Source organism: Massilia sp. (assembly GCF_046293535.1).
GTDB lineage: Bacteria > Pseudomonadota > Gammaproteobacteria > Burkholderiales > Burkholderiaceae_D > Telluria.
The window spans coordinates 224,403-280,350 of the sequence record NZ_JBKBOV010000001.1 but is presented as its reverse complement, the minus strand read 5'-3'; the positions used below and the strand labels follow the sequence as shown (position 1 = coordinate 280,350).

Sequence of the window (55,948 nt, the reverse complement as noted above, 5' to 3'; positions counted from 1 at the left end):
CCGTCCCAATGCTCCCGACCAGCATGTCGTGGTCAAGGGCGATACCCTTTGGGATATTTCCGGCACCTTCCTGCAGAACCCCTGGTGCTGGCCGCAGGTGTGGGGCATGAACCGCGACGAGATCCGCAACCCGCACTGGATCTATCCAGGCCAGGTCATCTATTTCGACCGCAGCCGCGGCCGCCTGTCCCTGACCCGTCCCGGCAGCGCCGATGGCCGCGGAGAGCCGCCGCTCACCAAATTGTCGCCGCAGTTGCGCAGCGAATCGCTCGAACGCGACGCCGTGCAGTCGATCCCGGCCGGCATGATCGAACCCTACCTGACCCAGCCGCTGGTGGTCGAGGCCGACGCGCTGGCCGGCGCGCCGCGCATCGTCGCCTCGCAGGAAGGGCGCGTCTACCTGGGCACGGGCGACCGCGTGTACGTCAAGGGCGAGCTGCAAGGCGGCCGGACCTTCCAGGTGTTCCGTCCGGGCGGCCCGCTGCGTGACCCGCAGACCGGCAAGGTGCTGGCGCACGAGGCCGCCTACCTGGGCACCGTCACGCTCGACCGCGCAGCGGCGCCGGGCGTGGATGCGCATACCTTCCGCGTCGCCGAGACGCGCCAGGAAATGGGCGTGGGCGACCTCCTGGTCCCGATGCCGCCGACGCCGGTGCGCAATTACATGCCGCATGCGCCGGCCCAGCCGGTCGACGCGCGCGTGATGTCGATCCATGCGGGCGTCAGCTACGCCGGCCAGAGCCAGGTGGTGACCGTCAATCGGGGAAGTGTTGACGGACTCGATGTCGGTTCCGTGCTGCAGCTCTATCATCTCGGGAAGACGGTGCCGGACCCGGCCAGCAAAGGCGTGCTCGGCTTCGGCAAACGGACGATCAAGCTGCCCGACGAGCAATATGGCAGCCTGTTCATCTTCCGCGTGTTCAACAAGGTCTCGTACGGCCTGATCATGCAGGTGAGGGCGCCGGTGGAAGTCGGCGACGTGGCCAAAAGCCCGGAATAAAAGGAGTAACCCCTACCGTGCAGGACACGGCCCCCCACACTGTCATTGCCAGCCCACCCGATTCCCGCGTCATCGCCGACTGGATCCGGCTGGAGGGGACGGCGGGCGTGGGGTGCCGTACCGGCCGGCTGCTGCTGGACGCCTTCGGCTCGCCGGCGGCCATCTTCCGCGCCGGCCAGGCGGCCCTGGCCGCCCACGTGCCGGCCGTGCAGGCCGCCGCCTTGTGCGCGCCGCTCTCGTCCGAACTCGCACGGCAGATCGAGCTTACGCTGGCCTGGCTGTCGGAAGCGCATCACCACGTCCTGACGCTGCACGACGCCGATTACCCGCCGGCCCTGCGCCAGATTCCCGATCCGCCGCTTCTCCTGTATGTGAATGGACAGCGGGCATTGCTGTCCTCGCCCATGATCGCCGTGGTCGGCAGCCGCAATGCGAGCACGCAGGGCAAGGCCAATGCGCAAGCCTTCGCGGAAGGCCTGTCGCATGCGGGCCTGTGCGTGGTGTCGGGCATGGCGCTCGGCATCGATACCGCCGCACACGAAGGCGCCCTGCGCGGTTCGGGTTCGACCATCGCGGTGATCGGCACCGGTCCCGATCGCGTCTACCCGGCACGCAACCGCCCGCTGGCGCACCGCATCGCCGCCGAAGGCTGCATCCTCAGCGAATATGCGCTGGGCACGCCGCCAGTCGCCGCCAACTTCCCGCGCCGCAATCGCATCATCAGCGGCCTGGCGGCCGGCGTGCTGGTGGTCGAGGCAGCGGCGCAGTCGGGTTCGCTGATCACGGCGCAGATGGCGGCCGAGCAGGGGCGCGAAGTATTCGCGCTGCCGGGATCGATCCATTCGACGCTGGCCAAGGGTTGCCACCAATTGATCCGCGAAGGCGCGCAACTGGTCGAGACCGTGGACGAAGTGCTGGCCGCGATGCGGGTCTCGCCGCTCGTGCGCCAGGCCGCGCCCCCACCCGTGGCGGCCGGCAACGCCACCTTGCTGGCGGCCCTGGGCCACGATCCGGTGGAGCCCGACGCGCTGCTGGCGCGCCTTGGCCTCGAGGCCGGCGCGCTGGCCGGCGAACTGCTGGCGCTCGAGCTGGCCGGACTGCTCGAACGCCTGCCCGACGGCCGGGTCCAGCGCGTGGTGCGTGCGGCATGAATACGGGAAAGTATGCTCATTCTCGTGTATGCACGATGCATGAGGCAGTACGAAAAAGAGTATTCTTCTTGAGTTATTTTTGTGAAATGCCTGGCCTGAATTTTGTTAAATCTCGACAAAACTGAATGAACGAATAAGGCCGCTAAACAACGTTTTTTGAGCATGGGGCGCCAGGTCGCGTGCCAGACTTGTGCCTCGGCGAGCTTAGCTGCTACAGTAGCGTCACTATGTTCGACATCCTGGTCTACCTCTACGAGACGTACTATCGTCCTGACGCCTGCCCCGAGCCGGCGGCCCTGGCACGCAAGCTGTCCGCCGTCGGTTTCGATGACATCGAGATTTCCGAGGCGCTGGACTGGCTCTCCGGGCTGACCGAAGCGGCAGTTTCCGACGCCATCGATGCATGCACCGGCATCCGCTACTATGTGGACGAGGAGTACATCGAACTGGGTAGCGCCGCGATCGGCTTCATCCAGTTCCTCGAGAGCGCCAAGGTGCTCAGCCCCGTGCAGCGCGAGATCGTCATCGAACGCGCGCTGGCCTGCGACGAGTCGCCGGTAGCACTGGGCAAGCTCAAGATCATCGTGCTGATGGTCCTGTGGAGCCAGGGCAAGGAGCCCGATGCGCTCATGTTCGACGACCTGTTCGGCGACGACGACGAGCAGGAACCGCGATTGCTGCACTGAGCGATCCAGTACAAGACACGACGGGGCCGAGGCCCCGTTTTTCGTTTCTGTAGCACTATTTTCAAGCGCGGCCGCGAGCCCGGACTGTGCCCCGTCAGCCGTACGCACACTTGCGGTGCGGCTGTCATCGCGCTTATCATTGGCCGCTCGATCCAAATTGTTACTCTTCAGACACTACGGTTTTGACAACCGTCCAGCCCGGGAGCATGTATGATGCGCGGGCAAAAGCCACTTATATATAGAGCACCCGAGAAACACTATGACCAAATCCCTCATCATCGCAGAGAAGCCGTCGGTCGCGAACGACATCGCGAAGACGCTGGGCGGCTTCACCAAGCACGATGAGTATTTCGAATCCGACGAATACATCCTGTCGTCCGCCGTCGGCCACCTGCTCGAGATCACGGTGCCCGAGGAGTACGACGTCAAGCGCGGCAAATGGAGCTTCGCGCACCTGCCCGTGATCCCGCCGTACTTCGCGCTGAATCCGATCGCCAAGACCGAGTCGCGCCTCAAGGTGCTGAACAAGCTGATCAAGCGCAAGGACGTCACCACCCTGATCAACGCATGTGACGCGGGCCGTGAAGGTGAGCTGATCTTCCGCCTGATCGCACAGGCCGCCAAGGCCAAGCAGCCGGTCAAGCGCCTGTGGCTGCAGTCCATGACGCCCGCGGCGATCCGCGAAGGCTTCGCCCACCTGCGCAGCGACGAAGAGATGCTGCCGCTGGCCGACGCCGCGCGCTGCCGTTCGGAAGCCGACTGGCTGATCGGCATCAACGGCACCCGCGCCATGACCGCCTTCAACTCGAAGGAGGGCGGGTTCTACCTGACCACCGTGGGCCGGGTGCAGACCCCGACCCTGTCGATCGTGGTCGAGCGCGAAGAGAAGATCAAGAAGTTCGTCCCGCGCGACTATTGGGAAGTGCGCGCCGAGTTCGTGTGCGCCGCCGGCGTCTACGAAGGGCGCTGGCTCGACCAGAATTTCAAGAAGGACGAGAACGATCCGGAGAAGCGCGCCGAGCGCCTGTGGAGCCGCGCCGCCGCCGATTCGATCGTCGCCGCCTGCCGCGGCAAGCAGGGCATCGTCACCGAGGAATCGAAGCCGACCACCTCGATGGCGCCGGCCCTGTTCGACCTGACCAGCCTGCAGCGCGAGGCCAACGGCCGCTTCGGCTTCTCGGCCAAGAACACGCTCGGCCTGGCCCAGGCGCTGTACGAGAAGCACAAGGTGCTGACCTATCCGCGTACCGATTCGCGCCACCTGCCGGAAGACTACATCGCTACCGTCAAGAGCACGCTGGAGTCGCTGAACGAAACCAACAACTACCAGCAGTTCTCGAAGCAGGTGCTGAAGAACGGCTGGGTCAAGCCGAACAAGCGCATCTTCGACAACACCAAGATCTCGGACCACTTCGCGATCATCCCGACCGGCGTCATCCCCAAGAACCTGACCGAGCCGGAACAGAAGCTGTACGACCTGGTTACGCGCCGCTTCCTGGCGGTGTTCTTCCCGCCGGCCGAGTTCCTGGTGACGACCCGCTTCACCGAAGTGTCGGGTCACCAGTTCAAGACCGAGGGCAAGGTGATGACCAACCCCGGCTGGCTGGCGATCTACGGCAAGGAGTCGCAGACCGACGACAAGGACGGCGCCAACCTGGTGCCGGTGCAGAAGGGCGAGAAGGTCCTGGCCGACAAGGTCACGCCGAACGGCCTGGTCACGAAACCGCCCGCACGCTACAGCGAAGCGACGCTGCTGTCGGCGATGGAAGGCGCGGGCAAGCTGGTCGACTCCGACGAGCTGCGCGATGCCATGGCCGGCAAGGGCCTGGGCACGCCGGCGACGCGCGCGGCCATCATCGAAGGCCTCTTGACCGAAAAATACCTGGTGCGAGAGGGGCGCGAGCTGATCCCGACCGCCAAGGCGTCGCAATTGATGACGCTGCTGCGTGGCCTGGGCGTGAACGAGCTGACCGCGCCCGAGCTGACCGGCGAATGGGAATTCAAGCTCTCGCAGATGGAGAAGGGCAAGATCTCGCGCGACGAATTCATGCGCGAGATCGCGCAGATGACGCAGGTGATCGTCAAGCGCGCCAAGGAATACGACAACGAGACCATCCCGGGCGACTACGCGACCCTGAAGACCCCGTGCCCGAACTGCGCCGGCGTGGTCAAGGAAAACTACCGCCGCTTCGCCTGCACCAAGTGCGACTTCTCGATGTCGAAGACGCCGGGCAGCCGCCAGTTCGAGATCAATGAGGTCGAGGAGTTGCTGGAGAAGCGCACCATCGGCCCGCTGCAGGGCTTCCGTTCGAAGATGGGCCGTCCGTTCGCGGCGATCCTGCGCATCGTGCGCGACGAGGACATCCAGAACTTCAAGCTCGAATTCGACTTCGGCCAGGACCAGGACGAAGGCGAGGACGGCGAGGGCGTCGACTTCACCGGCCAGACCGCGCTCGGCCCCTGCCCAAAGTGCAATAGCGGCGTCTACGAGATGGGCCTGGCCTACGTGTGCGAGAAGACGGTCGCCAAGCCCAAGGCCTGCGACTTCCGCAGCGGCCGCATCATCCTGCAGCAGGAGATCCTGCCGGAGCAGATGGCCAAGCTGCTGGTCGACGGCAAGACCGACCTGCTGCCGGGCTTCGTCTCGCAGCGCACGCGTCGCGCCTTCAAGGCCTTCCTGGTGCGCGGCAAGGACGGCAAGATCAGCTTCGAGTTCGAGGAGCGCAAGGCCAAGCCGGCGGCGAAGGGCAAGGCCGCCGCGGCAGACGGCGCCGCGGATGGCGCCGACGGCGCGGCAGCACCGGCGGTGAAGACGGCAGCGAAGAAGGCGCCGGCCAAGAGCGCGGCCAAGCCAGCCGCCAAGACCGCGGCGCGCAAGCCGGCGGCGAAGAAGATCGCGACGGCGGCGGCGAAGAAGTAAGCGCTGCGCTGCGCCTGGTGAAAAACGCGAACCTGTGGGTTCGCGTTTTTTTTGCGCCGGTGATTTGCATGGAACCTGGGTCCCGGCCTGCGCCGGGACGACGTTGGTTTAGGTGTGCGCTTCGATGGCATACGACGTCGGAAAATTCAGCCAGATTGGAAACCGTCATTCCGGCGTAGGCCGGAACCTCATTTCTCACGCATACCCCTGTCGCATCCATTCCCCACATCATAAAAATTTGCTTCTCATTAAGCTCTTGTTCCGGTAATAATCGAACAAGCAATACACGCGCACCACCCAAGTTTCATCATTCGGTCGCCTGCCCGCAGGCACAACACCTATAACGATATCGAGACCCGTCTGAACCCATGAAGCTCTCCGACCTGAAAATCGCGACCCGCCTGTACCTCGGCTACGGCATCCTGATCGGCATCACCGGCGTCGTGGTCGCCATCGCCTACGGCAACGTCACCGCGCTCGACTCCGCCAACGACGCCAACGTGCACACCTACAAGGTGCTGGCGGAAGTCGACGGCGCGATGGAAGCGCTGGTCAACATCGAAACGGGCGAACGGGGCTATGCCCTGACCGGCGAGGAGACCTCGCTGCAGCCCTACACGGCCGGCCGGCAGGAATTCCAGCAGCACGTCGAGCGCGCGCTGGCGCTCACCGCCGGCGACGAAGCACAGCAGGGGCGCCTCAAGCAGCTTGCGCAGCACCAGCGCGACTGGATGGCGCAGGCCATCGAGCCGGTGATCGCGCAGCGCCGCGCGGCCGTCGGCGACGACCTGTCGCAGGTCATCGCGACCGTCCGGGAAGGCAAGGGCATGGCGGGCATGGAGGCCATGCGCGCGACCGTGGCGCAGATCCGCGCCGCCGAAGATGCGCTGCTGGCGCAGCGCGCGGCCCAGATCGAACAAGCCCGCTCGGCCATGCGCCGCACCCTGGTCGGCGGCGGCCTGATCGCCGCGATCCTGGCGGTCTTCATGGCCTACCAGCTGGGCCGCAACATCAGCATCCCGCTGGACCGCGCCGTCCGCGTGGCGCGCAGGGTGGCGCAGGGCGACCTGACGGTCGAGGTCAAGGTGCGCACCAGGGACGAGGCGGGCGAACTGATGGGCGCGCTGAAGGACATGAACGCTTCCCTGGTCGCCATCGTCTCGAAGGTGCGCGCCGGGACCGGCACCATCGCGACCGCCGCCAGCGAGATCTCGGCCGGCAACCACGACCTCTCCAGCCGCACCGAGCAGCAGGCCGCTTCGCTCGAGGAAACCGCCTCCTCGATGGAAGAGCTGACCTCGACCGTCAAGCAGAACGCCGACAACGCGCGCCAGGCCAAGCAGCTGGCCGCGAGTGCCGCCGACACCGCCGCGCGCGGCGGCGACGTGGTGGCCGAGGTGGTCAGCACGATGGGCTCGATCAACGAAGCCTCGCGCAGGATCGCCGACATCATCACCGTCATCGACGGCATCGCCTTCCAGACCAACATCCTGGCGCTCAACGCGGCGGTGGAGGCGGCGCGCGCCGGCGAACAGGGCCGCGGCTTCGCGGTGGTGGCGGGCGAGGTGCGCAACCTGGCGCAGCGTTCGGCCGCGGCGGCCAAGGAAATCAAGGGCCTGATCGGCGACTCGGTGTCGCGCGTGGAAGCCGGTTCGCGCCTGGTGGACCAGGCCGGCCGCACGATGGACGAAGTGGTGGCCAGCGTGCAGCGCGTTTCCGACATCATCGGCGAGATCGCGGCCGCCAGCGAAGAGCAGCACGAAGGCATCGAGCAGGTGAACGGGTCGATCATGCAGATGGACGAGGTGACGCAGCAGAACGCGGCGCTGGTCGAGCAGGCCGCCGCCGCCGCGGCCGCGATGCGCGAACAGGCCGCCGGGCTGGCGCAGCTGGTGGATACCTTCCAGCTCGCCGCTCCGGCTGGTGCGCCGGCGCAAGCCCTGCCGCGCCCGCCCGCACGTGCGGCACTGCCGCGCAGCCGCCAGGCGGCGCGTCCCGGCAAGCGGCCCGCGCCGGCCCCGGCCACGGCGTTTGACACCGCCGAGGTGGAGTAAGCGTCCCGGATTTGTCTCGTGGCGGACGCGGATGCCGCGGCGTCGAGGTGTAAGATCGGTGGCCTTCACCCGACAAGGAGACCGCCATGTTCAGCCTCGACGATTTCGCGCAGCTGCAGTTCCTGGAGGGCCGCTGGAAGGGCATCGCCCCGGACGGCAAGGAGTTCTTCGAAGAATATACCCATCCGGAACCCGCCGTGTTCCAGTCGCACCGCTTCCCGGACAGCGCCTTCACTGGCCACACCGACGGCGCCACCATCAGCCTGAAGGACGGCGAGGTGATCTCGCAGTGGGGCGAGTACACCTGGAAGGCGGCCAGCATCGGCGCCGACTCGGCCGCCTTCGAACCCGTGAATGCGCCGAGCCAGTTCATCTGGCGCCGGGTCGACGACGCGACCCTGGAAGCCCGGCAGCGCTGGACGGCGGACGGCAAGGAGCAGGAATTCACGCTCCAGCTCACCAGGCTGAACTAGGCATGCAAGGGCCGGCGCCCGCATGAAGCAGGCCTTCGTCGTCCTCCTGCTGCTGGCCGTGGGCGCCTATGTTGCTGCCTGCCTGGCGCTGTTCTTGCTGCAGCGCTCGCTGATCTATTATCCGCCGCCGGTCGCCGCCTACGCAGCGCCGGCGACCTCGATCCTCGCGCTGGACGGGGCCAGGGTCGTGGTGTCCGAGCGGCCGCTGGCGGGCGAGCGGGCCCTGATCTACCTCGGCGGCAATGCCGAAGACGTGACCGCCAGCCTGCCCATCCTCGAGCGCGCCTTTCCCGGGCGCGCCCTTTACCTGCTGCATTACCGCGGCTACGCCGGCAGCAGCGGCAGCCCGTCCGAACAGGCCCTGGTCGGCGACGCGCTGGCCCTGTTCGACCGCGTGGCGCGCACGCACCGGGATGTCGCCGTGGTCGGGCGCAGCCTCGGCACCGGGGTGGCGGTGCAGCTGGCCAGCCAGCGGCCGGTCAGCCGGCTGGTGCTGGTCACGCCCTTCGACAGCCTGGCGGGGCTGGCCGCACGCCAGTTTCCGTATTTTCCGGTACGCTGGCTATTGCGCGACCGGTATGCCTCGTCCGGGTACGCGCCGCGCGTGCAGGCGCCGACCTTGCTCATCGTTGCCCGGCACGACGAGATCATCCCGCCGGACAGCGCTGAACGGCTGCTGGCGCGGTTTCCCGCAGGAGTCGCACAGCTGCGCGTGATCGAAGGGGCGGGGCACAATTCGATTTCCGACCACCCCGCGTACATCGCTGCGCTCGAATGGGCGCAGTGAACGCAATCAACGAAAAGGAGTGATATGCCAGCCACACCATCCCTGCGTCACGTCGTGCTGTTCGCGTTCAAGGAGCAGGCCGCCCAGGAAGCGGTCGACGCCGTCGTTGCCGACTTCGGCCGCCTGCCCGCCGAAATCCCGGTCATTGCCGCCTACGAGTGGGGCACGAACGTGAGTCCGGAAGGCCTGAACCAGGGCTTCACCCACTGCTTCACCTTGACGTTCGCGAGCGATGCCGACCGCGACGCCTATCTGGTGCACCCGGCGCACCAGCGCTTCGTGGATACCCTGGGCAGTTGCCTGGAGCGCTCGCTAGTGCTCGACTACTGGACCCAGGCCTAGCGCGCCTAACAATTCCCCCGATGGCTGCGTTGCATCGTCTTGCCGTACTAACGTACTGTCTTCGTGGTCCGCCACTGCGGCGATGCGCCTTGCCCTCGGGGTTTTGTTAGGCGCGCTTAGCGAGAATCGTCGGGTGGGCGGCTCCACCCGACGCTACGTTCAGCCCATGCTGCGTGCGCCGCCCACCCTACGCCAGCCCTCAGGGCCGCACGTCGGCCAGCGCCTTCCACACCTCCCTGAGCTGCCCGACGATCTTCGGATCGTCCTGTTCGCCCCTGCCGCCGGCTTCGATGTTGGTCATCAGGATGCGGCCGGTGCCGCTGGCCGGGTCGATGAACATGAAGGCCGTGACGCCCGGGTCGCTGCCCGTATGCCCGACCAGCCCGTTCCTGCGGATGCGCCAGAACACGCCGCTGTTCGGCTCGCCCGCCGGGCTGGCGCTGGGCAGTGCGTCGGGCGCGAAAGCCGGGTCGAACAGCAGGGTGAAGCCGGCCTTGCTCAACACGCCTTCGCCGCCCTTGTAGCCCTTCACCATGGCCATCAGGAAGCGCGCCAGGTCGGCCGCCGAGGTCGTCAGGCCGCCGTCCGGGTAGGTGACCAGGGCGTAGCGCGGATAGGCCTGGTGGCGGCGGTTGTAGGCGATTGCCTGGCGCTTCGCCTGGCTCGGGTCGGCGCGCCAGCTTGTGCTGCGCATCTGTAGCGGCTCGAAAATGTGTTTCCTGGTGAAGGCCTCGAAACTCTGGCCGCTTTTCACCTCGATCAGGTAGGCGGCCAGCGCCGCGCCGATGTTCGAGTAATGGTAGGCGAGGCCCGGCGCTTCCCTCGCGAAGTTGGTTTTCCGGTAGCTGCGCCCGCCCACGGCCAGGTAGTTCCTCAGGAAGCCGCCCAGGCTCAGGTCCTTGCGCCCAGGGAGGGTGAAGTCGCGCCTGAATTGCTGGTAGAGCGCAGCGCCGGTATCGGCGTCGGGCAGCAGGTAGTAGGAGTGCCCGTAGATCTCCTCGTCGTCGACGATGCTCGAGGTGTGGGTGACCAGGTGGCGCACCGTGATCGGTCCGCCGCCATGCGGATGCCGTACCTGGAAGGGCAGGATGGCGTTGATCTCGGTGTCGAGTCCGAAGTAGCCGAGCTCGATCGCCTTCACGATCGCCACGCCGATCACGGTCTTGCTCACCGAGCCGACGTTCTGCAGCGTCTCTTCGGTATAAGGGCGCCTGGCCTGCAGGTCCGCGCGGCCGAAGCCGCGCTGGTACAGCACGGCATTGCTGGACACCACCGCCACCGCGAAGCCCGGCAGGGGGGATGCCGCCTGCAGCCCGGCGAGCTTGTGGGTGAGTGCGGGCCGCTCATCGGCTGCCTGCGCCACCGCGGCGCCGGCGGCCGGCAGGAGCAACAGGGCCACCAGGAAAGGAGCGAGCAACTGCTTCATCGGGGCTGTACGTACGTGTCGGGCTGCTGAAATGCAAAACCGCGGCCAGGCCGCGGTTTCTCGGGTCGCATCGTGAAGCGCTGGCTTTACTCCTGCCATTCCTGCAGCGCGCGGATGGCCGTCTCGCCATTGCGGATCGCCTTGACCCGGCGGATGACTTCGTTGTGCCAGGCTTCGTCGGCATCCTCGTCGGGACCGTCGATATCCTGCAGGAGCAGGCGCACCAGGGCGTGCTTCTCCTCAGCGCTCAACATCTGGATTTTTTCCGCGATCTCGGCAACCAGGTTCGACATGATGCTCCTTCCGGTAATATTTTTGAAATAATAACTTGGGTTTTAGGGGTTGTCGACAGGAACCATATTGTCCGTTGGTTTCCTGTCAATTAATTTATTGTCCGGGTCGATGCCGGCCCGTGCCGGACGCCCGCCGACCACCAGCGTCACGGTCTGGCCGGCGCCTTCGACCAGGCGGCGCTCGCGCGCCAGCGGGTTGCCGTTGCGGTCGTCGACGCCGAATTCGATGTAGTCCTGGAGCGGCGCCGGCTTCTCGCCACCCAGTTCGTCCGCGCGCACCTTGCCGGCGTGCGCCCGGATCGTCACCTCGAACTTGCCGTCCGGACGCTGGCGCGCGCTGGCGCTGTCGGCACGGTTCTCGTACAGCACGATGTGCTCGAACAGGTCGTCGACCAGGTAGGCCTTGTCGGGCGGGGTCACGGCGCGCAGGCGGTCGACCAGCGCCAGCACGGTCGGGTAGGGCGCGCCCTTGAAGCCATGCTCCTGCAGCAGGCTGCTCAAGACGTGGTTGACGACGTCCTCGCCCAGCAGGTCGGCAAGCAGGTAGAGCGCCAGGCTGCCCTTGCGGTAGTGGACGTAGTCCTGGTTCTCGTTCTGCGCCAGCGGCAATTCCTTGCGGCGCTCGGTGGCGCGGCCCATCAGGTAGGCGTCCAGGTTGTAGCGCAGGAAGCGGCGCATCTTCTGGCCGCCGACCGCGCGCTTCATGACCATCAGCGCGGTGTATTCGGACAGGCTCTCCGACAGCACGCTGGAACCGCGCGCGTGGGCGCCGGCCAGCTGGTGGCCCCACCACTGGTGGGCGGTCTCGTGGGCGCTGACGTAGAAGGGATAGTCGATGTCCTTGGGCGAATCGTCGTCGATGCGGGCAATGAAGCCGGCGCTTTCCGAGAACGGGATGGTGCCCGGGAAGGCCTGCGCATGGCTGGCATAGCGAGGGAACTCGACGATGCGCAGTTCGCCGAACTGGTAGGGGCCATAGTTGCGCGACGCGTATTCCAGGCTGGCCTGGGCGCCGCGGATCATGCGTTCGACATTGGCGTCGTGGCCCGGATGGTAGAACACGTCGATGGTCACGTCCTGCCAGCGGTCGTGCCGCACCTCGTAGCGCGCCGACTGGACCGCGTAGAAATTCAGGATCGGCTTGCTCATCCGGTAGTGGAAGTAGCGCCGTCCCTTGTCCATCCATTCCTTTTCCAGCGTGCCCGGGGCGATCGCGATCTGGTCCGGGGAAGTGGCGAGCACCGCGTCGAAACCGATCCAGTCGGCATCCACGCCCAGGACGTTGTTGGCGCGTGCCGCCGGGTCCTCGCGCGCGGGCAGCGGATCCTTCGGCGGCAGGCCGCGGCGCTTGCGGTCGCGGTCGTCGCTCAGTTCCACCGACGGCTGGTAGCCGACGCGCGGCATGACTTCGTTGGTGAAGAACGTGCCGTTCGCGACGAACGGGGTGTCGCGGCCGATTCCCAGCAGGCCGCCCGGCCGGTAACGCAGGCTGAACTCGAGCGCCATGCGCGCGCCGGGCGCCAATGGCTGGGCCAGGCGGTAGTGGTAGAAGCCGCGTTCCGGGTCGAGCTGCACGGGACGCGCCGGCTGCGCAAAGCGCAGGGACAGTTCGGCGCCGCGCTGCTGGTACAGCACCAGGTCCTGGATCGGGACCCCGCTGCGGTTCTCCAGCTGGTAGACGCCCGTTACGCCGAGAGTGCGCTGCTCGGGCCGGATGTCGGCCCGCAGGCGCACGTCGGCGATGCGCGGCTGCGGCAGCCGGGCGTAGCGGCGGTAGCGCAGTTCGTATTCGGCGCGCAGGCTTTCCTGCTGCGCGCCGGTCAGGTAGCCGCCGGCGTGCAGCTCGTAGGCCAGCAGGCTGCCTGTGCCCGCGAAGATCGCGAAGCCGGCGCCGAAGCAGGCCAGCACCGGCCGGGAAAGGTTGCGGCGCGCCAGGCGCAGGCGCTCGCGCCAGCCGCTGTCGACGCCGCGCGCCCACAGCACCCGCGCCGCCACCATCAGCATCAGGGCCATTCCGCCCCAGTAGAGCTGGAACAGGTGCTCGCGCACCAGGAAATGACCGAAGCCGTTCATGGCCGAATAGGTGAAGGACGGGGAGTCGCCGTACACCAGCATCGGGTGGTCGTAGCCCATGCTCGCCGCGGTGGTGAAGACCAGGTACAGGGCGATCAGGATGAAATAGGCCAGGTAGCGGTTGTTGACGATCACCTGCACCGCCACCGCCAGCACCGCCAGCAGCGCATACTGCGGCAGCAGCACGGTGAACAGGAAGCGCAGGTAGAGGCCGGGCTCGAGGCTGAACCAGCCCTTGAACAGCTGGATCAGCATGCCGACCGCCATTGCCATCGCCAGGAGCAGCGCCTGCAGGCCGACCAGGGCGAGCGTCTTGCCCGCCAGCGGCAGCCAGGTCGGCGCCGGCATCGCGTCCAGCATCTGCGACATGCGCGCCTCGCGTTCGCGCCACACCATCTCGCCGGCGAACAGGGTGGTCACCACCAGCATGTACAGCGCGAACACGTCGCGGATCAGTTCCAGCACCATGTAGGTGACCGGATGGGTATTGGTGCCGTAGATCGAACCGAGGTCGAGCGCGCTGGCGACCAGGATCAGGGCGCCGGCGACGCTCAGGGCCAGGAAATAAATGTTCCTGCTCGACTCGCGCAGGTTGTACAGCACCGACTTCCCCAGCAGGGCGGCCAGGCTGCGGCGCGCGAAGTCGGGCGGCTCGCGGGTGTCGACCGCAGTGTGCGACAGCTGCTGCGAGGCGGCGTCGGCCAGCGTGTCGGCCAGCCCCTGGCCCTGCACCTTCTTGTGGCGCGCCTCGGGATTGCCGGTGGTGTGGAAGCGCCAGTAGCCGAGCAGCAGGACCACCAGCCCGAAGCCCACCCAGATCAGGCGGTTCACCAGGTACACGCCCTCCAGCGTGATGGGGCGCGTGTTGCGCTCGGCGATCGGCCAGTATTCGGTGAGGCGGATCAGGGCCGTGGTGCCGAAGGGATCCATCAGCGCGGCCAGGGTCTTGTAGTCCAGGTCGCGCGCCAGCGAGGGGGCGACGATGTAGCCGATCGTCATGACGATGGCGGCCACGTAGACCGGCAGCATGCGGCGCGACAGCGCGGCCAGCACGAAGAACAGCGCGCCGAAGATAAAGGTGTTGGGCAGCAGCGTGAGCAGGTAGGGCAGCAGGTAGTCCGCCAGCGCGCCCGGCCCCAGGCGGTCGGGCTCGATGCCGGGGATGAAGGTTCCGAGCCAAGCGCCCAGCACGATGCTCGACAGGATCACCGCGAGCGTGGCGAAGGCGCCGAGGAAGCGTCCCAGCACGTAGTCCGCCTTGCGGATCGGCGCGCTGAAGAAGAAGTGCTGCATCTCGTATTCGAAGTCCTGCTGCACCGAGCGGCCCATCACGGCCGCCACCACGACCACGCCGAAGCAGCCGAGGAAGGAGGCCGACAGCGCGATCTGGCGCGGCGCATTGATCAGGACCCGGCCGCCGAAGGTGACGATGGCGTCGCGGAAGGCGCCGCCCGCCGCCGCCATCCACAGCATCGCGAGCGCCAGGAAGATGCCGAAATAAATCCAGGTCGACAGCAGCCGCAGCCGCTGCCGCGCCTCGAATCCGGCGATGGCCAACAGCGGGCGCATGGCCTAGCAGGTCCCCGTGGCGGCGGCGGTGAACTTGCCGGCGATGGTGGCGAAGTAGACGTCTTCCAGGCTGGCGCGGGTCGGCTCGAAGCCGTCGCCCGGGTCGGTCTCGGCATACACGTGGATCAGGGTGCGGCCGGTGAGCAGGCGGGTCGAGATGACCTGGTGGCGCTTCTGGAACACCGGCAGCTCCTGCTTGGTGACGAAGCGCGCCCAGATGTAGTCTTCGATCTCGTAGGTCAGTTCCTGCGGATCGCCGCACAGCAGCACGTGGCCCTTGTGGATGATCGCCATGTTGGCGCACAGGTCGGCCACGTCGGACACGATGTGGGTCGACAGGATGACGGTCTTGTCCTCGCCGATCTCGGACAGCAGGTTGTGGAAGCGCACCCGCTCCTGCGGGTCCAGGCCGGCGGTGGGCTCGTCGACGATGATCAGGCGCGGGTCGCCCAGCAGGGCCTGGGCGATGCCGAAGCGCTGGCGCATCCCGCCCGAGAACGTGCCGAGGCGCTGGTTGCGCACTTCCCAGAGGTTGGTCTGCTGGAGCAGGCCGTCGACCACCTCGCGCCGGCGGTGCTTGTGCGACAGGCCCTTGAGCTGGGCGAAATGGTCGAGCAGTTCGTAAGCGGTCACTTTCGGGTAGACGCCGAAATCCTGCGGCAGGTAGCCGAGCATGCGGCGCACCTCGTCCTTTTCGTCGAGGACGTCGATGTCGTCCAGGAAGACCGAGCCGGAATCGCATTCCTGCAGGGTGGCGAGGATCCGCATCAGCGTCGATTTGCCGGCGCCGTTCGGGCCGAGCAGCCCGAACATCCCGGCCGGGATGTTCAGGGTGACACGGTCGAGCGCGACCACGCCATTGGCGTAAGTCTTCGACAAATTGCGGATTTTCAATTCCATGCCATATCCTCAAGCGTGCATATAAACCTTTTTCAACACTTGCATTGTATTAAATTGTCTTGCGGTTTGTGGCGACTTCGCGACGCACGGGCGCTTTGATGGTCCAGATTGCATAATCCGGGGACAGAACGGATGACAAAGCGCAGCAATACTTTCCTCAAGTAAACATTACTCGCGTAAAGCCTGGAAACATGGATAATGACAGGATGAACAAGGCCATCCAGGACAAGCTGCTGGCGCTGATGCGCGAAGGACGCGACCGGACCGAGTCGCTCGACTGGTTCCGGGTGTCGCTGGGCCTGTTCTACCTGGCCGCGCTGATGACCGAGGAAACCATCGACTTCAAGAAGGTCGACCGCGCGTTCAACCGCTTCATCTATCACACCCTCGGCAAGGGCCATACCATCACCAGCGTGCTGCAGACCATGAGCGGCGCGAAGGTGATGCCGACCGTCGAATCCGAGCGCTTCATGGAGGCATTCCGGCGCCATTGCCCGGAAATCCCGATCGCATCGATTCCTTTCCTGCTCGAGCTGAACCTGGGCGTGGCGAAGAACATCTCCGGGCTGGAAGCGGCGGGACCGCTGGCCGACTGGATCGCGCGCAGGAAGGCCGAGGCGCCGGGCGCCTGACGGGCGCCGCTGGGCCTATAATGATGTTTTCGAATATCGCATTTGACAACATCATGAGCGCATACCGTTCCAACTCTTCCCTCGACGACCTGATCGCCGGCTTCGACAAGGCCTTGCGCGTGGTCGGCGGCGTCGCCGCGTCCTCGCGCCCGAACCCGGGCGCGCATGCCACCGACTGCGAACTGAGCGACGACGAGCGCCGCCACAGCGCCGGCCTGATGCGCGTGAACCATGTTGGCGAAGTGTGCGCGCAGGCGCTGTACGACTCGCAGGCGCGCTTCGGCAAGAGCCCGGCGATCCGCAAGCAGTTCGAAAAGTCGGCGCGCGAGGAAGAAGACCACCTGGCCTGGACGGCCGAGCGCCTGTCCGAGCTGGGTTCGCAGCCGAGCCTGCTCAATCCGCTGTGGTATGCGGGCTCCTACGTGCTGGGCAGCATCGCGGCCAAGCTGGGCGATCCGCACAGCCTGGGCTTCGTGGTCGAGACCGAGCGCCAGGTCGAGGCGCACCTGAACCGCCATCTCGAGGACCTGCCGCCGCAGGATGCGAAATCGCGTGCGATCGTGGAGCAGATGCGGGTCGACGAGATCGCGCACGGTGCCTCGGCGCAGGCGCTGGGCGCGGCCGAGACGCCGCTGCCGGTGCGAATGTTGATGACGGCGATGTCGAAGGTGATGACGACCACCGCGTATCGTATCTGAAGAGAGGCGCCGCGGCCGGGCGCCGGCCGCTCAGACCTCGACGATCTCCACCGTGTGCGTGATCTCGGCCGTCTTGGCCAGCATGATCGACGCCGAGCAGTACTTGTCGTGCGACAGGCTGACCGCGCGCTCGACCGCCGCCGGCTTCAGCTTGCGCCCCGTGACCGTGAAATGGAAGTTGATCTTGGTGAAGACCTTCGGCTCGGTCTCCGCGCGCTCGGCCTGCAGGGTGACGTCGCAGCCGCGCACGTCCTCACGGCCGCGCTTGAGGATCAGCACCACGTCATAGGCGGTGCAGCCGCCGGTGCCGACCAGCACCATCTCCATCGGGCGCGGCGCCAGGTTGTGGCCGCCGCCTTCCGGCGCGCCATCCATCGCCACCATGTGGCCGCTGCCGGTCTCGGCGCGAAAACTCATGCCCGACGGGCCGTTCCAGCTGACTTTCACTTCCATTCGATTTTCTCCGCTGAAGGTATTGACTACGGAGCATTGTAAGGCAGGCGGGGCGCCTCTGCCGGCGCCCCGGTCGTGACAGGACTTAGACGGCCAGCACGTAGCGCTCGCTCTTCATGCGCCAGCTGGCGAAGGCCACGATCAAGAGGGCCGGGATCGCCGAGCACAGGAAGGTCAGCAGGTAGGGCAGGGCGCCGATGTCGCCGGCCTTGGAGGCTTCCTTGATCAGGGTCTGGTTCGACAGCATCGGCACCAGGTACATCCAGTCCGCGGTCTTGAGCTCCATGAACGACACCACCATCATGGGGATGAGGGGCACGAAGGCGACGATGCTGAGGATGGTCTGCGCTTCCTTGAAGGTCTTGGCATTCATCGCCAGCGCGATGTACAGCGCGCCGGCCAGCAGCGACAGCGCCACCGTGACCAGGCATACCAGCAGCAGCTGGGGCCAGCCCAGGCTCCAGGTCATGCCGATCTCCTCCAGCGGCAGCCATTTGAAGACCGCGTGCGCCAGGATCAGTTCGAGTGTCACGCCGACGATGCCCAGCGTGCTGGCGGCGAGCCACTTGCCGCCGATCAGCTCCCAGGTATGGGCCGGCTGCGCCATCAGCACTTCGAGCGAGCGGCGTTCGCGTTCTCCAGCCGTGCTGTCCACGCTGGCCGACAGGGGCAGCATGAAGGCCGGGAAGAACAGGAAGCCCATGAGGGTGCCGACCAGCATCGCCGAGCGCGAGGCATTGGTGCCGGTGTCGTAGCGCTGCACCTGGATCGGGGTCACGGCCGCCGGCGACACGCCATGCGCCAACAGGCGCGCGCCGGCCACGTTGGAACCGTAGGCTTCCAGCACATCCTCGACGTCGCGGCGCTGGCGGCCGGTGTCGATTGCCGAGTCGTACCAGACCTCGACCCGCGCAGGGCGCATGGCGTAGTACTGCTCGGCGAAGTCGTCCGGCAGGCGCAGCACCGCCACGACCTTCTTGCTGCGCAGCAGTTCGCCGATGGCTTCCTCATCCATCGGTGGGGTTTCCTGGACCGTGATGTTCTTCTGGCCCAGCTGCGACATCAGCGTCGGCGCGCGGGCGCCGCCGATCACCGCCAGTTCGATGCCTTCGCGCTCGGACTTGGTGCTTTTCTCGATCATCTGGTGCAGCATGAAGCCGTACATGATCGGATAGAGCAGGGTAAACATGGCAAGCAGGCCGAGGGTGCGCTTGTCGCGCAGCGTCTCGAGCAGCTCTTTCAGGTAGACGACCAACAGCCTGGATTTCATGCGATTCCTTCCTCGGTGCCGACCAGGTGCACGAATGCGTCCTCCAGGTTGGCGATGCCGGTACGCCGGCACAGTTCATCGGGCGAGCCCTGGGCCACGGTGTGGCCGCCGGCGATGACGATCACGTCCTCGCACAGGGCCGTCACTTCCTGCATCACGTGGGTGGCCATGATCACGCAGCAGCCATCGGCGCGCAGTGCGCCCAGCGCGGTGCGCAATGCGCGCGTGCTCATCACGTCCAGGCCGCGGCTCGGTTCGTCGAGCAGCAGGTGGCGCGGCCGGTGCAGCAGCGTGCGCGCCAGCGCCACCTTGATGCGCTGGCCCTGCGAAAAGCCCTTGCTGCGGCGCGCCAGGATGTCGTCCATGCCGAGCAGCGCGGAGATTTCCTCGATGCGGCTGGCGATGGCGGGGCGGCCCATGCCGTTGAGTTCGCCAAAATAGGTGAGGTATTCGCGCGTGCTCAGGCGCTCGTACAGGCCGAACTGGTCGGTCAGGAAGCCGATGCTGCGGCGTACCGCCATCGGGTCCTTTTCCGGATCGACGCCGTCGATCGCGATGCTGCCGTGGTCGCGCTTGAGCAGCCCGACCAGGGTGCGCAACAGGGTGGTCTTGCCGGCGCCGTTGGGGCCGAGCAGCGCGGTGATCTGGCCGTCGCGCGCGGTGAAACTGACGCCGCCCAGCGCCTTCACGGCGCCGAAGCTCTTGCGTACATCGTGGACTTCAATCATGTTCTGACGCCTTCAGGGTTGCGGGCCGGCGCTGCCGAGCTGGAAAGTCGGGGCTGGGATCTCGTTCATGCATGCCGCATCGAGCTTGGCCTGCGGCTTGTCGAGGAATTCGCGCAGCAGGCGCGGCGCGCAGCCGAGCTGCGATACGCCATGGCCGGCATTGGCCACCACCACGTGCTGGGCGCGCGGCATGTATTTCGCGGCGGCGGTGGCGCGGTGCGGCGGCGTGATCGGGTCGAGCGCGCCGGACAGCAGCAGGGCGGGCGCGTCGATCCTGGTCGGGGCCCGCGCCGCGACCGGCGGCACGTTCATCGTTTTGCACATGGCCGGGAAGCGGTCGGTCAGCAGCCTGGTTACCTGGCTGTCGTCCGACTTGCGCAGTTCGGGCGTGAGGCGCGGCACGTCCTCGGCGCACACCACGGCCAGTTGCAGCAGGATCGCCACGTTGCCGTCGACGCCGAAGTCGCTGAGCAGGTTCTGGCGCGCCACGAAGGGCTGCCAGCGGCCCTGCGCCGCGTTGTGGATCAGGAAGGGCAGGCGGCGGGCGTCGGCCGGCGAGTACAGGATGCTGTGGATGGTGCCGTAGAAGCGCTCGGCGGTCATGTTGACCTCGACCGGCTGCGCGGTGCGCGGGTTCGCCAGCGACAGCTTGATGCTGCCGGCTTCGAGCTTCGCGGCGAGCGCGTCGAATTCGGCGCGCAGCTTGGGGAAGGCCTTGTTGCAGCCGGCATCCTTGGCGCACTGTTCGAACATCTTGTCGAGTGCGGCCTGGGCGTCGCGGCCGGCCGCCGGGATGACCTGGTCGGGGGCGGCGACGCCGTCGAAGACGAGGCTGCGCACGCTGGCCGGGTACAGGCGCGCATAGGCCTGGCCGAGGCGGGTGCCGTAGGAGCCGCCCCAGACGTTGATGGCGCCGTAGCCGAGCGCGCGGCGCACCAGTTCGGTGTCGCGGGCGGCGGCATCGGTGGTGTAGGCGCCGAACGAGGCGCGGGTAGAAGCGATGCAGGCGCGCAGTTCCGCGTCGAGCTGCGCTTCGGTCATGAGTTCCTGTTCGGGCTTGTTCTTGCAATCGAGCTTGCCCGAGCGGCCGGTGCCGCGCTGGTCGATGAACACGATGTCGCGGGTGGCGCGTACCCGGTGGAAGGCGAGGGTCAGCATCTGCACGACCTCGCTGCCCGCCTGGCCGGGGCCGCCGGCGAGCACGAACAAGGGGTCGCTGCGCGTGCCCTGGCGGTGCGCCGGCGCCACGGCGACGTGCAGCTTGAGCTTGGCGCCGGCCGGCTTCGCATGGTCAAGGGGCACGTCGAGGGTCATGCAGCGCAGCGCATCGGTGACCCCGGGCAGGTGGCAGCTGCGGTCGGCTACAACGGGTTGGGTGGCGGCGGCGGCTGCCGTGCTTGTCGTCGATACCGCGAGCCAGAGCGCAGCGACGGGGAGTAACGATCTTGTCTTCACACAATCTCCTCAAAGGACGCCTGCATAGTAGATTGGCATCGTTTTGATGGTCAACGTATTGTTGCACCATCGCATGAAATTATGCGACGAGGGAAGCCTTTGATTTGAAGGAAAGAAGTAGATCAGAGAAGCTGGCGGAAAATGCGACAGGAGGCACTGCTTGCATTGACGGGCTGGCCGCTGTTCGGCTATCATCGTGGGCTTTCCCTTTGCTCGGGGAAATAATAAGGCAGAGTCCGCTGCAACAAGGGCGGAACCACCACAGTGAGCATTTAACCTATTAGGAAGTCAACATGAAAACTTTTTCCGCTAAGGGCCATGAAGTCCAGCGCGACTGGTTTGTGATTGACGCGACGGACTTGGTCCTCGGACGTGTTGCCAGCGAAGTGGCACTCCGACTGCGCGGCAAGCACAAGCCGGAGTTCACTCCGCACGTCGATACCGGCGACTACATCATCGTCGTCAATGCAGGCAAACTCCGCGTGACCGGCACCAAGGCCACCGAGAAGACCTACTACCGTCACTCGGGCTACCCGGGCGGTATCTACGAAACCAACTTCCTGAAAATGCAACAGCGCTTCCCGGGCCGTGCCCTGGAAAAGGCTGTCAAAGGCATGCTGCCGAAGGGCCCGCTGGGCTACGCCATGATCAAGAAGCTGAAAGTGTACGCGGAAGGCACCCACCCGCACGCAGCACAGCAACCTCAAGCACTGACCCTCTAAGGAACTGACATGATCGGTAACTACAACTACGGCACCGGCCGTCGCAAGAGTGCAGTCGCTCGCGTGTTCATCAAGGCCGGCACCGGCCAGATCATCGTGAACGGCAAGCCGGCTTCGGAATACTTCTCGCGCGAAACCGGCCTGATGGTCATCCGTCAGCCGCTGGAACTGACCGGCAACGTCGAGCGTTTCGACATCAAGGTCAACGTGCACGGCGGTGGCGAGTCGGGCCAGGCAGGCGCCGTCCGTCACGGCATCACCCGCGCCCTGATCGACTACGACGCAGGCCTCAAGGGCGACCTGGCACGCGCCGGTTTCGTCACCCGTGACGCCCGTGAAGTCGAGCGTAAGAAAGTCGGCCTGCGTAAAGCACGCCGCGCCAAGCAGTTCTCGAAGCGTTAATCGTTTCTCTGCTTGCTGGCAGCGCCTCCGGGCGCTGCTGCGAAAGCCGTCCTCCGCAAGGTGGGCGGCTTTTTGTTTTTGGGCCGCGTTTTGCGTTCGTTCATGCAGCCGGAATTGCCAGATTCATCATTATTCGCCAATATTCATCTTCCAAGTCATGCATGAATTGCCAAGAATGTGCCATTCCATTGACGTTCAGGAAAGGCTCACATGAATTTTGGCGAAAGATTGAAGCAGATCCGCACTGACGGCGGACTGACCCAGCCGCAGTTCGCACAGCTGGCCGGTATCGAGCAGTCCTATCTGTCCAAGCTGGAAAACGACAAGTCGGTCCCCTCGGCCGACATGTTCACCACCATCGTCTCGGCCCTGGAGATGGATGCGCCGAGCTTCCTGCAGGAGGTCGACAAGGAAGCGCTGGCAACAAGCCTGCGCCATATCCCCGCAGTGAGCCAGTTCGCTGCCGGCGAGGTGAAGGCGCGGGTCAATCATACGAGGCACTGGCTGTTCGGCTCGGCCGCCGCCTGGATTCTCGGCTTTGCGATGATGCTGGCCGCGAACGACGGCATCTTTTTTTCGAACAAGCTCTACAAGTACAGCTCGCCCGGCGTGATCCTTCCCGGCGAAGCCGAGAACGTCTTCAGCTCCTGGCGGGAAGTCCTGGCGCAGCAACTGCTTGCCAAGATCATCACGATCGAAGAGATGGGGAAGCGCTCGGCCGAATTCGTGGCGACACGTGCGCGGCCGGTGACGGTGGAGTGGCCGGACAGCCGCGGCACGGTGTATGTCGAGCCGGCGGAAAACGGCCGCCGCCGCTTCGAGCTGGTCGATACCAGGCATGTCGAGGCGCCGGGCAACCGCATCCTTCACTACCTGGGCGCGATCGTGGTGCTGTGCGGCTTCGTCGGCCTGTTCATCGAATGGCGCCTGCGCCGCATGAAAAATAAATAACGTCAACAAAAGGAGACCTCATGTCGCAGATCCGTACCTTCTTTGCCGGCGCCACCACCATGGCCGCGCTTCTCGCCGCCATCGTGACCCTGAGCGGCGCCAGCGATCCGGGCCGCCGCGCCAGCTTCGACGAGATCACCGTCGGCCGCATCAACATCGTCGAGCCGGACGGCACCAAACGCCTGATCATCTCGAACAAGGCCCAGTTCCCGGGCGACTTCCAGCAAGGTAAAGAAGGCGCGCGCCCGAACCGGAGCGACGTCGCCGGCATGCTGTTCATCAACGAGGAGGGGACGGAGAACGGTGGCCTGATCCAGAAGGGCAGTATTCGCGCCGACGGCCGCATATCGTCCGGCCTGTCGCTCACCTTCGACCGCTTCCGCCAGGACCAGGCCCTGCAACTGATGAACAACGACAGCGCCAGCTATCAGCAGACCGGCATCAGCATCAATGACGTGCCCTACTACGAGCTCGCCGCGGTGACCGACATACGGCGCTTCCGTGAGGAGAGCAGCAAACTGCCGCAGGCGGAGCAACGCGCTTACTGGGACAAGCTGGCCAATGAAGGACGCCTGAACCAGAATCGCATCTGGCTCGGCAATACCGGCGACAAGGGCTCGACCCTGCAGCTGAAAGACGCGAAAGGCCGGACCCGCATGATGCTGCTGGTATCCGCCGACGGCAAGGCGGAAATCCGGATGCTGGACGAGCAGGGCAAGGTCAGCAGGTCGATCACGCCGGACTCGAAAGGCTGAGGCCGCTCGCAGCCGCCTTGCAAAGAATATTTGCCTTTGGAGTCATAAGTGCAAATATTCTTTGCATGCCCATACTTCCTTCCATGATGCCCCTGGCGCACGCATTTTTCACCGCTGTTAAAATGCAGCCTCGTCCTGAAAAGGTCATTCTTACATCACGAAGGAACAGAACATGATCAAAGTTGGCATCGTTGGCGGAACCGGATACACGGGCGTGGAATTGCTGCGGCTGTTGGCCGTGCATCCCGACGTGCAGCTGACGGCGATCACCTCGCGCAAGGAAGACGGCCTGCCGGTGGCCGACATGTTCCCCTCGCTGCGCGGCGTCGTCGACCTGGCCTTCTCGAGCCCGGACAAGGCCGACCTGACCGGGTGCGACGTGGTGTTCTTCGCCACCCCGCACGGCGTGGCCATGGCCCAGGCCCCGGCGCTGCTGGCGGCCGGCGTCAAGGTCATCGACCTGGCGGCCGACTTCCGCCTGAAGGACCAGGCCACGTTCGAGAAGTGGTACAAGATCCCGCACACCGCGCCGGAACTGATCGAGGAAGCCGTGTACGGACTGCCCGAACTGAACCGCGACGATATCAAGGGCGCCCGCCTGATCGCCAACCCGGGCTGCTACCCGACCACCATGCAGCTCGGCTTCGTGCCGCTGCTCAAGGCCGGCCTGATCGATGCGGGCAGCCTGATCGCCGACTGCAAGTCGGGCGTCTCGGGCGCCGGCCGCAAGGCCGAGATCGGCACGCTGTTCTCGGAAGCGAGCGACAACTTCAAGGCCTACGGCGTGCACGGCCACCGCCACACCCCGGAAACCTCGGCCCAGTTGGCGCGCTACACCGAGCAGAAGGTCGGCCTGATCTTCACCCCGCACCTGGTGCCGATGATCCGCGGCATGCACGCGACCCTGTACGCGCGCCTCACCAAGGACATCGACGACGCCGCGCTGCAGGCCCTGTTCGAAGATACCTACAAGGACAGCGAATTCGTGGACGTGATGCCCTTCGGCTCGCATCCGGAAACCCGCTCGACCCGCGGTTCGAACATGCTGCGCCTGGCGCTGCACCGTCCGGAAGGCGCTAACACCGTCGTCATCCTGGTGGTGCAGGACAACCTGGTCAAGGGCGCCTCGGGCCAGGCCGTGCAGTGCATGAACCTGATGTTCGGCCTGGATGAGGCGACCGGCCTGAAGCAGGTCGCGCTGCTGCCCTGATGTTTCCCTTGCCGCGCGGCTTCTGCCCGCGCGGCATCCCCCTCCTTTCCCTACATTCCGGCAACACGCCACCCCAAACGATCTAGATCAAGGCCACTCTTGTTGAGAACGGTAAATTGACCGATGCACAGGTTGATTTCAGCGCCACGGGATGGACCGTCGGCGTCCTACTGGAAGGGGTGGAACATGTTTGGTCGACAAGTAAAGAGTGAGATTGACAGCCTGGTCGGCATCTCGGCCCGGATCGAGGGCGACCTGTGCTTTACCGGAGGGCTGCGCATCGACGGCGAGGTGCACGGCAACGTGGTCGCCGCGGACGGCGCCGACAGCATGCTGATCGTGTCGGAACACGCCCGGATCGAGGGCGAGGTACGCTGCGCCAGCCTGGTGGTCAACGGCTACATATCCGGATCGGTATATTCGTCAGAACTGCTTGAATTACAGCCGAAAGGCCGCATACATGGTGATGTACATTACCGTTTGCTCGAAATGCACGGCGGGGCGCTCGTGACCGGGAAACTGACCCACGAACCCGCGGGCGAGCCGGTGTTTCATCTGGCCGACGCCGAGCCGTCCCTGACGGCCGGCTAGGCAGCATGAGTTGCGCCAACGGTCTATAATGGGCGCAATTCGTATTTCACCAGGAGTGTTTCATGACCGCAGTCGCCGAAGTGCAAGAGCACGACACGATCCCCGTTCCGATCAACTTCACCGACAGCGCCGCACAGAAAGTTGCCCAGCTGATCGAGGAAGAAGGCAATCCCGACCTCAAGCTGCGCGTGTTCGTGCAGGGTGGCGGTTGCTCCGGCTTCCAGTATGGCTTTACCTTTGACGAAATCGTCAACGAAGACGACACCACCATGGAAAAGAATGGTGTCCAGCTGCTGATCGACTCGATGAGCTACCAGTACCTGGTCGGTGCCGAGATCGACTACAAGGACGACCTCGAAGGCGCCCAGTTCGTGATCAAGAACCCGAACGCCACCTCGACCTGCGGCTGCGGTTCTTCGTTCTCCGCCTGATCTTCCCCCAGGCAGCCCGGTGGTCCGGGCAGTCGACGGCCCGGTTCATCCGGGCCGTTCCTTTTTCAGGCCCGCACATCGGGGTCAGGTCTGACATTTAGACACGGACTGAACAGTACAGCAGAGTAACGCTTGAGCTCGTGTCCGAATGTCAGACCTGACCCCCAGGGATGGACCCCCAGGGATGATTAGGCTGGATACAGCGCGCCGAGGATGCGCGGGCCGCGTGCGCCGGTAACGGCCGGCAGATTGCCTGGCTCGCGCTGGAGGAAACGCCAGCCCAGCCAGGCGAAGGCGAGCGCCTCGACCCGGTTCGGCGCGATGCCGAGCGCCGCCGTCGATTCCACGGTTGCGCCGCCCAGCGCCGCGCCGATCTCGCGCAGCAGGGTGGCGTTGTAGGCGCCGCCGCCGCACACATACACCGCATCCACAGCCGCGTGCTCGCCGCGGATGGCGTCGGCGATCGTCACCGCCGTCAGGCGGGTGAGCGTGGCCATCACGTCCTGTGCCGCGAGTCCGCTAAAGTCTTTCAGTTTGGCATCAAGCCAGCCGTCATGGAACAGGTCGCGCCCGGTGCTCTTGGGCGCCGGCTGGCGGAAGAAGGGCTCGTCCAGCAGCGCATCGAGCAGCGGCTGCTGCACGCTGCCAGTGGCGGCCCAGGCGCCGCCCTCGTCGTAGGCCTTGCCGAGGTGGCGGCCGACCCACAAATCCATCAAAACATTGCCCGGCCCGGTATCGAAACCGGTGACGCGGCCGTCGCCGTGCAGCACGCTGATGTTGCCGATCCCGCCGATGTTGACCACCACCCGGGCCGTGCCCGGCTTCCCGAAGGCGGCCTCGTGGAAGGCCGGCACCAGCGGCGCGCCCTGGCCGCCGGCCGCGATGTCGCGGCTGCGGAAGTCGGCGATCACGTCGATCCCCGTCAGTTCGGCCAGCAGGGCAGGGTTGTTGGTCTGGCGCGTGAAACCCAGTTCCGGGCGGTGGCGGATGGTCTGGCCGTGCACGGCCACGGCCGCAACCGGCCCGCCCGCCTGGGGCAGCAACTGGCGCACGCAGTCGGCATAGCACAGGGCCAGGGCGTTGGCAGCCAGCGCTTCGCGCTCGAGTTCGTTCTCGCTGGCGGCCTGCAGGGCCATCAGCTCGCTGCGCAGCGCGGGCGGAAAGGGTGTGAAGGCTGCGGCGAGGCTGCGGATGCCGCCGCCGGCGAAGTCGGCCAGCACGCCGTCCACACCGTCGAGGCTGGTGCCGGACATCAGGCCGATGGTCAGGGACGAAATCTCGCTCATGTGCATTCTCCTTATTGGGCAAGCGGACAGCGGTGTGCTGGGCGCCGAGCAACTCATGCGCCGCCCAGCATACTAAACGCTGGAGCCGCTTGACGGAAGCGCAAAAGGGCTTGCAAGTTCGTTCACTTAGATAACGAACAGATATTAAACCGTTGTTTATTAACGTCTTTTTCTTATTGAAGCGTTCACTTTTGCGGTATTTTGTTTGTGTACTTACGGCAAAGTTTGTTGATTAGAGTAAATTCTCTAGAGCCGGAGGCCAAAGCTTGACAGGGCCGACGTATCCGGAAGCCCTTCATTTTTCGTATTTGCAAAATCGACATGAAATTCAATAACTTGAACATCGGTACCCGGCTCGGCATCGCTTTCGCCGCCATTCTCCTTCTCGCGGCCATCATGCTGGCAACTGCTCTGTGGCAGCTCGGACGTATTGCCGACGCCAAAGCGGTTATGACGGACACCACGACCAAAGTCGGTCTTGCCGACCAGTGGCTGCAAGGCATCGCCACCAACAGCGTGCGGACCATGGCGAAGCTGCAAAGCACGGACCCGGCCGACGAGGCAGTTTACGAACAGGAAATGAAGGCTGTCAGCGCGAACGTCAGCAAGGTGCAGAAAGAGCTCGAAGCCATGGTGAAAAGCGAGCACGGCAAGGAATTGCTGAAAGCCGTGGCGGAGCAGCGCAAGCGCTATTCCGCGATCCGCGACGAAGCTTTCCGTCGCAAAGCGGAGCTTGGCACAGTCGACCCGGCGCTCAAGGCGTTCGCGAGCGAGAAGGTAGCGCCCGAAATGCGGCAGTACGTGCGCACCGTGGAAGACGTGGTGGCATATCAGGGGAAATTGTTTAGCGAGGCCAACGCCACGATCGACGCATTGCAGGCAAGTGCACAACGGTTGCTGGTCGGTACCGGGATCGCGGCGCTGGTGTGCGGCGGGCTGTTCGCACTGTTCCTGACCCGTAGCATTACGCGCCCCCTGGCCGACGCCGTCGCGCTTGCCGAGCAGGTTGCTTCCAAAGACTTGAGCGCCGACATACAGGTGTCGGGCCGCGACGAGGTCGGTCAACTGCTCGCGGCGCTCAAGCGCATGAACGACAGCCTGCTGACCACCGTGAACGAAGTACGCGCCGGCACCGAGACCATCGTCAGTGCCTCGCAACAGATCGCCTCCGGCAACCTCGACCTCTCGTCCCGTACCGAGCAGCAGGCCGGTTCGCTGGAAGAGACGGCATCGTCGATGGAGGAGCTGACCAGTTCGGTTCGCCAGAATGCCGACAACGCGCGCCAGGCGAATGCGCTGGCCCAGGCGGCTTCCGAGATCGCGGTGCGTGGCGGCAAGGTGGTATCGGACGTGGTGACGACCATGGAGTCGATCAACGCTTCCTCGAAGAAGATCGGCGACATCATCGCGGTGATCGACGGGATCGCCTTCCAGACCAATATCCTGGCCTTGAATGCGGCGGTCGAAGCCGCGCGTGCCGGGGAGCAGGGCAGGGGTTTTGCGGTGGTCGCGTCGGAAGTGCGCAATCTTGCGCAACGCTCGGCAGGGGCGGCCAAGGAGATCCGTAGCCTGATCGCGGATTCGGTGGAAAAAGTGGATGCCGGTGGGCGCCTGGTCGACCAGGCTGGCGCCACCATGCAAGAGATCGTCCAGGGGATCACGCGCGTGACCGATGTCATGGCTGAAATCACGTCGGCCAGTGCCGAGCAGGCGCTCGGTATCGAGCAGATCAATGCCGCGATCACGCAGATGGACGACGTCACGCAGCAGAATGCGGCCCTGGTCGAAGAAGCGGCCGCCGCGGCGGCATCGATGCAGGACCAGGCGAGTTCGCTCGCTGCGCTGGTCCATACCTTCAAGGTGGACGCTGTTTCCGCGCATGCGCGCCCGGCCCCCGGCCAGCGTGCCGGCGCGCCCTCGCTGCGCCTGGGCCTGGCAAGCGCTTGAGGGTCGGGCAGCGCCATCGAAGCGCTGCCCGGTGCAAGGATTGGTGGAGCAGCGGGGCGTAAGGCCTACTTCTGGGGCCGCGGCACGGGATTCTCTTCCGCCGACCAGATAACCGCGGCGATCTTCCACCCGTTCTCGGTGCGGACCATTTGCCAGCTTTCCTTGCCCCAGTTGTTGCGGTAATCGCCGACCATGAAGCTGTAGTCGAACAGCACCTGGGCCATCTCGCCGTCGGTATCGATGCGCACGTTCTCGAAGGTTTCAGTCCTTGCTTCCGGGGCACGGGCAATCGACTCGATGAACTTGCGCGGGGTCGCGGCCTGTATCTTGGGTGAGGGCTGCGCCGGATCCTTCAGGCTGGCGCGGTAGCGCGCCACGCTGCCGTCGGTGTAGACGCCGACCCAGGTAATGTCTTCGCGCAGGAACAGGCGCATGAAGCCTTCCTTGTCCTTGTCGGCCATGGCCTTGCCGAAAGCCTTGATCACCGCTTCGATCTTCTGCCGGCTTTCCGCCGGGTTTTCCGCAAGCGCAGGCGGCGCGGCGGCTGCGAACAGGGCCAGGCCCAGGGCGGCGGTGGCGAGAATGGGTTTCATCGGGTCTCCTGTATATAGAGTAGGTGCTCACGGGCGCGCCGCGAAGAACTGGCTGTTGACGCTGTGGCGCGGCATGCCGAGCTGTTCGGGCTTCTTCATCAGGTAGTCGAAGCCGCCGCGCTCGCCCTTCAGGGCGCCATTCAGGAAGTTGAGGACATAGCGTGCGCTCTGGGCATAAGACTGGGCCACTTCGTCGCGCGTGTAGTCGCCGAAGTCGAGCGGGTCGAGGCGCAGGTAGCTGGTGCCGAAATACACGTGTTCCATTGCATACATCGTCAGCAGGTAGACGTCGGCGCCCGTCATCTTCTGCAGGATGCTGCCCGAGTGGTCCGGCTTGTGCTTCAGTCCGCGTTCGAAGGGCTGCGGCCGCTGCGCCAGGTAGAGCACGGGCGTGCGCAGCTGCTCCGGCTTCAGGTAGGGCACTTTCTCGATCATGGCATGCGCATACCGCACCGAACCGTCCAGGCAGACCAGGGCCTTGATGCGCTCGTCCTGGGCGGCGGCCAGCACGTTGGCCATGCCGCCCCAGGAAAAGCCGACGACCGCCAGGCGGCTGGTGTCGAGCTGCGGCAGCGATTGCGCGTAAGCGACCAGGAAGCGGATGTCGGCCGCCTGGGCTTCGGCGTGCGCCAGGTCGGCTTTCTGCCAGCGCCCGTCGATGCCCAGCGCCGGGCTGGCGATCACGACATAGCCGTGGCTGGCCAGGAATTCCATCATCTCGGCATTTTCAAACACGTTGCTGCTCAGGCTGGGCGAGTAGATCACCACCGGGTACTTGCCCGGCAGAGCAGGCGCATCGCGCACCGCCCAGCGGCCGTCGCGCCGTTCGGCCGCGACCTGGGCGGCGGGTTTTCCTTCAGTAACGATCTTCAGCCACCCCGCCAGCACCTTGTCCCGCTCAGCCGGGGAGCGGGTGAAATCGTCGTCCCAGCCCAGCAATTGAAGGTAGTCGTCGTAGCGCATCGCCTGGCCGCCTTTCACCGCCGGATACCAGATGGCGGTCTGGATCGGACGCGGTTTGCGCACGCCCTCCGGCGCGCTGGCCGGATAGGTGCGGCTCGGGTCGGCCTGCTGGACCGTGCGGAAGCCGACGCCGAATGCACCTGGCTGGTTAAGGAAGGGAAAAGCCTGCTGGGCGCCGGAAGGCGCACTGATAAAAACGAGCAAGATACATGCGATGAGCCTGAACACGGGACCTCCATTCATGTTGATGTTCATGAACTCTAACACCGATCAGCAATAAAACTTCCACTTGATGGCAATTAAAATGCCATTTCATGGAATCCATGACTGCTGCATAAATGTGGAGGCCAAAGCAAACGCCCCGCGGCATGCACGATGCGGCGGGGCGTTCAGGGAAGCGGGATGGCTTAGCGTGCGGCCATCGCGTTGCCGCTCGGGGTGAGCAGCGAGAAGCGGTGGTTCATCTCGGCGGCGGCCATGCGGAAGCGGGCCAGTTCGGCCTGGCTCAGCGGCTGCTGGGCCAGCGACTTGAACTTCTCCGGATTCTGGGCCTTGCCGGCGACGCGGAACTCGTAGTGCAGGTGCGGGCCGGTCGACCAGCCGGTCGAGCCGACATAGCCGATCACCTGGCCCTGGGTCACCTTGGCGCCCTTGCGCACGCCCGGAGCGAAACGGCTCATGTGGGCGTAGGCGGTGCTGTAGTTCGACCAGTGCTTCAGGACGACCTGGTTGCCGTAGCCGCCGCTGTTGCCGGCAAAATCGATGACGCCGTCGGCGACCGCGCGGATCGGCGTGCCGGTCGAGGCGGCGTAGTCGACGCCCTTGTGCGCCTTCCACTTGCCCGAGATCGGGTGCACGCGCATCGAGAAGCCCGAGGAAATGCGCGAGAACTGCAGCGGCGACTTCAGGAAGGCTTTCTTCAGGGACTTGCCGTCCAGGCTGTAGTAGCCGCCCTGCTTGGTGACCGGGTCTTCGTACCAGACCGACTGGTAGGCCACGCCGCGGTTGACGAATTCGCCTGCCAGGATACGGCCGGTCTTGACCATTTCGCCGTCGAGCCAGAAGGTTTCGTAGACGACGCTGAAACGGTCGCCGCGCTTGAGGTCGGAGCGGAAGTCGATGTTGGTCGAGAACATCTCGATCATCTGGCCGACCACCGAGTCCGGCATGCTGCCGCCGTCGACGTTGGAGTCGGTCGCCGAATACAGCGAGGTGACGATTTCACGCGAACGCATCTCGACGCGGCGCTCCAGCTTGGCCGGGGCCTCCGTGGCGACGAATTTCTCGCCCTGGCGCTCGACCGTGATCTGGCGCGCATCGCCGGCCTTGCCGTCGACGATCGTGGCGCGCATCGACAGCAGCAGGCCATGTTCATCGGTTTCGGCCTGGATGCGCTTGCCGGTCTTGAGCGACAGCAGGCGGCGGGCGGTCTTGTCGGTGCGGAGGAATTTCTGGGCGTCGGCGTCGTTGACGCCAAGGCGGGTGAAGAGGGAGCCGAGCGAGTCGCCCGGTCGGATGCGCTCTTCGTGGATGAATTGCTGCTCGGTTTGCTGGAGGGCGGCGATCTGGTCTGCGAGGTTCGGCAGTTCCAGGTCTTGTTGGATCGAGGTGACCGGCATGTCTGCCGCGTCGGGAGCGATCGGGGCGACTGCGACCGCGCCGAATGCAAACACGCTCAGGAGTGCGGCGCCGGCGCTCACGATGCGCGCCTTGCGCGTTCGCGGAAGCAGCTGGAGCAGGCTCTTGCCAGTGATTTTATGTATAGGGTTCATGCAATCAGTTAAAATTTGCGGCTGAACTTCTAGGGATCCAGTTTCTTATCGTTCTGCAAAGTTTTCTGCAGGAAACTGAAAAACGATCGTGAATTATACCAAAAGAAGTGGTCCTACAACCGTCTTAGCAAATTTCCTACACGAATATTCCACTCGCATATATGACTTCCAATGTTTCGTCCGGTAGCGGCGCTCCGGTAAATTCTTCCGCCCCACTGCCGTTGACGGACAAGGTGCTCGAGGCGCTGGCCATTGCCAAACGCGGTGTCGATGAACTGCTGATCGAAAGCGAATTCGCCCAGAAACTGGCGCGTTCCGAACAGTCGGGCAAGCCGCTGCGCATCAAGCTGGGCCTGGACCCGACCGCGCCCGACCTGCACCTTGGCCACACCGTGGTGCTGAACAAGATGCGCCAACTGCAAGACCTGGGGCACCAGGTGATCTTCCTGATCGGCGACTTCACCTCGATGATTGGCGATCCGTCGGGCCGCAATGCCACGCGTCCGCCGCTGACCCGCGAGCAGGTCGAGGAAAACGCCATGACCTATTTCCGTCAGGCCTCGCTGGTGCTGGACGCCGCGCGCACGGAAATCCGCTACAACTCCCAATGGTGCGACCCGCTGGGCGCGCGCGGCATGATCCAGCTCGCCTCGCGCTATACCGTGGCCCGCATGATGGAGCGCGACGATTTCACCAAGCGCTACAAGAGTGGGACCCCGATCGCGGTGCATGAGTTCCTCTACCCTTTGATGCAGGGCTACGATTCGGTCGCTTTGCAGTCGGACCTGGAACTTGGGGGCACCGACCAGAAGTTCAACCTCCTGGTTGGCCGTGAGTTACAGAAAGATTATGGCCAGGAACAGCAGTGCATCCTGACCATGCCGCTGCTGGAAGGCCTGGACGGCGTCGAGAAGATGTCCAAGTCCAAGAACAACTACATCGGCATCACCGAAGCGCCGAACACCATGTTCGGCAAGCTGATGAGCATTTCGGACGACATGATGTGGAAGTACTACGACCTGCTGTCCTTCCGCTCGATCGCCGAGATCGCCCAGGTCAAGGCAGGGGTAGCCGGTGGCGCCAACCCGCGCGATGCGAAAGTGGCGCTCGGCAAGGAAATCGTCGCACGCTTCCACTCGGCCCAGGCTGCCGAGGACGCGCTGGCCGATTTCGTCAACCGCTCGAAGGGCGGCATCCCGGACGACGTGCCGGAAGTGTCGCTGTCGGGCGCGCCGCTGGGCGTGGCCCAGTTGCTGAAAGCGGCCGGCCTGTGCGCCTCGACCTCGGAAGCCATGCGCATGGTCGACCAGGGCGGCGTACGCATCGACGGCGCCGTGGTCGGCGACAAGGGCTTGCAGGTCGGGGCGGGCACTTTCGTGATGCAGGTGGGCAAGCGCAAGTTCGCGCGCGTCACCCTGTCGGCATGATCGGCCTGCTGCAGCGGGTCAGCGAAGCCAGCGTACGCGTCGACGGCGAGCTCGTCGGCGCGATCCAGGCCGGCCTGATGGTGCTGGTGTGCGCCGAGAAAGGCGATACCGAGCGCGAAGCCGAGGCCTTGCTGGCCAAGCTGCTGGGCTACCGCGTGTTTTCCGACGATGCCGGCAAGATGAACCGCAGCATCAGCGACACGGGCGGCGGCCTGCTGCTGGTGCCGCAGTTCACCCTGGCGGCCGACACCAAATCGGGCACGCGTCCCTCGTTCTCGCCGGCGGCTGCGCCGGAAGACGGGCGGCGCCTGTTCGAGCATGTCGTGCGCCGGGCCCGCGAACGCCATGGCATTGTCGAGACCGGCAGATTCGGCGCGGACATGAAAGTTTCACTCATCAACGATGGTCCCGTCACTTTCTGGCTGCGGGTTGATCCTGTCGCGGTAAGTGGTGCACAGCGCTGAAACCCCTGCCGTCAGCGAGGGTCAATAGCAAGGAGGCTGGGAGGGCATATGCGAATCTGGAGCGATTCATTCACCGAGGGCGGGCCGATCCCGCCGCGATGCGCATTCGCGGTGGGCGACCCGGACAGCCACGTCAGGCTGTCCGACAACCGCAGCCCGCATCTCGCCTGGGACGATGTGCCTGCCGGCACCAAGTCCCTGGTACTGATCTGCCACGACCCCGACGTGCCGTCCGTCGGCGACGACGTCAACCAGGAAGGCAAGACCGTTCCCGCAGCCCTGCCGCGGGTAGACTTCTTCCACTGGTCGCTGGTCGACATTCCGGTCTGCCTGAAATCGCTGGCCGAAGGCATGTTCTCCGACATGGTCACGCCGCACGGCAAGCCGGGTCCGCTGGTGCCGTTCACGATCAAGAACGGCACCGAGCACCAGCTGCGACAGGGCATCAACGACTACACCGGCTGGTTTGCGAGCGACCCGACCATGGCGGGCGAATATTACGGTTATGATGGCCCGTGCCCGCCCTGGAACGACGAGCGCGTGCATACCTATGTGTTTACAATCTATGCCCTCGACATCCCGCGCCTGCCGCTGGTCGGCCGCTTCAGCGGCGCCGAACTGCGCCTGGCGATCCGCGGGCATATCCTGGACGAAGCGCGCACCTTCGGCGTGTATTCCCTGAATCCTGACGTAGCTGCCACATTGACGACCTGAACCCGCGAGGTTCGGGCAAACGAACCTCATGCTTTCGAATAAGAACCCAACTGCACCGACGACCGTCCTCCTGATCCGCCATGGCGAAACCGCCTGGAATGCCGAGAAGCGCCTCCAGGGCCACCTCGACATCGCCCTCAATGCCGAGGGCGAGCGCCAGGCTGCCCTGCTGGGCGCCGCGCTCGCGGCCGAGCCGATCGATCACATCATCTCCAGCGACCTGCAGCGCGCGCGCCAGACCGCCGAGGCCATTGCCCGCGTGCGCGGGGCGCAGGTCGGGATCGACCCGGCGCTGCGCGAGCGTTGCTATGGCGGCTTCGAAGGCTTGCTCTACAGCGAGATCGCAGTGCGTTTCCCGCGCGAGTTCGCGGCCTGGCAGGCGCGCGACGTGGATGCCGAACTGCCGCCGGGGACCAACCAGGGGGAAAGCTTCCGCGCATTCTTCGAGCGCGTGAGCGCGGCGATCGCGCGCCATGTGGCGGCGCATCCGGGCAAGACCCTTGCGCTGGTGGCGCATGGCGGGGTGCTGGAGTGCGCCTACCGCGCGGCGCTCGGTTTGCCACTGGAGACGCCGCGCGATTTCAAGGTATTGAATGCCAGCGTGAACCGTTTCGTGGTGGAGGAGGGCAGGCTGCGGCTACTGAGCTGGGGCGAGGTTTCTCACTTGCAGCCGGCCGTGCTGGACGATCTGGGCTAGGCGCCTACCCGCACTCTTCACCCCTGCCAATATCACACGCGCAACAATCCTGAAAAATTCTGCCGCTATTTTGAGCAGCGAATGAGGTAAAATACTAGGTTCCCCGAGAAACTTTCGAGACTTTTCCGCTGTGCAAATCGGTCCTTACATCCTGCGTAACAATGTTTTCGTCGCTCCCATGGCCGGGGTGACGGACCGCCCGTTCCGCCAGCTGTGCAAGCAGCTGGGCGCCGGCTACGCGGTGTCCGAAATGGCGGCCTCGAACCCGCGCCTGTGGGCCAGCGAGAAGACCTCGCGCCGCACCGACCATGCCGGGGAAATGGAACCGAAGGCGGTGCAGATCGCCGGCGCCGATCCGAAAGACCTGGCCGACTGCGCGAAATTCAACGTCGAGCGCGGCGCCCAGATCATCGACATCAACATGGGCTGCCCGGTGAAGAAAGTGTGCAACAGCTGGTGCGGCTCGGCCCTGCTGCAGCACGAGGACCTGGTCGAGCGCATCCTGCATGCCGTGGTGGAGGCGGTCGACGTGCCGGTCACCCTGAAATTCCGCACCGGCTGGGACCGCCAGAACAAGAATGCCTTGACCATCGCCCGCATGGCCGAACAGGCCGGCATCGCGATGCTGACCCTGCACGGGCGCACCCGCGCCGACGGCTACAAGGGCGAGGCCGAGTACGACACCATCCGCGCCGTGAAGGCGGCGGTGGGCATTCCGGTGGTCGCCAACGGCGACATCACGACGCCGGAAAAGGCGAAGTACGTGCTCGACTACACCGGCGCCGATGCCGTCATGATCGGGCGCGCCGCCCAGGGCCGCCCCTGGATCTGCCGCGAGATCGACCACTACCTGCGCACGGGCGAGCATCTGCCTGCGCCGCTGGTCGAGGAAGTACGCGCCCTGATGAACGAACACCTGCCGGCGCACTATGCCTTCTATGGCGAGTACGTCGGCGTGCGCACCGCCCGTAAACACATCGGGTGGTATGTGCAGGACTTGCCGGGCGGGGAGGAGTTCCGTCAGCGCATGAATCTGCTGGAATCGACTGCCGAGCAACTGGCTGCGGTCGACGCATTTTTCAAATCGCAGTTACGGCTGGGCGAGCGGTTACAATACCGGCCCGCGCATCCTGCCGCGCATGTTACGGATGCTGCGATCGCAGCATAAGCAGCAGTAATAGCAGCACCAAAAGCAGTCATAAGAATCAGAATAAAACGGGGACACGCGGCGCCAACCAGCGCAGCGGGCAATCATTAACCAGGATGAAGCAGCAGAGAACATGAGCAAAGAAAGTATCCAGGAAGTCGTCCAGAAGAGCCTCGAGGACTATTTCAACGATCTGGGCGAGCAGAAGCCGACGAACATCTACGACATGATGGTGCTGACGGTCGAAAAGCCGGTCCTTGAAGTGGTCATGACGCGCGCCGACGGCAACCAGTCGCACGCCGCGCAGATGCTGGGCATCAACCGGAATACTTTGCGCAAGAAACTCCAGGAGCACGGGCTCCTCTAAAGCTCTTTGCATGGCGTGGCCGTGCGTCTGGGCGCGGCCGGTTCGCCGTCCGCCGCCTTCGTCGATTGACGGGCGCAAGAATTTTCAACCACAGGCCTCACCATGATCAAACAAGCACTGATTTCCGTTTCCGACAAAACCGGCGTCCTCGACTTCGCGAAGGCACTGGCTGCCCTCGGCGTCAACATCCTGTCCACTGGCGGCACCGCCAAGCTGCTGCAGGAAAATGGCGTGCAAGTCACTGAAGTCGCCGACTACACCGGTTTCCCGGAAATGCTCGATGGCCGGGTCAAGACCCTGCACCCGAAGGTGCACGGCGGCATCCTGGCGCGCCGGGACTTGCCGGAGCACGTCGCCAAGCTCGACGAGCACGGCATCCCGCAGATCGACATGGTCGTGGTCAACCTGTACCCGTTCCAGCAGACCGTCGCCAAGCAGGAATGCTCGCTGGAAGACGCGATCGAGAACATCGACATCGGCGGCCCGACCATGCTGCGCTCGGCGGCCAAGAACCACCGCGACGTGGTCGTGATCGTCGACCCGGCCGACTACGGCGTGGTGCTGGCGGAGATGAAGGGCACCGGCACTGAAGCAGGCCCGGTGAGCTACGAGACCAAGTTCCGCCTGGCGAAAAAAGTGTTCGCCCACACCGCCCAGTACGACGGCGCGATCACCAACTACCTGACCAGCCTGGGCGAGGACCGCGCGCACGCGACCCGCTCGAGCTATCCGCAGACCCTGAACATGAGCTTCGAGAAGGTCCAGGACATGCGCTACGGCGAGAACCCGCACCAGGGCGCCGCCTTCTACCGCGACCTGGTCGCCACCCCGGGCGCGCTGGCCAACTACCGCCAGCTGCAGGGCAAGGAATTGTCGTACAACAACATCGCCGACGCCGACGCGGCCTGGGAATGCGTCAAGACGCTGGGTGGCCTCGGCCAGCCGGCGGGCTGCGTGATCGTCAAGCACGCCAACCCCTGCGGCGTGGCGATCGGCGTCGATGCGCTGGACGCCTACACCCGCGCGCTGCAGACCGATCCGACCTCGGCCTTCGGCGGCATCATCGCCTTCAACGTCGAGGTCGACGCTAGAGCCGCGGAAGCGCTGGCCAAGCTGTTCGTCGAAGTGCTGATCGCACCGTCCTTCACCGCCGAGGCGCGGAGAATCATGGCGGCCAAGCAGAACGTGCGCCTGCTGGAAATCCCGCTGGGCGACGGCCAGAACGCCTACGACCTCAAGCGCGTCGGCGGCGGCGTGCTGGTGCAGGCGCCGGACGCGAAAAACGTGGGCCTGGGCGACCTGCGCGTGGTCAGCAAGAAGCAGCCGACCCAGCAGCAGCTGCAGGACCTGATGTTCGCCTGGCGCGTGGCCAAGTTCGTCAAGTCGAACGCGATCGTGTTCTGCGCGGGCGGCATGACCCTGGGTGTCGGCGCCGGCCAGATGAGCCGCATCGACTCGGCGCGCATCGCCTCGATCAAGGCGCAGAACGCCGGCCTGTCCCTGGCGGGTTCGGCAGTGGCCTCGGATGCCTTCTTCCCGTTCCGCGACGGCCTCGACGTGGTGGTGGATGCGGGCGCGACCTGCGTCATCCACCCGGGCGGCTCGATGCGTGACCAGGAAGTCATCGATGCGGCGGACGAGCGGGGCGTGGTGATGCTGTATACCGGTACCCGTCACTTCCGCCACTGATCTGATTGAACTTGGGCCCCGGCCTGCGCCGGGGCGACGGTCTTTGGGCTAACGGCAAACTCAAACAACGTCATCCCGGCGAAGGCCGGGATCCAAGTTCGTCGCACAGCTGTCCAACTTCTTACTGCCACAAAGCCAACGCTCCACTGTGTTTTTGCACAGTATTTTTCCCACGAACACCCCGCAGCCGTATATCATTCCACAATGATTATTCTCGGCATCGACCCGGGCCTGCGCACGACGGGCTTCGGCGTCATCGAAAAACACGGCACAAAGCTGCGCTACATCGCGTCCGGCACCATCAAGACCGGCACCGAGGGGGCGCTGCCGCCGCGCCTCAAAGTGATCCTGAACGGCGTGGGCGAAATCGTCTCCGCTTACCAGCCCACCTGCGCGGCCATCGAAAAAGTCTTCGTGAACGTGAACCCGCAATCGACGCTGCTGCTGGGCCAGGCGCGCGGCGCCGCCATCACGGCCCTGGTCGGGGCCGACCTCGACGTCGCCGAATACACGGCGGTGCAGGTCAAGCAGGCCGTGGTGGGCACCGGCAAGGCCGCCAAGGCCCAGGTGCAGGACATGGTGTCGCGCCTGCTCAAGCTCCCCGGACTGCCGGGCACCGACGCCGCCGACGCCCTTGGGGTGGCGATCTGCCACGCCCACAGCATCGACACGCTGTCGCTGGTCGGCGCGCTGTCGCCGACGACTCCCGCGCTGCGCATGAAACGCAGCCGCCTCGTCTAAGAACAATAGGACAACAACATGATCGGTCGCCTCTCCGGAATCCTGCTCGAAAAAGCGCCGCCGCACGTGCTGGTGGATTGCAACGGCGTCGGCTATGAAGTCGACGTGCCGATGAGCACCTTCTACAACCTGCCGCACACCGGCGAAAAGGTGGTGCTGTTCACCCACCTGGTCGTGCGCGAAGATGCGCACCTGCTGTTCGGCTTCGGCAGCGCGTCCGAACGCGCCTTGTTCCGCCAGTTGATCAAGATCACCGGCATCGGCGCGCGCATGGCGCTGGCGATCCTGTCGGGCATGTCGGTGGCCGACCTGTCGCAGGCCGTCACCCTGCAGGAAACCGGGCGCCTGGTGAAGATTCCCGGCATCGGCAAGAAGACCGCCGAGCGCCTGCTGCTGGAACTGAAGGGCAAGCTGGGCGCCGACATCGGCGTGGTGGGCGGCGCGGTGCGCGACGATGCCCAGGCCGACGTGCTCAATGCGCTGATCGCTTTGGGGTATTCTGACAAGGAAGCGCTCCTGGCCATCAAGAACATGCCAGCCGGTTCGAGCGTCTCCGACGGCATCAAGTTCGCCCTGAAGGCACTCTCTAAGGCGTAAGAAGGCATGAGCATCCAGACCGACAATTTCACCGAGCAGCGCGTGATCGACGCGGCGCCGGCTTCGCCCAACGAGGAGGCGATCGAACGCGCCTTGCGTCCCAAGCAGCTCGACGAGTACGTCGGCCAGGCCAAGATCCGCGACCAGCTCGAAATCTTCATTTCCGCCGCGCGCAAGCGCCGCGAAGCGCTCGACCACACGCTGCTGTTCGGCCCGCCGGGCCTGGGTAAAACCACGCTGGCCCACATCATCGCGCGCGAGATGGGCGTGAACCTGCGCCAGACTTCCGGCCCGGTGCTGGAGCGCCCGGGCGACCTGGCGGCGCTGCTCACCAACCTCGAGCCGAACGACGTGCTCTTCATCGACGAGATCCACCGCCTGTCGCCGGTGGTCGAGGAGATCCTGTACCCGGCGCTGGAGGACTACCAGATCGACATCATGATCGGCGAGGGCCCGGCCGCGCGTTCCGTGAAGCTCGACCTGCAGCCCTTCACCCTGGTCGGCGCCACCACCCGCGCCGGCATGCTGACCAATCCGCTGCGCGACCGTTTCGGCATCGTGGCGCGCCTGGAGTTCTACAACGTCGACGAACTGACCAAGATCGTCGCCCGCAGCGCCGCGCTGCTCGAGGCCCCGATCAACGAAGCGGGCGCGCGCGAGGTGGCCAAGCGCGCGCGCGGCACGCCGCGTATCGCCAACCGCCTGCTGCGCCGCGTGCGCGACTACGCGGAAGTGAAGGGCACCGGCGAGATCACCGTCGAGATGGCCGACCGCGCCCTCAAGATGCTCGACGTCGACACCGTCGGCTTCGACGTCATGGACCGCAAACTCCTGGAAGCGGTGCTGTTCAAGTTCGCCGGCGGCCCGGTGGGCATCGGCAACCTGGCGGCGGCGATCGGCGAGGCGGCCGACACCATCGAGGACGTGCTCGAACCGTACCTGATCCAGCAGGGCTACCTGCAGCGCACCCCGCGCGGGCGTATCGCCACGCCGCTGGCCTACCAGCACTTCGGCGTCACGGCGCCGCGTATCAGTCCCACGGGCGACCTGTGGGACAACCTGCCGCCCGCCTGAGGCGTGTCAGTGGCATTGTCACCACTCGACAGAAAGATATTTAACAATAAGTCGTTGTGCTCTTGCGACCGCCAGGCGTAGCATCGTCTGGCGGGCACGACGCTATAGGAACGGCCCGGGCGCATGCGCGCTGCTCGTGGCCGACACGATCGGCGCCTTGCCTGTCGAATCCTGATGCAAGGAGCCGTGATGAGCAAGAGAAGAACCTTCCTTCGGATTGCTTCCAGCATGGGTGTCTTCGCATGCGTGGGGAGCACGCTCCCGAAGCGTGCACAGGCCCAATCCGGACTCAACGCGAATGTGCATTACATCGATCCGAGCGTCGCCGGTCCGGGCGATGGAACGCTCGCCAATCCTTACCGCTCGTGGGCCAGTGTGACCTGGACACCCGGCCATACCTACCTGCAAAAGCGCGGTACGACGTATTCGGGCCTCTTTCAGCTGTCCGCAAGCGGCACGGCACAGCAGCGCATCACCATCGGCGCCTATTACCGGTCCGATGGCAGCGACGACAACGCGCGGCCGAAGCCGGTGATCGTCCTGCCGGGGGCGCCGGCCACGCCTGCCGGCGGCGCATCGATCGCCGCCTACCGGCAGGAGCGTGATTTCGTGACCTACCGTCATCTGGACATCCGGAATACCGCCATGCCGGACGGAAGCGACGTGGCGATCATTTGGCTTGGCAATGACTGCGTCTTCGAGAACAACAACCTGACCTCGAACAGTGCCGGCGTGGTGATCTACGAAAAAAATCGCGTGACCGTGTCCAATTGCGTGCTGGACGTCATCAGCAACGGTCCAGACTACGGCAACCAGGGCATCCTGGCAGCCGGAACTACCAACATGGATGATATCCGCCTGCTCAGCAATACTGTCCGGCACCGTGGCGGCGGCTCGGCGGCTTCCTACGGCATTCGCTGCGAGACCTACAACGGTGCCAGTTTCCTGAACCGCCTGGTGCTTCGCGGGAACCGCGTTTCTCCGCCACCAGGTGTCGCCTATAACGCGAACCGTCGCGCGATCGGTATCTATCTTGTCCAGGCCCAGGCTGCCACAGTCGACAGGAATACCGTGACCGGTATGCTCACCGGCATCTTCATCAACGGTGGCGATCGCAGTTACGTGGGCAATAACAACTGCAGCAACAATATGAATTTCGGCATTCATATCAGCGGCCTCGCCAAGGCTTACCTCATCGAGCGCAACATCTGCAACGCCAATGGCGGGACCTTGACCAGCACCTATTACGGGCGAGGTATCGAATTGTCGTCGAAGGTCGGCCAGGATGCGGTATCCGGGCATACGATCCGCTACAACACCTGCAGGTTCAACTATAACTATGGCGGTCCACTGGACAACGGTTCGGAGGGCGTCGGCATCGGGGTGGACGACGGGGCCAGCAAGTGTTCGATCTACGGAAACATCGTCTCGAACAACGAAGGCAACGGCATTCAGATGTACGGCGGCGGCGACCGGGCCAGGTGGCCGGACACGGGCGGCCACACGATCCAGGCCAACTGGCTGGATTCGAACTGCAGCTTTTCCGTCCTGAACCGGCGCAATGGAGGAAAAACTCCCAGCCCATTCCAGGCACATATCGCCCTGGCCTACATTTACGGCAGCCCTACTGTCGTTGCCAGGAACACCTTCCTGGGAAAAACCAGCATGCGGGTGTACACCGACGGTACGGATGCGAACGTCACGGTGGTCGGCAGGGGCTGACCGGGCCTGGTCCCGGTGGCGCATGACAAATGTCATGATAAAGCGATGGCGCCTGCTTCTACCGGCGCCATCGCCGTTTTCGCATACTGGCTTCACACCCACCCATGCGAGGAAGCCATGAAGTCCACCGCCCTGAAAGTCCTGTCCGCCGCTGCCGCCCTGATGCTGGCAATGTCCGCCAACGCCGCCCCCACCCTGGTCCAGGACGTGCGCGTCTTCGACGGCGAGCGCGTGCACGAGCGCCGTTCGGTCCTGTTCGACCAGGGTGTCATCGTCGACGCCGATTTCCGCGGCCCGGCCCCAAGCGGGGCGCGCGTGGTCGACGGAGCGGGGCGCACGCTGATGCCGGGCCTGATCGACGCCCACACCCACGCCTTCCGTTTCCACGAACTGCCGCTGCTGTTCGGCGTGACGACCCAGGTCGACATGTTCACCGAGGTCGGCATGATGAAAAAGGCGAAGCAGGAGATGGCGCAAGGAGGCAACCAGCGCCACGCCGACCTGTTCTCGGCCGGCACCCTGGTCACCGGTCCGAACGGACATGGCACCCAGTTCGGCGTCGCCATCCCGACCATCACCGGGCCGGAACAAGCCCAGGCTTTTGTCGACGCGCGCATCGCCGAAGGCTCGGACTTCATCAAGATCGTCGTCGAGGGCGGCCATGGCTTCAAGCCGCTCGACATGGCGACCGCCAAGGCCGTGATCGACGCGGCGCACCGGCGCGGCAAGCTGGCGGTCGTCCACATCGGGAACGAGGCGGACGCACGCGCCGTCCTGGAAGCCGGCGCCGACGGTCTGGTGCACCTGTTCCCGGGCGAGTCGGGCGATGCCGACGGGCTGGCGCGGCTGGCGGCCAGCCGGGGCGCCTTCGTGATCCCGACCTTCGCGGTGCTGGAGAGCATGGCGGCCCATCGCGGCGACGACCTGCTCGCCAATCCCGATTTCGCCGCCTTGCTCGACAAGGATGCGCAGGCCCCGCTCAAGGCGCGCTACGGCAGCAAGGCGCGGCCGGCCCTGCTGGCCGCCCCGAAGGCGGTGACCGCGGCGCTGGCCAGGGCCGGGGTGCCGGTGCTGGCCGGCACCGATGCAGGCAATCCGGGCACCCAGTACGGCATCAGCATGCACCGCGAGCTGGCGGCGCTGGTCGAAGCCGGACTGACTCCCGTGCAGGCACTGGCCGCCGCCACCAGCGCGCCGGCCAAGGCCTTCCGGCTGGGCCAGCGCGGCCGCATCGCCAAGGCCTACAAGGCCGACCTGCTGCTGGTCGAGGGCAACCCGGCGGCCGATATCCGGGCGACCCGGCGGATCGTCGAAGTCTGGAAGGACGGCGAGAGCGCCAAGGGGCTGGTCGAGGAGCAGCGCCGCAAGGTGGCGCAGGCGCGCCAGGCCGAAGGCAAGCGCCTGGCGCTGCCGGCGGACGGCCGCATCAGCCTGTTCAGCGAGAAGCGCCTGGCCAGTCCCTTCGGCATGGGCTGGGGGCCCTCGACCGACAGCTTCGCCGGCGGCAAATCGAGCGTGAAGCTGGCCGTGCAGCCGGCCCTGCCGGACGGCCAGGTGCCGCTCGCGATCGAGGCGAAGGTCGAGCCGGGCCTGCCCTTCGCCTGGGCCGGCGTGGCCTTCATGCCGGGCAGCCAGCCGATGCAATCGGTGGACTTGAGCGGCGTCAAATCCTTGCGCTTCAAGGCGAGAGGCGACGGCGGGACCTACCAGGTGATCGCCATGTCGCAGGGCGTCCAGATCCCAGGCGCGAAAAGCTTCACGGCAGGACCGGAATGGAAGGAAGTCACGCTGCCTTTCAGCGAGCTCAAGGGCATCGATCCGGCGGCCGTCACCATGTTAGAATTCAACGCCGGCCCGCAGCCGGGCGACTACCGCTTCGAGATCGCCGACGTGCGCCTGCTGGAACATTAATCGTCACCACTTTCACGACATGAACAAGATCAGGCAAGTGCTGGCCGGTCCCTGGACCCCGCCGGAGCTGGGCAAGATGCCGTACTTCTGGCTGCTGAGCCTCGGCTACCTGGGCTGGAAGTATTTCTACGTCACACCCACCCCGCTCGAGCTGGCCTTGCTGGCCTTGACCGTGATGCTGTTCCTGCCGCTGTACTTCGCCAGCTACTGGGCGCGCGGCTGGCAGGTGGCGGCCTGCATGCTGGCAGGCTGCCTGATCGGCGCCGCCTGGGTGCGCTGGAACGTCGGCGCCGCCACCTTCTTCATCTTCGCTTGCTCTATGGCTGCCCGGATCACGCAGTTCAGGCATGCCATGCTGGCCATCGGCGCCGTGATCGGCTGCGGCCTGCTCGCCTCGCTGCTGGTCACGCCGGGCCAGTTGCGCTTCATCTTCCTGATGCCGCTCCTGACCGCCGGGGTGCCAGTGGGCATGGGCGCCTTCATGGATGCGCGCCTGCGCCGCTCGCGCCAGGAGCTGCTGCGCAAGCAGGAAGAGGTCGAACACCTGGCCACCATCGCCGAGCGCGAACGCATCTCGCGCGACCTGCACGACCTGCTCGGGCATTCGCTCTCGCTGATCGCGCTGAAGGCCGAACTGGCGCGCAAGCTGGCGCACCGCGATATCGACGCCTGCGCGCGCGAAGTGGGCGACATCGAAACCAGCGCGCGCCAGGCCCTGGCCGAGGTGCGCGCCGCGGTGACCGGCTACCGCGAGAAGGGCCTGGCGCACGCGCTGGCGAGCGCACGCGCCAGCCTGGCCGCGGCCGACGTCCAGCTGGAAGAACAGGTGGAGCGCTTCGCGCTGGCCCCGGCCGCCGAGAACGTGCTGTCGCTGGCGCTGCGCGAGGCCGTCACCAACGTGGTGCGCCATGCCGGCGCGCGCCGCTGCAGCGTGTCGCTGGGCCTGGAACAGGGCGTGGCGGTGCTGCGCATCCTGGACGACGGCAAGGCGCGCAGCGAGGCCGACATCCGGCACGGCAACGGCTTGTGCGGCATGCGCGAGCGCGTCCAGTCGCTGGGCGGCAGGCTGGCGCTGCGCGCCGGGGCCGGCCCGGGCCTGCATCTCGAACTGCGTGTCCCTGCCGGAGTGTCCTCATGATCCGCATCCTGCTGGCCGAGGACCAGGCCCTGGTCCTCGGCGCGATGGCCGCGCTGCTGCGGCTGGAACCCGACTTCGAGGTCGTCGGCGCCGCCGGCAATGGCCGGGAAGCCCTCGCCATGTGCGAGCGGCTCCAGCCCGACATCGTCCTGACCGACATCGAGATGCCCCTGATGACCGGGCTGGAACTGGCGGCCGAACTGAAGGAGCGCCGCATGACGCCGAAACTGATCGTGGTGACCACCTTCGGGCGCAGCGGCTACCTGCGCCGCGCCCTGGAGGCCGGGGTGCGCGGCTACCTGTTGAAGGATGCGTCGGTGGATTCCCTGGCGGCGGCGATCCGCGCGGTGCATGGCGGCGGGCGCGCGATCGCGCCCGAACTGGCGCTGGAAAGCTGGAGCGGCGGCGCGGATCCACTCACCGAGCGCGAACGCCAGGTGCTGCGCCTTGCCGGGGAAGGGCGCGCCAGCGCCGACATCGCACGCCAGGTGCACCTGTCGGAAGGGACGGTGCGCAACTACCTGTCCGAGGCGATCAGCAAGCTGGGCGCCGCCAACCGGGTCGAGGCCTACCGCATGGCGCGCGACGCCGGCTGGCTGTAGTCTTCGTCAGAAGTGGTGCGCCACCGGCGGGCGCGATTGGCGGCCTTCGCGGGCGCGCACGCGGCTTGCGCTCGGTTCCTGCAGCATCGGGAGGGCCAGCGCGAGCGCCACGATCAGCGTGAAGCCGAGCAGCGCCCCGCTCAGCCACAGGGCGGTGGGTTCGGCGCTGCCCCACAGGATCGCGCCGCCTGCCACGAAGGTGAGCAGCAGCGCCGCGGCGGACAGCCGGCCGAGCGCGGGCGAGCGCTTGATGCGGTGGCCGGCCATGCCGATGAAGAAAAAGCCCGACGCCGCCAGCAGCATGGCTGCCAACAGGGCGGCGGAAGCGGTCAGTCCAGGCGCGGAGGCGGCTTTCGGGAACAGCACGACCGGGGGCGCCACCAGCACCAGGATGCCGGCCATCAGGCAGGCAAGACGCAAGAAGATCATTCGACTATCCTCGTATTCGATTCGTTGTGCTGACAACTCAGCAATACGAGAAGATATCCAAATTACAATTGTTGCGGCGCGCGAATGAAAGCCTAATGATTCACGCTTTTCGAGAACAGGTTGATCACCGCGACGCCCGCGATGATCAGCCCGAGTCCGGCAATGGCGGGCAGGTCGAGGCGCTGGCCGTAGACGAACCAGCTGATCAGGGAGATCAGCACGATGCCGACCGCCGACCAGATCGCATAGGCGATTCCCGTAGGCAGCACGCGCAGGCTGAAGGTCAACAGGTAGAAGGAGAGGGCATAGCAGACCACCGTGATGAGGCTGGGGAGCGGCCGGGTGAAGCTGTCGGAAGCCTTGAGCGCGGTGGTGCCGATCACCTCCGTGACGATGGCGAAGGCAAGGTAGAGATAGGCTTGGGACTGGGTCATGCGCCCATCATACAGGGCGGGCGGGCCGGCCCGGCGCCGCCCGCCGTTCCGCATTACTGCTCGCGGACCCAGGTCTGCGAACGGCCGAACATCGGCGCGCCGATGTAGCCGCGCACTTCCAGCTTGCTGCCGTTGTCCTTCAGGGCCGCCTTGCTCTTGTAGGTCTTGCCCTTGGACGGATCGAGGATCTCGCCGCCGGTGTACTCGTTGCCGTCTTTCTTGAGGCCGGACAGGATGGTCATGCCGATGATCGGCTGGTCCTTGCGCGCGCCTTCGCAGGCGGTGCATTTCGGGTTCTGGTCCTGGTCGGCCGGGCGGAACAGCTTCTCGATCTTGCCGGTCAGGACGCCGTTCTCTTCGGTGATGCGTACCAGGGACTTCGGTTTGCCGGTTTCGTCGTCGATCGTTTTCCACGTACCCGCGGGCGAGGCGTTTTGCGCCCATGCCGCCGGCATTGCGAACATCATGGCAATCAGGCCTGCCTTCATCAGTTGTCGCATTTGCTGTCTCCAGAATTGTTATTGGTACGGCAGAGTGTAGCAAACACTTTCTGCCAAGGGGATAGCGGAATCCGAGGATGTCCTCCAATTGCCACGCTGGCCGCCCCCCGGGTTTCCGATATTTTTCGTGACTTTTTGCTCTTGTTGCGCCCTATACAATGCCCGTTTCCCGATCAAGGAGCGCATACCGTGAAGATCCGTTTCCTCCTGCCGGCCATTTTCCCGCTCATGTTATCCGGCGCCGCCCTCGCCGCGGAGCAAACCAGGACGCCGCCGCCAGTCATGAAGATCCACAACCTGGCCGGCGCCTTCGCCGAGGTGTGGGACCGCAACATGGGCAAGCCGGACGAGGATTTCGTTCGCGATTTCAAGGCCAGCGTCGGGGCCAGGTTTCCGGCCTTCTACGGCGTGGAGCGCTACCGGGGCAAGAAGACCGAGGCGCAGCGTGACGCCGACATCGTGGCGGCCCGGGCGGCGTTCCCGGCGCTGCGCCCGACCTACTTGAAGACGGTGGCGAATTTCGAGCGCGACATGACCGGCTACATTGCCAGCTTCCGCAAGGTGTTCCCGGATTACGCGGCACAGAACGACGTCTGGTTCGTCCATTCGCTGGGCGAGATGGACGGAGGCAAACGGACCCTGAACGGCAAAACGACATTCATCTTCGGCGCCGACAGGATGTCGGAGGACGGGGGCAAGGATGCCAATGTTTTATTCTTCCACCATGAGCTCGTCCACGACTACCAGCCGCTCGAGTGCAAGCAGTGGCCGATCTGGACCTCGCTCTGGCAGGAGGGGCTGGCAACGTATATTGCGCTGCAGCTGAACCCGGGGTGGACCGTCGAGGGCATGCTGCCGCCGGAGATGGTGGAGGGCACGCGCAGGCAGATGGAGCGCGCGGTGGAAGACCTGTATGCCAAGCTGGACAGCACCAACAGGGACGACTACAGCGGCCTGTTCCTGGGCGCAGGCGACAAGACCGGCATGCCGGCACGGCGCGGCTACTACCTTGGCGTCCTGGTGGCCGAGGAAGCAGCGAAGAAGATGGACCTGCAACAGCTGACCAAGCTGCCGTGCGAGGAGGTGCGCCCGGTGGTGGTGGCGGCGGTCGAACACCTGCGCAGCAAGCAGGCCGCAGCCCGCAAGTGAGGAAACGCCCGGGCTGGATGCCGGCGCCTCGCGTCGCCCATCCTGCCGATGCAGGATAAAAAAACGCGGCCGAGGCCGCGTTTCCGTCGAGCGCCGGAGGCTTACGCCGCCGGCAGCTTCGCCAGCTGTTCCTGCATCTTGGCCAGCGTGGCCGAGAAGTTCGCCACGCGTTCCTTTTCCTGCTCCACTACCGCGGCCGGGGCGCGGGCGACGAAGCTCTCGTTGGACAGCTTGCCGCTGGCCTTGGCGATCTCGCCCTGCAGGCGCGCGATCTCCTTGGAGAGGCGCTCGCGCTCGGCGGCGACGTCGATCTCGACCTTCAGCATCAGCTTGGTGGTACCGACGATCGACACGGCGGCCGGCGATTCCGGCAGCGCGTCGACGATCTGCACTTCCGCCAGCTTGCCCAGCGCCTGGATGTACGGGGCGAAGACGGCCATGCGCGCGCGGTCTTCCTCGTTGCCCGGCTCGACGAACAGCGGCACGCGCACCGACGGCGACAGCGACATCTCGCCGCGCAGGTTGCGGGTGGCGTCGATCAGCGCCTTGAGCTGTTCCATCCAGGACTCCGCCTCTTCGCTGACGAAGGAGGTGTCGGCCAGCGGATACGGCTGGGTCATGATGCTGTCCCCTAGCTTGCCGGCCAGCGGCGCGATCGCCTGCCACAGCGCTTCGGTGACGAAGGGGATGATCGGGTGCGCCAGGCGCAGCACCACTTCCAGCACGCGCAGCAGGGTGTGGCGGGTGGCGCGCTGCTGCGCTTCGGTGCCCTGCTGGACCGAGACCTTGGCCAGTTCCAGGTACCAGTCGCAGTATTCGTACCAGACGAAGTTGTAGATGCTGCTGGCGATGTTGTCGAAGCGGTAGTCGGCGAAGCCCTTGGCGATGTCGAGCTCGACGCGGTTCAGCAGCGAGATGATCCAGCGGTCGGCCTGCGACAGGTCTTCCGGATTCGGCTGGCCGCAGTCCTTGCCTTCCGTGTTCATCATCACGAAGCGGGTGGCGTTCCACAGCTTGTTGCAGAAGTTGCGGTAGCCCTCGCAGCGGCCGAGGTCGAAGTTGATGTTGCGGCCCAGCGAAGCGTAGCTCGCCATGGTGAAGCGCACGGCGTCGGTGCCGAAGGCCGGGATCCCTTCAGGGAATTCCTTGCGGGTGGCTTTCGCGATTTTCTCGGCGGCGCGCGGGTCCATCAGGCCGGTGGTGCGCTTGGCCACGAGCGACTCGACGTCGATGCCGTCGATCAGGTCGATCGGGTCGAGCGTGTTGCCCTTCGACTTGGACATCTTCTGGCCCTGGCTGTCGCGCACCAGGCCGTGCACGTACACGGTCTCGAACGGCACCTTGCCGGTGAAGTGGGTCGTCATCATCACCATGCGGGCGACCCAGAAGAAGATGATGTCGAAGCCGGTGACCAGCACGGACGAGGGCAGGAAGTGCTTCATGTCCGCGGTTTCTTCCGGCCAGCCCATGGTCGAGAAGGGCACCAGGGCCGAGGAGAACCAGGTGTCGAGCACGTCGTCGTCGCGGCGCAATTCACCGGTGACGCCCTGTGCCGCGGCCTTGGCTTTCGCTTCTTCCTCGCTGCGGGCGACCACGATCTCGCCGTTCTCGCCGTACCAGGCCGGGATGCGGTGGCCCCACCACAGCTGGCGCGAGATGCACCAGTCCTGGATGTTGCCCAGCCACTGGTTGTAGGTGGTGGTCCAGTTCTCGGGCACGAACTTGATCTCGCCGTTGGCGACCTTTTCCAGCGCCACGTCGGTGATCGACTTGCCCGGGTTGAAGGTGCCTTCCGGCGCTGGTTTACTCATGGCGACGAACCACTGGTCGGTCAGCATCGGCTCGATGACGACGCCGGTGCGGTCGCCGCGCGGCACCATCAATTTGTGCGGCTTGACCTGCTCCAGCAGGCCTTGCGCTTCCAGGTCGGCGACGATCTGCTTGCGCGCGGCGAAGCGGTCCAGGCCCTGGTACTGGCTCGGGCCGTTCTCGTTGATCTTCGCGTCGAGCGTGAAGATGTTGATCGGCGCGAGGTTGGCGCGCTGGCCGACCGCGTAGTCGTTGAAGTCGTGGGCCGGGGTGATCTTGACGCAGCCGGTGCCGAATTCCTTGTCCACGTAGCTGTCCGCGATCACCGGGATCTGGCGGCCGGTGAGGGGCAGATTCAGCAGCTTGCCGTGCAGGTGGGTATAACGCTCGTCGGTCGGGTCCACCGCCACGGCGACGTCGCCCAGCAGGGTTTCCGGACGGGTGGTGGCGACCGTCAGGTGGCCCGAGCCGTCGGCGAGCGGGTACTTGATGTACCACATCGAGCCGTCTTCTTCCTGCGAATCGACTTCCAGGTCCGAGACCGCCGTGCCCAGCACCGGGTCCCAGTTGACCAGGCGCTTGCCGCGGTAGATCAGGCCCTGTTCGTACAGGCGCACGAAGACTTCCGCCACCGTCTTCGAGCGGGTCTCGTCCATGGTGAAATATTCGCGCTGCCAGTCGGGCGAGGTGCCCATGCGGCGCATCTGGCCAGTGATGGTGTTGCCCGACTTTTCCTTCCACTCCCAGACCTTTTCGACGAAGGCTTCGCGGCCGAGGTCGTGGCGCGAGATCTTCTGGGCGTCGAGCTGGCGTTCCACCACGATCTGGGTGGCGATGCCGGCGTGGTCGGTGCCCGGGATCCAGGCGGTGTTATAGCCGCGCATGCGGTAGTAGCGGGTCAGGCCGTCCATGACGGTCTGGTTGAAGGCATGGCCCATGTGCAGGGTGCCCGTGACGTTCGGCGGCGGCAGCTGGATGCTGAACGACGGCTTGCCGTCTTCCATGGTGGCGGCGAAGTAACCGCGCTGTTCCCACTCGGTGCGCCAGTATTGTTCAATGTCTGCGGGCTCGAAAGACTTGGCAAGTTCCATGATGTGGTGAGATATGAGTGTTGAATGCGTTAAAAAACGCATAAAGCGTTAGCGAAAAGAACCATTATAGAGTAGATGGCGCTATAATCCGGCCCGCTGCCTCCGGGAACCTGGTAGGCGGCACACGCTAGGGGTCCTGCTGTCGCAAATGCGACACGCGGGTGAGAAATACCCTCCGAACCTGATCTGGATAATGCCAGCGAAGGGAAGCAGTCAGCACATCGGCCAGGGCGCGCACGCGCCTGCCAGGCCGGTCCTGGCATACTCCTTTGCTGGCTCCGCAAAGGAGCCACATGAACGCACCACTCAAATTCGACGCCGCGACCGCCACGGTCGACCAGGCGGCCATCGCACCCTTCCCCAACTCGCGCAAGGTCTACATCGAAGGCAGCCGGCCCGACATCCGCGTGCCGATGCGCGCCATCTCGCAATCCCCGACACCCGACAGTTTCGGCGGCGAGACCAATCCGCCGCTGTTCGTCTACGATACCTCGGGACCGTACACCGACCCCGCCGCCCGCATCGACGTGCGCCGCGGCCTGGACACGCCGCGCCTGCCATGGATCCTCGAACGCGGCGATACCGAGGAGCTGGCCGGCCCCAGCTCCGAATACGGCAAGGCGCGCCTGCTGGACCCGGCATTGACGGCCCTGCGCTTCGAGCTGCAGCGCACCCCGCGCCGCGCGAAAGCGGGGCGCAACGTCACCCAGATGCACTACGCGCGCCAGGGGATCGTGACGCCAGAGATGGAGTTCGTCGCCCTGCGCGAAAACCTGCGCCGCAAGGAATACATCGCTTCGCTGGTCGATTCCGGCCCCATGGGCGCACGGGTGGCCAGCCTGCTGTCGCGCCAGCATCCGGGCCAGTCCTTCGGCGCCAGCATTCCGCAAGAGATCACGCCCGAGTTCGTGCGCGACGAGGTGGCCCGCGGCCGCGCCATCATCCCGGCCAACATCAACCACCCCGAGATCGAACCGATGATCATCGGCCGTAACTTCCTGGTGAAGATCAACGCCAACATCGGCAACTCGGCCGTGACCTCCTCGATCGGCGAGGAAGTGGAAAAGATGACCTGGGCGATCCGCTGGGGCGCCGACAACGTGATGGACCTCTCGACCGGCAAGCACATCCACGAAACACGCGAGTGGATCATCCGCAACTCGCCCGTGCCGATCGGGACGGTGCCGATCTACCAGGCGCTGGAAAAGGTCGGCGGCAAGGCCGAGGAACTCACCTGGGAGATCTATCGCGACACGCTCATCGAGCAGGCCGAGCAGGGCGTCGACTACTTCACCATCCACGCCGGCGTGCGCCTGGCCTATGTACCGATGACGGCCAAGCGCCTGACCGGGATCGTCTCGCGCGGCGGCTCGATCATGGCCAAATGGTGCCTGGCGCATCACAAGGAATCCTTCCTCTACACGCATTTCGAAGAGATCTGCGCCATCATGAAGGCCTACGACGTGTCCTTCAGCCTGGGCGACGGCCTGCGTCCCGGCTCGATCTACGATGCCAACGACGAGGCCCAGCTGGCCGAACTGAAGACCCTGGGGGAACTCACCCAGATCGCGTGGAAGCACGACGTGCAGACCATGATCGAGGGCCCCGGCCATGTGCCGCTGCACCTGATCAAGGAGAACATGGACCTGCAGCTGGAACAGTGCAGCGAGGCGCCGTTCTACACCCTGGGGCCGCTGACCACCGACATCGCGCCCGGCTACGACCACATCACCTCCGGCATCGGCGCCGCCACCATCGGCTGGTACGGCACCGCCATGCTGTGCTACGTCACGCCCAAGGAGCACCTCGGCCTGCCGGATAAACAGGACGTCAAGGACGGCATCATCACCTACAAGATCGCGGCCCACGCGGCCGACCTGGCCAAGGGCCACCCCGGCGCCCAGCTGCGCGACAACGCCTTGTCGAAAGCGCGCTTCGAATTCCGCTGGGAAGACCAGTTCAACCTCGGCCTCGACCCCGACAAGGCGCGCGCCTTCCACGACGAGACCCTGCCCAAGGAATCCAGCAAGGTGGCGCACTTCTGCTCGATGTGCGGGCCGCACTTCTGCTCGATGAAGATCACGCAGGAAGTGCGTGCGTATGCGGCGGCCAGCGGGGTGGAAGAAGACGCCGCGCTCGCCAAGGGCATGGAGGAAAAGGCGATCGAGTTCGTGCGCGGGGGCGCGAAACTGTACCGGGAGGTGTGATGCTTGAAGTCGAACTGAACGGCGCCCCCTACCAGGTGCCGGCCGGCGTGTCGCTGCTGGACCTGGCCGGCCAGCTGGGCCTGGCGGAGCAGGCGGTGGCGGTCGCGGTCAACCGCGAAGTGGTGCCGCGCCAGCAGTGGCCGCAGCGACGGCTGCAGGCCCGCGACAAAGTGGACATCGTGCGCGCCATCGGCGGCGGTTGATTCACATCCCGCATGAATTGACACGACGTTTTGATTTGGGCCGGTTGACCGCGTGGGCGGGAGACCCGCCCACCCTACTGGAGACGAAATGAACACATTCGTAGAAAACGACTTCCTGACCATCGCCGGCCGCCAGTACAACTCGCGCCTGCTGGTCGGCAGCGGCAAGTACCGCGACCTGGCGCAGACGCGCGAGGCCACGCTGGCATCCGGCGCCGAGATCGTCACGGTGGCGATCCGCCGCGTGAACATCGGTCAGGACCCGAACGCGCCCAGCCTGCTCGACGTGCTGCCCCTCGACGAATTCACGATCCTGCCCAACACCGCCGGCTGCTACACGGCCAAGGACGCGGTCTACACGCTGCAGATGGCGCGCGAACTGCTGGGCGGGCGCAAGCTCGTCAAGCTGGAGGTGCTGGGCGACGAGAAGACCCTGTTCCCGCAGATGCCAGAAACGCTCAAGGCCGCGGAAGTCCTGGTGCGCGACGGCTTCGACGTGATGGTCTACTGCAGCGACGACCCGGTGCAGGCCAGACTCCTGCAGGAGATCGGCTGCGTGGCCGTGATGCCGCTGGCCTCGCTCATCGGCTCGGGCATGGGCATCCTGAACCCGTGGAACCTGGCGCTCATCATCGAGCAGGCCACCGTGCCGGTGCTGGTCGATGCCGGTGTCGGCACGGCCTCGGATGCGGCCATCGCGATGGAGCTCGGCTGCGACGGCGTGCTCATGAACACCGCGATCGCGGCAGCCGGCGACCCGGTGCGCATGGCGCGCGCCATGCGCCACGCCGTGATCGCCGGGCGCGAAGCGCATCTGGCCGGGCGCATGCCGAAGCGCTTCGCGGCTTCGCCTTCGTCGCCGCTGCAGGGCATGGCCACCTGATGGTGCCCACGGTGCTGGTCTTTGCCGGGCTCGATCCCGGAGGCGGGGCAGGGCTGGCGGCGGACATCGCCGCCATCGGCGCACTCGGCGGCCACGCGCTGCCGGTGGCGACGGCCCTGACCGTCCAGGACAACAACCGCGTGCACGAGGTGCAGCCGGTCGACGCCGGCCTGATCCTGCGCCAGGCCGGGGTGCTGATCGATTGCTGCGGCATCGACGCGGTCAAGATCGGCATACCCGGCAGCCGCGAGAACGCGGCCGCCATCGCGCGGCTGCTGCGCCGGCTGCGCGCGGCCGACCCCGGCCTGCCGGTCGTGCTCGACCCGGTGCTGGCCAGCGGCCACGGCGACGCGCTCGGCAAGGGCGATGCCGTCGCCCTCTTAGCCGAGCTGCTGCCGCTGGCCACCGTGCTGGTGCCGA

53 protein-coding genes and 1 riboswitch (2 of these 54 only partly in view) are annotated in these 55,948 nt (G+C 65.5%); of the genes, 37 read left to right on the top strand and 16 right to left on the bottom strand.

Annotation, left to right across the window (positions count from 1 at the left end):
* From ACK4S9_RS01290 to ACK4S9_RS01255, 8 genes are all read left to right on the top strand, one after another.
* Nucleotides 1-1,000, top strand: partial view of a LysM peptidoglycan-binding domain-containing protein gene (locus ACK4S9_RS01290; protein WP_409720492.1) — the 3' portion only. The gene continues 98 nt to the left of window position 1, outside the view; 1,000 of the gene's 1,098 nt are visible here — the last part of the coding sequence; its start codon lies beyond the left edge, outside the window; the stop codon is at nucleotides 998-1,000.
* A 17-nt stretch (nucleotides 1,001-1,017) separates the two neighbouring features.
* Entirely contained in the window at nucleotides 1,018-2,151 is a 1,134-nt protein-coding gene (gene dprA / locus ACK4S9_RS01285) for a DNA-processing protein DprA (protein ID WP_409720490.1), read from the top strand.
* A gap of 227 nt (nucleotides 2,152-2,378) precedes the next feature.
* Nucleotides 2,379-2,837 carry a DUF494 family protein gene (locus ACK4S9_RS01280; RefSeq protein ID WP_369092245.1) on the top strand — a complete coding sequence of 153 codons (459 nt, stop codon included), beginning with the start codon at nucleotides 2,379-2,381 and terminating at the stop codon, nucleotides 2,835-2,837.
* Between the two features lie 259 nt (nucleotides 2,838-3,096).
* Nucleotides 3,097-5,757 carry a DNA topoisomerase III gene (locus tag ACK4S9_RS01275; RefSeq protein WP_409720487.1) on the top strand — a complete coding sequence of 887 codons (2,661 nt, stop codon included), beginning with the start codon at nucleotides 3,097-3,099 and terminating at the stop codon, nucleotides 5,755-5,757.
* A gap of 368 nt (nucleotides 5,758-6,125) precedes the next feature.
* Nucleotides 6,126-7,811, top strand: a complete 1,686-nt coding sequence (locus ACK4S9_RS01270; protein WP_409720485.1) for a methyl-accepting chemotaxis protein — start codon at nucleotides 6,126-6,128, stop codon at nucleotides 7,809-7,811.
* A gap of 86 nt (nucleotides 7,812-7,897) precedes the next feature.
* The gene (locus ACK4S9_RS01265) at nucleotides 7,898-8,284 is read left to right on the top strand and encodes a hypothetical protein (RefSeq protein ID WP_409720483.1); all 387 of its coding nucleotides are present in this window, start codon (nucleotides 7,898-7,900) and stop codon (nucleotides 8,282-8,284) included.
* A 22-nt stretch (nucleotides 8,285-8,306) separates the two neighbouring features.
* On the top strand, nucleotides 8,307-9,071 hold the full coding sequence (locus tag ACK4S9_RS01260; RefSeq protein ID WP_409720481.1) for an alpha/beta hydrolase: 765 nt from the start codon (nucleotides 8,307-8,309) through the stop codon (nucleotides 9,069-9,071).
* Between the two features lie 24 nt (nucleotides 9,072-9,095).
* Nucleotides 9,096-9,413 (top strand): Dabb family protein, encoded by a 318-nt coding sequence (locus ACK4S9_RS01255; protein ID WP_409720479.1) that lies wholly within the window; start codon nucleotides 9,096-9,098, stop codon nucleotides 9,411-9,413.
* 199 nt (nucleotides 9,414-9,612) lie between these two features.
* On the opposite strand, the gene ACK4S9_RS01250 is transcribed toward ACK4S9_RS01255, so the two are convergent.
* From ACK4S9_RS01250 to ACK4S9_RS01235, 4 genes are all read right to left on the bottom strand, one after another.
* Nucleotides 9,613-10,839, bottom strand: a complete 1,227-nt coding sequence (locus ACK4S9_RS01250) for a serine hydrolase domain-containing protein (RefSeq protein ID WP_409720477.1) — start codon at nucleotides 10,837-10,839, stop codon at nucleotides 9,613-9,615.
* Between the two features lie 86 nt (nucleotides 10,840-10,925).
* Nucleotides 10,926-11,132: an addiction module protein gene (locus tag ACK4S9_RS01245; RefSeq protein WP_409720475.1), complete on the bottom strand. Its 207-nt coding sequence runs from the start codon at nucleotides 11,130-11,132 to the stop codon at nucleotides 10,926-10,928.
* A 42-nt stretch (nucleotides 11,133-11,174) separates the two neighbouring features.
* Nucleotides 11,175-14,774: a M1 family aminopeptidase gene (locus ACK4S9_RS01240; RefSeq protein WP_409720473.1), complete on the bottom strand. Its 3,600-nt coding sequence runs from the start codon at nucleotides 14,772-14,774 to the stop codon at nucleotides 11,175-11,177.
* A 3-nt stretch (nucleotides 14,775-14,777) separates the two neighbouring features.
* On the bottom strand, nucleotides 14,778-15,674 hold the full coding sequence (locus tag ACK4S9_RS01235) for an ABC transporter ATP-binding protein (protein WP_409720471.1): 897 nt from the start codon (nucleotides 15,672-15,674) through the stop codon (nucleotides 14,778-14,780).
* Nucleotides 15,675-15,880: 206 nt separating this feature from the next.
* Between ACK4S9_RS01235 and ACK4S9_RS01230 the strand changes: the two genes are divergently transcribed.
* On the top strand, nucleotides 15,881-16,306 hold the full coding sequence (locus ACK4S9_RS01230) for a hypothetical protein (protein WP_409720469.1): 426 nt from the start codon (nucleotides 15,881-15,883) through the stop codon (nucleotides 16,304-16,306).
* A gap of 53 nt (nucleotides 16,307-16,359) precedes the next feature.
* Entirely contained in the window at nucleotides 16,360-17,004 is a 645-nt protein-coding gene (coq7, locus tag ACK4S9_RS01225; RefSeq protein WP_027865820.1) for a 2-polyprenyl-3-methyl-6-methoxy-1,4-benzoquinone monooxygenase, read from the top strand.
* Between the two features lie 30 nt (nucleotides 17,005-17,034).
* Here coq7 and ACK4S9_RS01220 read toward each other — a convergent pair whose 3' ends face one another.
* The 4 genes from ACK4S9_RS01220 to ACK4S9_RS01205 form a co-directional block, all read right to left on the bottom strand.
* Nucleotides 17,035-17,457, bottom strand: coding sequence for an OsmC family protein (locus ACK4S9_RS01220; RefSeq protein WP_409720467.1), 423 nt, complete (start codon nucleotides 17,455-17,457; stop codon nucleotides 17,035-17,037).
* An 85-nt stretch (nucleotides 17,458-17,542) separates the two neighbouring features.
* Nucleotides 17,543-18,727, bottom strand: a complete 1,185-nt coding sequence (locus ACK4S9_RS01215) for an ABC transporter permease (RefSeq protein ID WP_409720465.1) — start codon at nucleotides 18,725-18,727, stop codon at nucleotides 17,543-17,545.
* Nucleotides 18,724-19,455 (bottom strand): ATP-binding cassette domain-containing protein, encoded by a 732-nt coding sequence (locus ACK4S9_RS01210; protein WP_409720463.1) that lies wholly within the window; start codon nucleotides 19,453-19,455, stop codon nucleotides 18,724-18,726. Before ACK4S9_RS01210 ends, ACK4S9_RS01215 begins: the two co-directional genes overlap by 4 nt.
* Nucleotides 19,456-19,467: 12 nt before the next feature.
* The gene (locus ACK4S9_RS01205) at nucleotides 19,468-20,910 is read right to left on the bottom strand and encodes an alpha/beta hydrolase (RefSeq protein WP_409720461.1); all 1,443 of its coding nucleotides are present in this window, start codon (nucleotides 20,908-20,910) and stop codon (nucleotides 19,468-19,470) included.
* Between the two features lie 293 nt (nucleotides 20,911-21,203).
* Between ACK4S9_RS01205 and rplM the strand changes: the two genes are divergently transcribed.
* The 7 genes from rplM to erpA all read left to right on the top strand — a co-directional run bounded on the left by rplM (nucleotide 21,204) and on the right by erpA (nucleotide 25,972).
* The gene (rplM, locus tag ACK4S9_RS01200; RefSeq protein ID WP_036210443.1) at nucleotides 21,204-21,632 is read left to right on the top strand and encodes a 50S ribosomal protein L13; all 429 of its coding nucleotides are present in this window, start codon (nucleotides 21,204-21,206) and stop codon (nucleotides 21,630-21,632) included.
* A gap of 9 nt (nucleotides 21,633-21,641) precedes the next feature.
* A complete protein-coding gene (rpsI, locus tag ACK4S9_RS01195) occupies nucleotides 21,642-22,034 on the top strand; it encodes a 30S ribosomal protein S9 (RefSeq protein WP_005667904.1) in 393 nt (130 codons plus the stop codon).
* A 210-nt stretch (nucleotides 22,035-22,244) separates the two neighbouring features.
* A complete protein-coding gene (locus ACK4S9_RS01190; RefSeq protein ID WP_409720458.1) occupies nucleotides 22,245-22,985 on the top strand; it encodes a helix-turn-helix domain-containing protein in 741 nt (246 codons plus the stop codon).
* Nucleotides 22,986-23,005: 20 nt separating this feature from the next.
* Entirely contained in the window at nucleotides 23,006-23,740 is a 735-nt protein-coding gene (locus tag ACK4S9_RS01185; protein ID WP_409720456.1) for a hypothetical protein, read from the top strand.
* Between the two features lie 172 nt (nucleotides 23,741-23,912).
* Nucleotides 23,913-24,950, top strand: coding sequence for an N-acetyl-gamma-glutamyl-phosphate reductase (gene argC, locus ACK4S9_RS01180; RefSeq protein ID WP_409720454.1), 1,038 nt, complete (start codon nucleotides 23,913-23,915; stop codon nucleotides 24,948-24,950).
* A 186-nt stretch (nucleotides 24,951-25,136) separates the two neighbouring features.
* Nucleotides 25,137-25,541 carry a polymer-forming cytoskeletal protein gene (locus tag ACK4S9_RS01175; RefSeq protein WP_409720452.1) on the top strand — a complete coding sequence of 135 codons (405 nt, stop codon included), beginning with the start codon at nucleotides 25,137-25,139 and terminating at the stop codon, nucleotides 25,539-25,541.
* Nucleotides 25,542-25,603: 62 nt separating this feature from the next.
* Nucleotides 25,604-25,972, top strand: coding sequence for an iron-sulfur cluster insertion protein ErpA (erpA, locus tag ACK4S9_RS01170; protein ID WP_227799879.1), 369 nt, complete (start codon nucleotides 25,604-25,606; stop codon nucleotides 25,970-25,972).
* Nucleotides 25,973-26,160: 188 nt separating this feature from the next.
* Here the strand turns inward: erpA and ACK4S9_RS01165 are convergent, their stop codons facing one another.
* Entirely contained in the window at nucleotides 26,161-27,258 is a 1,098-nt protein-coding gene (locus tag ACK4S9_RS01165; RefSeq protein WP_409720450.1) for an anhydro-N-acetylmuramic acid kinase, read from the bottom strand.
* Between the two features lie 321 nt (nucleotides 27,259-27,579).
* On the opposite strand from ACK4S9_RS01165, the gene ACK4S9_RS01160 reads away from it, so the two are divergent.
* Entirely contained in the window at nucleotides 27,580-29,205 is a 1,626-nt protein-coding gene (locus ACK4S9_RS01160) for a methyl-accepting chemotaxis protein (RefSeq protein ID WP_409720448.1), read from the top strand.
* A 65-nt stretch (nucleotides 29,206-29,270) separates the two neighbouring features.
* Here ACK4S9_RS01160 and ACK4S9_RS01155 read toward each other — a convergent pair whose 3' ends face one another.
* The 3 genes from ACK4S9_RS01155 to ACK4S9_RS01145 form a co-directional block, all read right to left on the bottom strand.
* The gene (locus ACK4S9_RS01155) at nucleotides 29,271-29,798 is read right to left on the bottom strand and encodes a YybH family protein (RefSeq protein WP_409720446.1); all 528 of its coding nucleotides are present in this window, start codon (nucleotides 29,796-29,798) and stop codon (nucleotides 29,271-29,273) included.
* Between the two features lie 27 nt (nucleotides 29,799-29,825).
* Nucleotides 29,826-30,965 (bottom strand): alpha/beta hydrolase family protein, encoded by a 1,140-nt coding sequence (locus tag ACK4S9_RS01150; RefSeq protein ID WP_409720444.1) that lies wholly within the window; start codon nucleotides 30,963-30,965, stop codon nucleotides 29,826-29,828.
* A 203-nt stretch (nucleotides 30,966-31,168) separates the two neighbouring features.
* On the bottom strand, nucleotides 31,169-32,533 hold the full coding sequence (locus ACK4S9_RS01145; protein ID WP_409720442.1) for a M23 family metallopeptidase: 1,365 nt from the start codon (nucleotides 32,531-32,533) through the stop codon (nucleotides 31,169-31,171).
* Nucleotides 32,534-32,694: 161 nt separating this feature from the next.
* On the opposite strand from ACK4S9_RS01145, the gene tyrS reads away from it, so the two are divergent.
* From tyrS to ACK4S9_RS01075, 14 genes are all read left to right on the top strand, one after another.
* The gene (gene tyrS / locus ACK4S9_RS01140) at nucleotides 32,695-33,960 is read left to right on the top strand and encodes a tyrosine--tRNA ligase (RefSeq protein ID WP_409720440.1); all 1,266 of its coding nucleotides are present in this window, start codon (nucleotides 32,695-32,697) and stop codon (nucleotides 33,958-33,960) included.
* On the top strand, nucleotides 33,957-34,424 hold the full coding sequence (gene dtd, locus ACK4S9_RS01135; RefSeq protein WP_409720438.1) for a D-aminoacyl-tRNA deacylase: 468 nt from the start codon (nucleotides 33,957-33,959) through the stop codon (nucleotides 34,422-34,424). Before tyrS ends, dtd begins: the two co-directional genes overlap by 4 nt.
* A gap of 48 nt (nucleotides 34,425-34,472) precedes the next feature.
* On the top strand, nucleotides 34,473-35,138 hold the full coding sequence (locus ACK4S9_RS01130; protein WP_409720436.1) for a YbhB/YbcL family Raf kinase inhibitor-like protein: 666 nt from the start codon (nucleotides 34,473-34,475) through the stop codon (nucleotides 35,136-35,138).
* 28 nt (nucleotides 35,139-35,166) lie between these two features.
* Nucleotides 35,167-35,835: a histidine phosphatase family protein gene (locus ACK4S9_RS01125; protein WP_409720434.1), complete on the top strand. Its 669-nt coding sequence runs from the start codon at nucleotides 35,167-35,169 to the stop codon at nucleotides 35,833-35,835.
* A gap of 130 nt (nucleotides 35,836-35,965) precedes the next feature.
* Nucleotides 35,966-37,003, top strand: coding sequence for a tRNA dihydrouridine synthase DusB (gene dusB, locus ACK4S9_RS01120; RefSeq protein ID WP_409720432.1), 1,038 nt, complete (start codon nucleotides 35,966-35,968; stop codon nucleotides 37,001-37,003).
* Nucleotides 37,004-37,115: 112 nt separating this feature from the next.
* Entirely contained in the window at nucleotides 37,116-37,349 is a 234-nt protein-coding gene (locus tag ACK4S9_RS01115; protein WP_027865797.1) for a helix-turn-helix domain-containing protein, read from the top strand.
* Between the two features lie 102 nt (nucleotides 37,350-37,451).
* A complete protein-coding gene (gene purH / locus ACK4S9_RS01110; protein WP_409720429.1) occupies nucleotides 37,452-39,038 on the top strand; it encodes a bifunctional phosphoribosylaminoimidazolecarboxamide formyltransferase/IMP cyclohydrolase in 1,587 nt (528 codons plus the stop codon).
* A 204-nt stretch (nucleotides 39,039-39,242) separates the two neighbouring features.
* Complete coding sequence (gene ruvC / locus ACK4S9_RS01105) at nucleotides 39,243-39,779, top strand: crossover junction endodeoxyribonuclease RuvC (protein ID WP_409720426.1); 537 nt, start codon at nucleotides 39,243-39,245, stop codon at nucleotides 39,777-39,779.
* 18 nt (nucleotides 39,780-39,797) lie between these two features.
* A complete protein-coding gene (ruvA, locus tag ACK4S9_RS01100; protein ID WP_409720424.1) occupies nucleotides 39,798-40,376 on the top strand; it encodes a Holliday junction branch migration protein RuvA in 579 nt (192 codons plus the stop codon).
* Nucleotides 40,377-40,382: 6 nt separating this feature from the next.
* Nucleotides 40,383-41,450, top strand: a complete 1,068-nt coding sequence (gene ruvB / locus ACK4S9_RS01095) for a Holliday junction branch migration DNA helicase RuvB (protein WP_281912894.1) — start codon at nucleotides 40,383-40,385, stop codon at nucleotides 41,448-41,450.
* A 189-nt stretch (nucleotides 41,451-41,639) separates the two neighbouring features.
* Nucleotides 41,640-43,172, top strand: coding sequence for a right-handed parallel beta-helix repeat-containing protein (locus ACK4S9_RS01090; RefSeq protein WP_409720422.1), 1,533 nt, complete (start codon nucleotides 41,640-41,642; stop codon nucleotides 43,170-43,172).
* Between the two features lie 117 nt (nucleotides 43,173-43,289).
* Complete coding sequence (locus ACK4S9_RS01085; protein WP_409720420.1) at nucleotides 43,290-45,083, top strand: CIA30 family protein; 1,794 nt, start codon at nucleotides 43,290-43,292, stop codon at nucleotides 45,081-45,083.
* A 19-nt stretch (nucleotides 45,084-45,102) separates the two neighbouring features.
* The gene (locus ACK4S9_RS01080; protein WP_409720418.1) at nucleotides 45,103-46,221 is read left to right on the top strand and encodes a sensor histidine kinase; all 1,119 of its coding nucleotides are present in this window, start codon (nucleotides 45,103-45,105) and stop codon (nucleotides 46,219-46,221) included.
* Nucleotides 46,218-46,823, top strand: coding sequence for a response regulator transcription factor (locus tag ACK4S9_RS01075; protein ID WP_409720416.1), 606 nt, complete (start codon nucleotides 46,218-46,220; stop codon nucleotides 46,821-46,823). The genes ACK4S9_RS01080 and ACK4S9_RS01075 overlap by 4 nt, the downstream gene beginning before the upstream one ends.
* A 6-nt stretch (nucleotides 46,824-46,829) precedes the next feature.
* Here ACK4S9_RS01075 and ACK4S9_RS01070 read toward each other — a convergent pair whose 3' ends face one another.
* The 3 genes from ACK4S9_RS01070 to ACK4S9_RS01060 all read right to left on the bottom strand — a co-directional run bounded on the left by ACK4S9_RS01070 (nucleotide 46,830) and on the right by ACK4S9_RS01060 (nucleotide 48,186).
* Nucleotides 46,830-47,252 (bottom strand): hypothetical protein, encoded by a 423-nt coding sequence (locus ACK4S9_RS01070; protein ID WP_409720414.1) that lies wholly within the window; start codon nucleotides 47,250-47,252, stop codon nucleotides 46,830-46,832.
* A 92-nt stretch (nucleotides 47,253-47,344) separates the two neighbouring features.
* A complete protein-coding gene (locus ACK4S9_RS01065) occupies nucleotides 47,345-47,686 on the bottom strand; it encodes an SMR family transporter (protein WP_409720412.1) in 342 nt (113 codons plus the stop codon).
* 53 nt (nucleotides 47,687-47,739) lie between these two features.
* Nucleotides 47,740-48,186 carry a DUF2147 domain-containing protein gene (locus tag ACK4S9_RS01060; RefSeq protein WP_409720410.1) on the bottom strand — a complete coding sequence of 149 codons (447 nt, stop codon included), beginning with the start codon at nucleotides 48,184-48,186 and terminating at the stop codon, nucleotides 47,740-47,742.
* A gap of 189 nt (nucleotides 48,187-48,375) precedes the next feature.
* Between ACK4S9_RS01060 and ACK4S9_RS01055 the strand changes: the two genes are divergently transcribed.
* The gene (locus ACK4S9_RS01055; RefSeq protein WP_409720408.1) at nucleotides 48,376-49,335 is read left to right on the top strand and encodes a hypothetical protein; all 960 of its coding nucleotides are present in this window, start codon (nucleotides 48,376-48,378) and stop codon (nucleotides 49,333-49,335) included.
* Nucleotides 49,336-49,436: 101 nt separating this feature from the next.
* On the opposite strand, the gene ACK4S9_RS01050 is transcribed toward ACK4S9_RS01055, so the two are convergent.
* The gene (locus ACK4S9_RS01050) at nucleotides 49,437-52,235 is read right to left on the bottom strand and encodes a valine--tRNA ligase (RefSeq protein ID WP_409720406.1); all 2,799 of its coding nucleotides are present in this window, start codon (nucleotides 52,233-52,235) and stop codon (nucleotides 49,437-49,439) included.
* Between the two features lie 119 nt (nucleotides 52,236-52,354).
* A riboswitch (TPP riboswitch) is annotated at nucleotides 52,355-52,460 on the top strand.
* A gap of 68 nt (nucleotides 52,461-52,528) precedes the next feature.
* On the opposite strand from ACK4S9_RS01050, the gene thiC reads away from it, so the two are divergent.
* The 4 genes from thiC to ACK4S9_RS01030 form a co-directional block, all read left to right on the top strand.
* Nucleotides 52,529-54,442 (top strand): phosphomethylpyrimidine synthase ThiC, encoded by a 1,914-nt coding sequence (gene thiC, locus ACK4S9_RS01045; protein WP_409720404.1) that lies wholly within the window; start codon nucleotides 52,529-52,531, stop codon nucleotides 54,440-54,442.
* Complete coding sequence (gene thiS / locus ACK4S9_RS01040) at nucleotides 54,442-54,645, top strand: sulfur carrier protein ThiS (protein ID WP_409720402.1); 204 nt, start codon at nucleotides 54,442-54,444, stop codon at nucleotides 54,643-54,645. The genes thiC and thiS overlap by 1 nt, the downstream gene beginning before the upstream one ends.
* Before the next feature lie 88 nt (nucleotides 54,646-54,733).
* The gene (locus ACK4S9_RS01035) at nucleotides 54,734-55,528 is read left to right on the top strand and encodes a thiazole synthase (RefSeq protein WP_409720400.1); all 795 of its coding nucleotides are present in this window, start codon (nucleotides 54,734-54,736) and stop codon (nucleotides 55,526-55,528) included.
* A protein-coding gene (locus tag ACK4S9_RS01030) for a hydroxymethylpyrimidine/phosphomethylpyrimidine kinase (RefSeq protein WP_409720398.1) crosses the window boundary here: on the top strand, nucleotides 55,528-55,948 show its 5' portion. 332 nt of this gene lie beyond the right edge of the window; only the first 421 of its 753 coding nucleotides appear in the window; it begins with the start codon at nucleotides 55,528-55,530; its stop codon lies off the right edge, out of view. Before ACK4S9_RS01035 ends, ACK4S9_RS01030 begins: the two co-directional genes overlap by 1 nt.

Bases quoted from the DNA above. Each gene is read 5' to 3' on its own strand.
- ACK4S9_RS01280 (WP_369092245.1), top strand. From the start codon at position 2,379: ATGTTCGACATCCTGGTCTACCTCTACGAGACGTACTATCGTCCTGAC.
- ACK4S9_RS01275 (WP_409720487.1), top strand. From the start codon at position 3,097: ATGACCAAATCCCTCATCATCGCAGAGAAGCCGTCGGTCGCGAACGAC.
- ACK4S9_RS01270 (WP_409720485.1), top strand. From the start codon at position 6,126: ATGAAGCTCTCCGACCTGAAAATCGCGACCCGCCTGTACCTCGGCTAC.
- ACK4S9_RS01265 (WP_409720483.1), top strand. From the start codon at position 7,898: ATGTTCAGCCTCGACGATTTCGCGCAGCTGCAGTTCCTGGAGGGCCGC.
- ACK4S9_RS01260 (WP_409720481.1), top strand. From the start codon at position 8,307: ATGAAGCAGGCCTTCGTCGTCCTCCTGCTGCTGGCCGTGGGCGCCTAT.
- ACK4S9_RS01255 (WP_409720479.1), top strand. From the start codon at position 9,096: ATGCCAGCCACACCATCCCTGCGTCACGTCGTGCTGTTCGCGTTCAAG.
- ACK4S9_RS01250 (WP_409720477.1), bottom strand. From the start codon at position 10,839: ATGAAGCAGTTGCTCGCTCCTTTCCTGGTGGCCCTGTTGCTCCTGCCG.
- ACK4S9_RS01245 (WP_409720475.1), bottom strand. From the start codon at position 11,132: ATGTCGAACCTGGTTGCCGAGATCGCGGAAAAAATCCAGATGTTGAGC.
- ACK4S9_RS01240 (WP_409720473.1), bottom strand. From the start codon at position 14,774: ATGCGCCCGCTGTTGGCCATCGCCGGATTCGAGGCGCGGCAGCGGCTG.
- ACK4S9_RS01235 (WP_409720471.1), bottom strand. From the start codon at position 15,674: ATGGAATTGAAAATCCGCAATTTGTCGAAGACTTACGCCAATGGCGTG.
- ACK4S9_RS01230 (WP_409720469.1), top strand. From the start codon at position 15,881: ATGAACAAGGCCATCCAGGACAAGCTGCTGGCGCTGATGCGCGAAGGA.
- coq7 (WP_027865820.1), top strand. From the start codon at position 16,360: ATGAGCGCATACCGTTCCAACTCTTCCCTCGACGACCTGATCGCCGGC.
- ACK4S9_RS01220 (WP_409720467.1), bottom strand. From the start codon at position 17,457: ATGGAAGTGAAAGTCAGCTGGAACGGCCCGTCGGGCATGAGTTTTCGC.
- ACK4S9_RS01215 (WP_409720465.1), bottom strand. From the start codon at position 18,727: ATGAAATCCAGGCTGTTGGTCGTCTACCTGAAAGAGCTGCTCGAGACG.
- ACK4S9_RS01210 (WP_409720463.1), bottom strand. From the start codon at position 19,455: ATGATTGAAGTCCACGATGTACGCAAGAGCTTCGGCGCCGTGAAGGCG.
- rplM (WP_036210443.1), top strand. From the start codon at position 21,204: ATGAAAACTTTTTCCGCTAAGGGCCATGAAGTCCAGCGCGACTGGTTT.
- rpsI (WP_005667904.1), top strand. From the start codon at position 21,642: ATGATCGGTAACTACAACTACGGCACCGGCCGTCGCAAGAGTGCAGTC.
- ACK4S9_RS01190 (WP_409720458.1), top strand. From the start codon at position 22,245: ATGAATTTTGGCGAAAGATTGAAGCAGATCCGCACTGACGGCGGACTG.
- ACK4S9_RS01185 (WP_409720456.1), top strand. From the start codon at position 23,006: ATGTCGCAGATCCGTACCTTCTTTGCCGGCGCCACCACCATGGCCGCG.
- argC (WP_409720454.1), top strand. From the start codon at position 23,913: ATGATCAAAGTTGGCATCGTTGGCGGAACCGGATACACGGGCGTGGAA.
- ACK4S9_RS01175 (WP_409720452.1), top strand. From the start codon at position 25,137: ATGTTTGGTCGACAAGTAAAGAGTGAGATTGACAGCCTGGTCGGCATC.
- erpA (WP_227799879.1), top strand. From the start codon at position 25,604: ATGACCGCAGTCGCCGAAGTGCAAGAGCACGACACGATCCCCGTTCCG.
- ACK4S9_RS01165 (WP_409720450.1), bottom strand. From the start codon at position 27,258: ATGAGCGAGATTTCGTCCCTGACCATCGGCCTGATGTCCGGCACCAGC.
- ACK4S9_RS01160 (WP_409720448.1), top strand. From the start codon at position 27,580: ATGAAATTCAATAACTTGAACATCGGTACCCGGCTCGGCATCGCTTTC.
- ACK4S9_RS01155 (WP_409720446.1), bottom strand. From the start codon at position 29,798: ATGAAACCCATTCTCGCCACCGCCGCCCTGGGCCTGGCCCTGTTCGCA.
- ACK4S9_RS01145 (WP_409720442.1), bottom strand. From the start codon at position 32,533: ATGAACCCTATACATAAAATCACTGGCAAGAGCCTGCTCCAGCTGCTT.
- tyrS (WP_409720440.1), top strand. From the start codon at position 32,695: ATGACTTCCAATGTTTCGTCCGGTAGCGGCGCTCCGGTAAATTCTTCC.
- dtd (WP_409720438.1), top strand. From the start codon at position 33,957: ATGATCGGCCTGCTGCAGCGGGTCAGCGAAGCCAGCGTACGCGTCGAC.
- ACK4S9_RS01130 (WP_409720436.1), top strand. From the start codon at position 34,473: ATGCGAATCTGGAGCGATTCATTCACCGAGGGCGGGCCGATCCCGCCG.
- ACK4S9_RS01125 (WP_409720434.1), top strand. From the start codon at position 35,167: ATGCTTTCGAATAAGAACCCAACTGCACCGACGACCGTCCTCCTGATC.
- ACK4S9_RS01115 (WP_027865797.1), top strand. From the start codon at position 37,116: ATGAGCAAAGAAAGTATCCAGGAAGTCGTCCAGAAGAGCCTCGAGGAC.
- purH (WP_409720429.1), top strand. From the start codon at position 37,452: ATGATCAAACAAGCACTGATTTCCGTTTCCGACAAAACCGGCGTCCTC.
- ruvC (WP_409720426.1), top strand. From the start codon at position 39,243: ATGATTATTCTCGGCATCGACCCGGGCCTGCGCACGACGGGCTTCGGC.
- ruvA (WP_409720424.1), top strand. From the start codon at position 39,798: ATGATCGGTCGCCTCTCCGGAATCCTGCTCGAAAAAGCGCCGCCGCAC.
- ruvB (WP_281912894.1), top strand. From the start codon at position 40,383: ATGAGCATCCAGACCGACAATTTCACCGAGCAGCGCGTGATCGACGCG.
- ACK4S9_RS01090 (WP_409720422.1), top strand. From the start codon at position 41,640: ATGAGCAAGAGAAGAACCTTCCTTCGGATTGCTTCCAGCATGGGTGTC.
- ACK4S9_RS01085 (WP_409720420.1), top strand. From the start codon at position 43,290: ATGAAGTCCACCGCCCTGAAAGTCCTGTCCGCCGCTGCCGCCCTGATG.
- ACK4S9_RS01080 (WP_409720418.1), top strand. From the start codon at position 45,103: ATGAACAAGATCAGGCAAGTGCTGGCCGGTCCCTGGACCCCGCCGGAG.
- ACK4S9_RS01075 (WP_409720416.1), top strand. From the start codon at position 46,218: ATGATCCGCATCCTGCTGGCCGAGGACCAGGCCCTGGTCCTCGGCGCG.
- ACK4S9_RS01070 (WP_409720414.1), bottom strand. From the start codon at position 47,252: ATGATCTTCTTGCGTCTTGCCTGCCTGATGGCCGGCATCCTGGTGCTG.
- ACK4S9_RS01065 (WP_409720412.1), bottom strand. From the start codon at position 47,686: ATGACCCAGTCCCAAGCCTATCTCTACCTTGCCTTCGCCATCGTCACG.
- ACK4S9_RS01060 (WP_409720410.1), bottom strand. From the start codon at position 48,186: ATGCGACAACTGATGAAGGCAGGCCTGATTGCCATGATGTTCGCAATG.
- ACK4S9_RS01050 (WP_409720406.1), bottom strand. From the start codon at position 52,235: ATGGAACTTGCCAAGTCTTTCGAGCCCGCAGACATTGAACAATACTGG.
- thiC (WP_409720404.1), top strand. From the start codon at position 52,529: ATGAACGCACCACTCAAATTCGACGCCGCGACCGCCACGGTCGACCAG.
- thiS (WP_409720402.1), top strand. From the start codon at position 54,442: ATGCTTGAAGTCGAACTGAACGGCGCCCCCTACCAGGTGCCGGCCGGC.
- ACK4S9_RS01035 (WP_409720400.1), top strand. From the start codon at position 54,734: ATGAACACATTCGTAGAAAACGACTTCCTGACCATCGCCGGCCGCCAG.